This window comes from Pseudomonas brassicacearum subsp. neoaurantiaca (assembly GCF_013608025.1).
Lineage (GTDB): Bacteria > Pseudomonadota > Gammaproteobacteria > Pseudomonadales > Pseudomonadaceae > Aquipseudomonas.
This window is the reverse complement of sequence record NZ_VDLV01000020.1, coordinates 216,734-260,204: the sequence shown is the minus strand read 5'-3', so window position 1 is coordinate 260,204 and position 43,471 is coordinate 216,734. Positions and strand designations below refer to the sequence as shown.

The 43,471-nt window shown below is 61.0% G+C and carries 44 protein-coding genes; 29 read left to right on the top strand and 15 right to left on the bottom strand.

Annotation, left to right across the window (positions count from 1 at the left end; all coding sequences use genetic code 11):
* The 5 genes from FHK92_RS14760 to FHK92_RS14740 all read right to left on the bottom strand — a co-directional run.
* On the bottom strand, positions 1-991 hold a 991-nt coding region (locus FHK92_RS14760), incomplete at its 3' end, for an AAA family ATPase (RefSeq protein ID WP_181288738.1).
* Positions 988-2,151: a DUF4350 domain-containing protein gene (locus FHK92_RS14755; protein WP_181288702.1), complete on the bottom strand. Its 1,164-nt coding sequence runs from the start codon at positions 2,149-2,151 to the stop codon at positions 988-990. The genes FHK92_RS14755 and FHK92_RS14760, both read right to left, overlap by 4 nt.
* Positions 2,148-3,683 carry a DUF4129 domain-containing protein gene (locus FHK92_RS14750; RefSeq protein WP_181288701.1) on the bottom strand — a complete coding sequence of 512 codons (1,536 nt, stop codon included), beginning with the start codon at positions 3,681-3,683 and terminating at the stop codon, positions 2,148-2,150. Before FHK92_RS14750 ends, FHK92_RS14755 begins: the two co-directional genes overlap by 4 nt.
* Positions 3,670-4,644, bottom strand: coding sequence for a stage II sporulation protein M (locus FHK92_RS14745; RefSeq protein WP_181288700.1), 975 nt, complete (start codon positions 4,642-4,644; stop codon positions 3,670-3,672). Before FHK92_RS14745 ends, FHK92_RS14750 begins: the two co-directional genes overlap by 14 nt.
* Positions 4,641-5,366, bottom strand: coding sequence for an RDD family protein (locus FHK92_RS14740; protein WP_181288699.1), 726 nt, complete (start codon positions 5,364-5,366; stop codon positions 4,641-4,643). Before FHK92_RS14740 ends, FHK92_RS14745 begins: the two co-directional genes overlap by 4 nt.
* 184 nt (positions 5,367-5,550) lie before the next feature.
* Between FHK92_RS14740 and sbcB the strand changes: the two genes are divergently transcribed.
* Positions 5,551-6,978, top strand: a complete 1,428-nt coding sequence (gene sbcB / locus FHK92_RS14735; protein WP_181288698.1) for an exodeoxyribonuclease I — start codon at positions 5,551-5,553, stop codon at positions 6,976-6,978.
* 120 nt (positions 6,979-7,098) lie between these two features.
* Here sbcB and mvaT read toward each other — a convergent pair whose 3' ends face one another.
* Complete coding sequence (gene mvaT / locus FHK92_RS14730) at positions 7,099-7,476, bottom strand: histone-like nucleoid-structuring protein MvaT (protein WP_030140826.1); 378 nt, start codon at positions 7,474-7,476, stop codon at positions 7,099-7,101.
* 305 nt (positions 7,477-7,781) lie between these two features.
* On the opposite strand from mvaT, the gene purU reads away from it, so the two are divergent.
* Positions 7,782-8,630 (top strand): formyltetrahydrofolate deformylase, encoded by an 849-nt coding sequence (gene purU, locus FHK92_RS14725; protein WP_181288697.1) that lies wholly within the window; start codon positions 7,782-7,784, stop codon positions 8,628-8,630.
* Between the two features lie 71 nt (positions 8,631-8,701).
* A complete protein-coding gene (locus FHK92_RS14720; RefSeq protein ID WP_181288696.1) occupies positions 8,702-8,881 on the top strand; it encodes a hypothetical protein in 180 nt (59 codons plus the stop codon).
* A gap of 4 nt (positions 8,882-8,885) precedes the next feature.
* On the opposite strand, the gene FHK92_RS14715 is transcribed toward FHK92_RS14720, so the two are convergent.
* The 3 genes from FHK92_RS14715 to FHK92_RS14705 are packed head-to-tail and all read right to left on the bottom strand — an operon-like array spanning position 8,886 to position 11,783.
* The gene (locus tag FHK92_RS14715; protein ID WP_181288695.1) at positions 8,886-9,881 is read right to left on the bottom strand and encodes a lysylphosphatidylglycerol synthase transmembrane domain-containing protein; all 996 of its coding nucleotides are present in this window, start codon (positions 9,879-9,881) and stop codon (positions 8,886-8,888) included.
* Positions 9,878-10,651, bottom strand: coding sequence for a DUF2334 domain-containing protein (locus FHK92_RS14710; protein WP_375154611.1), 774 nt, complete (start codon positions 10,649-10,651; stop codon positions 9,878-9,880). Before FHK92_RS14710 ends, FHK92_RS14715 begins: the two co-directional genes overlap by 4 nt.
* Before the next feature lie 10 nt (positions 10,652-10,661).
* Positions 10,662-11,783 carry a glycosyltransferase family 4 protein gene (locus FHK92_RS14705; RefSeq protein ID WP_181288694.1) on the bottom strand — a complete coding sequence of 374 codons (1,122 nt, stop codon included), beginning with the start codon at positions 11,781-11,783 and terminating at the stop codon, positions 10,662-10,664.
* Positions 11,784-12,126: 343 nt separating this feature from the next.
* Here FHK92_RS14705 and FHK92_RS14700 point away from each other — a divergent pair, with 343 nt between their 5' ends.
* On the top strand, positions 12,127-13,614 hold the full coding sequence (locus FHK92_RS14700) for a helicase HerA-like domain-containing protein (protein WP_181288693.1): 1,488 nt from the start codon (positions 12,127-12,129) through the stop codon (positions 13,612-13,614).
* Positions 13,615-13,938: 324 nt separating this feature from the next.
* Here the strand turns inward: FHK92_RS14700 and FHK92_RS14695 are convergent, their stop codons facing one another.
* Complete coding sequence (locus FHK92_RS14695) at positions 13,939-14,394, bottom strand: DUF721 domain-containing protein (protein WP_181288692.1); 456 nt, start codon at positions 14,392-14,394, stop codon at positions 13,939-13,941.
* A 308-nt stretch (positions 14,395-14,702) separates the two neighbouring features.
* Here FHK92_RS14695 and secA point away from each other — a divergent pair, with 308 nt between their 5' ends.
* The 4 genes from secA to FHK92_RS14675 all read left to right on the top strand — a co-directional run bounded on the left by secA (position 14,703) and on the right by FHK92_RS14675 (position 20,514).
* The gene (gene secA, locus FHK92_RS14690; protein WP_181288691.1) at positions 14,703-17,444 is read left to right on the top strand and encodes a preprotein translocase subunit SecA; all 2,742 of its coding nucleotides are present in this window, start codon (positions 14,703-14,705) and stop codon (positions 17,442-17,444) included.
* Positions 17,445-17,564: 120 nt separating this feature from the next.
* Entirely contained in the window at positions 17,565-18,782 is a 1,218-nt protein-coding gene (gene argJ / locus FHK92_RS14685; RefSeq protein WP_181288690.1) for a bifunctional glutamate N-acetyltransferase/amino-acid acetyltransferase ArgJ, read from the top strand.
* A 158-nt stretch (positions 18,783-18,940) separates the two neighbouring features.
* Complete coding sequence (locus FHK92_RS14680) at positions 18,941-19,573, top strand: glutathione S-transferase family protein (RefSeq protein ID WP_181288689.1); 633 nt, start codon at positions 18,941-18,943, stop codon at positions 19,571-19,573.
* Positions 19,570-20,514: a Nudix family hydrolase gene (locus FHK92_RS14675; protein ID WP_181288688.1), complete on the top strand. Its 945-nt coding sequence runs from the start codon at positions 19,570-19,572 to the stop codon at positions 20,512-20,514. The genes FHK92_RS14680 and FHK92_RS14675 overlap by 4 nt, the downstream gene beginning before the upstream one ends.
* 127 nt (positions 20,515-20,641) lie before the next feature.
* On the opposite strand, the gene FHK92_RS14670 is transcribed toward FHK92_RS14675, so the two are convergent.
* The 3 genes from FHK92_RS14670 to FHK92_RS14660 are packed head-to-tail and all read right to left on the bottom strand — an operon-like array spanning position 20,642 to position 24,226.
* Positions 20,642-21,223: a cob(I)yrinic acid a,c-diamide adenosyltransferase gene (locus FHK92_RS14670; protein ID WP_181288687.1), complete on the bottom strand. Its 582-nt coding sequence runs from the start codon at positions 21,221-21,223 to the stop codon at positions 20,642-20,644.
* Between the two features lie 2 nt (positions 21,224-21,225).
* On the bottom strand, positions 21,226-23,262 hold the full coding sequence (locus FHK92_RS14665) for a sensor histidine kinase (protein WP_181288686.1): 2,037 nt from the start codon (positions 23,260-23,262) through the stop codon (positions 21,226-21,228).
* A gap of 46 nt (positions 23,263-23,308) precedes the next feature.
* Positions 23,309-24,226, bottom strand: a complete 918-nt coding sequence (locus FHK92_RS14660; RefSeq protein WP_181288685.1) for a putative 2-dehydropantoate 2-reductase — start codon at positions 24,224-24,226, stop codon at positions 23,309-23,311.
* 142 nt (positions 24,227-24,368) lie between these two features.
* Here FHK92_RS14660 and FHK92_RS14655 point away from each other — a divergent pair, with 142 nt between their 5' ends.
* Together FHK92_RS14655 and FHK92_RS14650 are read left to right on the top strand one after the other, a co-directional pair.
* Complete coding sequence (locus FHK92_RS14655) at positions 24,369-24,854, top strand: YajQ family cyclic di-GMP-binding protein (protein ID WP_003205057.1); 486 nt, start codon at positions 24,369-24,371, stop codon at positions 24,852-24,854.
* 142 nt (positions 24,855-24,996) lie between these two features.
* Positions 24,997-25,839, top strand: a complete 843-nt coding sequence (locus FHK92_RS14650) for a mechanosensitive ion channel family protein (protein ID WP_181288684.1) — start codon at positions 24,997-24,999, stop codon at positions 25,837-25,839.
* Positions 25,840-25,933: 94 nt separating this feature from the next.
* Here the strand turns inward: FHK92_RS14650 and FHK92_RS14645 are convergent, their stop codons facing one another.
* Positions 25,934-27,262 (bottom strand): OprD family porin, encoded by a 1,329-nt coding sequence (locus tag FHK92_RS14645; protein WP_181288683.1) that lies wholly within the window; start codon positions 27,260-27,262, stop codon positions 25,934-25,936.
* A gap of 816 nt (positions 27,263-28,078) precedes the next feature.
* Between FHK92_RS14645 and FHK92_RS14640 the strand changes: the two genes are divergently transcribed.
* Together FHK92_RS14640 and FHK92_RS14635 are read left to right on the top strand one after the other, a co-directional pair.
* Positions 28,079-28,504 carry an HIT family protein gene (locus FHK92_RS14640; RefSeq protein WP_181288682.1) on the top strand — a complete coding sequence of 142 codons (426 nt, stop codon included), beginning with the start codon at positions 28,079-28,081 and terminating at the stop codon, positions 28,502-28,504.
* A gap of 3 nt (positions 28,505-28,507) precedes the next feature.
* The gene (locus FHK92_RS14635) at positions 28,508-28,714 is read left to right on the top strand and encodes a SlyX family protein (protein ID WP_181288681.1); all 207 of its coding nucleotides are present in this window, start codon (positions 28,508-28,510) and stop codon (positions 28,712-28,714) included.
* A gap of 69 nt (positions 28,715-28,783) precedes the next feature.
* On the opposite strand, the gene FHK92_RS28005 is transcribed toward FHK92_RS14635, so the two are convergent.
* A complete protein-coding gene (locus tag FHK92_RS28005; RefSeq protein ID WP_030140807.1) occupies positions 28,784-29,389 on the bottom strand; it encodes a cold-shock protein in 606 nt (201 codons plus the stop codon).
* 393 nt (positions 29,390-29,782) lie between these two features.
* Between FHK92_RS28005 and FHK92_RS14625 the strand changes: the two genes are divergently transcribed.
* The 17 genes from FHK92_RS14625 to queC all read left to right on the top strand — a co-directional run bounded on the left by FHK92_RS14625 (position 29,783) and on the right by queC (position 43,408).
* On the top strand, positions 29,783-30,256 hold the full coding sequence (locus tag FHK92_RS14625) for a Dps family protein (RefSeq protein ID WP_181288680.1): 474 nt from the start codon (positions 29,783-29,785) through the stop codon (positions 30,254-30,256).
* 205 nt (positions 30,257-30,461) lie between these two features.
* Complete coding sequence (locus FHK92_RS14620) at positions 30,462-30,806, top strand: ribbon-helix-helix domain-containing protein (protein ID WP_181288679.1); 345 nt, start codon at positions 30,462-30,464, stop codon at positions 30,804-30,806.
* Positions 30,807-30,931: 125 nt separating this feature from the next.
* Positions 30,932-31,153, top strand: a complete 222-nt coding sequence (locus FHK92_RS14615; RefSeq protein WP_003178589.1) for an FmdB family zinc ribbon protein — start codon at positions 30,932-30,934, stop codon at positions 31,151-31,153.
* A gap of 75 nt (positions 31,154-31,228) precedes the next feature.
* A complete protein-coding gene (gene aspS, locus FHK92_RS14610) occupies positions 31,229-33,004 on the top strand; it encodes an aspartate--tRNA ligase (protein WP_181288678.1) in 1,776 nt (591 codons plus the stop codon).
* 120 nt (positions 33,005-33,124) lie between these two features.
* Complete coding sequence (locus FHK92_RS14605; protein ID WP_030140803.1) at positions 33,125-33,871, top strand: YebC/PmpR family DNA-binding transcriptional regulator; 747 nt, start codon at positions 33,125-33,127, stop codon at positions 33,869-33,871.
* Positions 33,872-34,067: 196 nt separating this feature from the next.
* A complete protein-coding gene (gene ruvC, locus FHK92_RS14600) occupies positions 34,068-34,592 on the top strand; it encodes a crossover junction endodeoxyribonuclease RuvC (protein ID WP_063324612.1) in 525 nt (174 codons plus the stop codon).
* Positions 34,593-34,705: 113 nt separating this feature from the next.
* On the top strand, positions 34,706-35,314 hold the full coding sequence (gene ruvA / locus FHK92_RS14595; protein WP_181288677.1) for a Holliday junction branch migration protein RuvA: 609 nt from the start codon (positions 34,706-34,708) through the stop codon (positions 35,312-35,314).
* A complete protein-coding gene (ruvB, locus tag FHK92_RS14590; protein ID WP_030140800.1) occupies positions 35,315-36,376 on the top strand; it encodes a Holliday junction branch migration DNA helicase RuvB in 1,062 nt (353 codons plus the stop codon). It abuts the gene before it with no gap.
* 127 nt (positions 36,377-36,503) lie between these two features.
* Complete coding sequence (gene ybgC, locus FHK92_RS14585; RefSeq protein ID WP_030140799.1) at positions 36,504-36,971, top strand: tol-pal system-associated acyl-CoA thioesterase; 468 nt, start codon at positions 36,504-36,506, stop codon at positions 36,969-36,971.
* Positions 36,961-37,656 (top strand): protein TolQ, encoded by a 696-nt coding sequence (gene tolQ / locus FHK92_RS14580; RefSeq protein ID WP_181288676.1) that lies wholly within the window; start codon positions 36,961-36,963, stop codon positions 37,654-37,656. The genes ybgC and tolQ overlap by 11 nt, the downstream gene beginning before the upstream one ends.
* Before the next feature lie 23 nt (positions 37,657-37,679).
* Positions 37,680-38,132 (top strand): protein TolR, encoded by a 453-nt coding sequence (tolR, locus tag FHK92_RS14575; protein WP_161796096.1) that lies wholly within the window; start codon positions 37,680-37,682, stop codon positions 38,130-38,132.
* Complete coding sequence (gene tolA, locus FHK92_RS14570; RefSeq protein ID WP_181288675.1) at positions 38,132-39,211, top strand: cell envelope integrity protein TolA; 1,080 nt, start codon at positions 38,132-38,134, stop codon at positions 39,209-39,211. The genes tolR and tolA overlap by 1 nt, the downstream gene beginning before the upstream one ends.
* Positions 39,212-39,264: 53 nt before the next feature.
* Positions 39,265-40,509, top strand: a complete 1,245-nt coding sequence (tolB, locus tag FHK92_RS14565) for a Tol-Pal system beta propeller repeat protein TolB (RefSeq protein ID WP_375154610.1) — start codon at positions 39,265-39,267, stop codon at positions 40,507-40,509.
* Positions 40,510-40,561: 52 nt separating this feature from the next.
* Positions 40,562-41,059 carry a peptidoglycan-associated lipoprotein Pal gene (gene pal, locus FHK92_RS14560; protein ID WP_030140795.1) on the top strand — a complete coding sequence of 166 codons (498 nt, stop codon included), beginning with the start codon at positions 40,562-40,564 and terminating at the stop codon, positions 41,057-41,059.
* A gap of 6 nt (positions 41,060-41,065) precedes the next feature.
* Entirely contained in the window at positions 41,066-41,899 is an 834-nt protein-coding gene (gene ybgF, locus FHK92_RS14555) for a tol-pal system protein YbgF (RefSeq protein ID WP_181288673.1), read from the top strand.
* A gap of 167 nt (positions 41,900-42,066) precedes the next feature.
* Positions 42,067-42,714, top strand: coding sequence for a 7-carboxy-7-deazaguanine synthase QueE (gene queE, locus FHK92_RS14550; protein WP_030140793.1), 648 nt, complete (start codon positions 42,067-42,069; stop codon positions 42,712-42,714).
* Between the two features lies 1 nt (position 42,715).
* Positions 42,716-43,408 carry a 7-cyano-7-deazaguanine synthase QueC gene (gene queC / locus FHK92_RS14545; protein ID WP_181288672.1) on the top strand — a complete coding sequence of 231 codons (693 nt, stop codon included), beginning with the start codon at positions 42,716-42,718 and terminating at the stop codon, positions 43,406-43,408.
* Positions 43,409-43,471: the final 63 nt, after the last annotated feature.

Below are 43,471 nucleotides of genomic sequence, written 5' to 3'. Positions count from 1 at the left end.
CCGAGACTTGATCGAGCAACTGCCCCAGCACCTGATCCACCGAAAGCCCCTCGATGTCCAGCTCTGGCGCCAGCCGCACGCGATGGCGCAGCACGGCCAGGGCGCAGCCCTTGATGTCGTCCGGTACCACGAATTCGCCGCCGCGCAGCAAGGCCCGGGCGCGGGCGCAGCGGACCAGGGCGATCGAGGCGCGGGGTCCGGCGCCGATTGTCAGGCCTGGCCAGGTGCGGGTGGCGCGGGCCAGGCGCACGGCGTAATCGAGCACCTGGTCGTCCATCGGCAGGTCGCTGGCGATGCGTTGCAGCGCTTGCACGTCCTTGGCTTGCAACACCGTGCGCAGCGGTTGCACATCGAGCATGTCGGCGCGGGTCGAGCGGCTGACCTGGCGCACCATGTCCAGTTCCTGCTCGGCGTCGGGGTAGTCCATGCGCACCTTGAGCATGAAACGGTCGAGCTCGGCCTCCGGCAGCGGGTAGGTGCCTTCCTGTTCGATCGGGTTCTGGGTGGCGAGCACCATGAATGGCTGGGCGATCGGCAACGCTCGGCCTTCGAGGGTGACTTGGCGTTCCTGCATGGCTTCGAGCAATGCCGCCTGGGTCTTGGCCGGCGCGCGGTTGATCTCGTCGGCCAATAGCAGGTTGGTGAACACCGGCCCCTTGCGCAGCTTGAACTGCTCGGTCTGCAAGTCGTACACCGCGTGGCCGGTGACGTCGCTGGGCATCAGGTCGGGGGTGAACTGAATGCGCGCGAACTCCCCGCCAAAACAGCGGGCCAGGGCGCGCACCAGCAACGTCTTGCCCAGCCCCGGCACGCCTTCGAGCAGGACATGACCGCCGGCGATCAGCGCCGTGAGCACATCGTCGATCACCGCGACCTGGCCGACCACGGCCTTGTGCAGCTCGGTGCGGATCGCCTGGGCCAGTTGACTGGCGCGCTGGCGTTGCTGGGCGGCGTGGGCCTGGCCGTCTGAAGGTTCGTTCTGTTCAGTCATAAGGCATTCCTGAGGGTTTGCAAAAGGGCGACCTGGCGGCAGAACTCGGCGCTGGACAGGCGTTGTTTCGGTCGAGGGCTGAGGGCCTGGCTGATGGCTCGCGTAGGCTGTCGGGACAGGCGGGCAAGCACTTGCCATTGTTCGGCGACGACCAATTGTTCAAAACCGGGATGAATCTGGCGCGCCCGGCGCAATACGTCCTGTTGCAGGCTCTGCAGCAGGTGTTGCTGGCCGTTGTGGCGCAAGTGGAAGGCGGCGCTGGCTTGCAGGTGCTCCTGCAGTTGGCGCCTGGCCTTGGACGCCGGTTGTTGCAACGGGCCGTGACGCACCGCCGAGCGCCAGAGCCAAAGGGCGATCAAGGCCAGCAACGCCACGATGGCTTGAGGGAAGTAGCGCAGCAGCAGGGTCAGCAGGTTGTCATGGTCGGTATTGAATAGCAGCGTGACGTCGGTGTCGGCGCTCAGGTACCAGAGCAGCCAGGCATTGTCGTATTGGTCGATGTGATCGTTTTTCCACAGCTCGGCATCGGTGAGCACGGTGATCGTGCCCTGGCCGTAATTCATTTGCATCAGGTGGGTCGACGCCTCGCTGTTGGCCCACGCCTGGGCGAGGTTCAGCGGGTCTTCGAGGTGGAAGTCCGTGTCGAAGCCGAGGTAGGCCGGCGCCTCTTCGTCTTCCAGATAGAGTTTGGTCAGCTCGGGATAGGGATCCTTGATCAGCTCCGGCTCCGGTGCCTTGAGGTCCTTGCTCAAGAGTTGGCGCAGGCGCACGCGGTCCAGCAGCAGGTCGCCGCTGCTGCTCGTGCTGTCGTCCCACAAGGCTTCGGCGACGAACAGCAGTCGGCCGCCGGCGCGGGTCCAGTTCATGACTTGATCGACGTCTCGTGGCGTCATGTTGCTTCGCTCACCCAACAGCAACAGTGTACGTTGGCGCGGCTCCAGCGTCGGCAGGACGTCCAGGCTGTTGGCGTGATCGACGTTGATGCCTTGCTGACGCAAATAATGTTCGGCGGCCAGGTAAGGGTTGGCCTGGGCTTCAGGGGACGGGCCGTGCTCGATGACCTCTTGATACGGCACGGCTTTGATGTACAGGAAAATGGCCAACACACCGCCCAGCGCGGCAACCAAGGCGCCGACCAGCCATCCCGCGCGCCGGCTCATCGGGAAGCTCCCGGACCGAACAACCCGCGCCAACCATCGCACAGTTCCTGTTGCAGATGAGCCGGTGGCGGCCGGTGTCCGTAGGCAACGTTTTGCCAGTGCAGGGTCAGGTGCTTGCTGAACGCCATCAGTTGTTCATGCTGGAGCTGTTCTACACGTTGCAACACCTGGCCTTCGGTGTCGGACGGTTTCAACGGGATGCCGAACCCGTGGTGCAAGCGGCTGAGCAGGGCCCGATAGAGCAGGCCCAACGCCTCTCGGGGTGCGCTGGACCACAATTGTTCGGCGCTGCTCGCCACGTCGTCCGGCAGGCTTTCTTCGCGGATATCCAGGCCGAACATCCGTGCTGGCGTCGGCCACTCCATCACTTGGCCCTTCGCCGGTCGCCGGTTCACCAGGGCATTGAGTCTTTCCCGATAACGCCAGGCCAACCAGGCGACCGCACCTATCAGGGCGGCCCAGAGCAATACCTGGATCAGCGCAGCGACGGTTTCGAAGCGTTTGGCACTCCAGTTGAACATCGATTTGAGCCAACCCGGGGCTTTGTCGGCCTCGGCCGGCTCAGGGGCTTCTTCGCCAAAGCGATAGCGCGTCACGGTTTCCGGGTTCTTGAAGGGCGGGGCGTCGAGGATGGCCTTAATGCCTTCGCGAGAGGCTTCGCTGGTGACGGGTTGGTGCAGCAGGCGAGGGCTGTCCGGCGCTGTGCCTTCCTCGGCCGCCCAGGCGGGTGGCGCCATGGGCAGCAGCATTACCGCCGCCAGCATCAGCAGGGGGGCAGCCGCACTCAGGCGCTGGCGCAGGCGGCGGAAAACCAGTTCGATGTCCCAGGCCTCGAGAATTGTGCGTCGATTCAGATAGAGGCTGAAGCCGCAGGCGACGTAGATCGGCTCCCAGACAATCAGCAGCAGCGGATAAAGGAAATTGAGCAGGTGTTCGAGCCACAGCCAGTCATGCTCGGCGACGGCGATCAGGGTTTGCCAGTCCCATTCCAGTTCGACTTGTTGCGGCACGAACAGATAGAACAAGGCCATCAGGCCAAACCACAAGGCCGTTTCCAGATGCACGCCAATGATGGTCAACCACTGCGCCGCGCCGCCGTTGCGTTGCAGCAATACACGCAAGCGCTGTTCCCGTGCTTCACCGGCGAGCCCTTCGAGTTGCACGACGGGCATCAGGAAGCTTCGGCTCAGACTCAATCGGCGCCAGGTCAGGCTGGCCAGCAACTGCGGCTTGAGCAGCGCCGGCCATTGGCGCAAGGCCTGTTTCAATGTGGGCGTCTCGCCAAACAGTGCCTTGGAGACGATGTACAGGGGCAGGCGGTCAAAGGCTGGTTTCAGCCACCAGAACACAAACACCACCAAGGACGGTGAATCCCACAGCAGCAGGCTCAGCAACGCATACACCGGCAGCGTGACGATGGCCCAACTGGTCATCAACAACCGTCGATGCTGCTGGGCCATCAAGACCCCGAGGTCCATGGCTTCCCATGTGGTGCGCGGTCGAATGGTTACGGTGACGTCACTCAGGCGCATGCTGGCCTCGCCCGGCAAACAGCAGGTAACCCAGCATCAACAGCCACAACAACGTACCGACGGTGTACTTGGTGGCGGTGGTCACTGCGCTGGAGGACCAATAGGCCTCGATGAACGCGGCGATGAGCAGGAAAAGGATCACGCCGCCGATCATCAGCACGCTTTTACCGGCGGCGAGTCGCAAGGCTTCGCCGCGGGTCAGGCGTCCCGGCGCGATGAGTGACCAGCCCAGTTGCAGGCCCGCGGCACCGGCCAGGACAATGGCGGTGAGCTCGAAGGCGCCGTGGCCGATCACGAATGACCAGAACGTCCCGCCCGAGCCGATCTGGGTCAGGTGACCGGCCACCGCGCCAATGGTCAGGCCGTTGAAGAACAGGAAGAACGCGCTGCCCAGGCCAAACAGCAAGCCGCTGGCGAAGGTCTGAAAGGCAATGCCGATGTTGTGCATGATGTAATAGCCGAACATGACCCAGTCTTCGCTGGCGGCCCGCTCGATCGAACGTCCCAGATGCCCTGCCGCCGGGTCGTACATGCTGCGGATCTGGCTGATCTCCTCGACGCCCAGCAGGCTGTAGACCAGCTCCGGAAACAGGTAGACCAACAATCCGATGCCGGCCAGGCTGCCCAGGAACATCAGGCCGGCCGCGAGTACGAATCGCCATTGTTCGCGAACCAGGCGTGGGAAACCGGCAAGGATGAACGCCGACAAACTCGCTGTCGGCCGACTGCGGTCACGGTAGAGCTGCTGGTGGCCGCGTAGCGCCAGTTGTTGCAAGGTGTCCACCAGCAAGCTGCTGTAGCCCCGCGCCTGGGCCAGCGCCAGATGATGGCAAAGCCGCCGATAGACGTGGGGGAAGTCGCTGCTCTGGGCAACGCTGCGGCTGCGCTCCAACTGGTCGAGCAGACGGGACAGGTGTTCCCATTCCCCTTGGTGGCGACTTTCGAACAGGCTTTGCTTCATGTCGGCCCCAGCAGGCCGCGGGCGATGCCATTCAGTTCCGCGACCGCGCCGGTGGGGTGCACCTTCAGCGGGACGGCCAGGATGGTTGCCAGTTCAGTGAGCCGTGCTTGGGAAAGTTCAGCCTGGCGTTCGGCGAACCCCAGCACGGCGCGTTGTTCGGCCAAGGCCAGGGCAAAAGGTGGGCGCAACGGTCGGGCCATTGGCAGTTCGGGACGCTTGACCGGTTGCTCGCGATAGACCACCAACGTGCCGGCCGCCAGGTCGCCGAGGCGTTTGAAGGTTGGGTGTTGCAGGCAACTGATCGCGCCGAAGGCGTAGCCAAAGGGCAGCATGTCGACGAAACGCAGCAGGTTGCGGATCAATGAGGCGGACCAGCCGATCGGCCTGCCGTCGTCCTGCACCACGCGCAACCCCATCATTTGCTTGCCCGGCGAGCGGCCCTGGTTGAACAGTTCGAACAGCACCATGTACCACCAGCTGATAACGAACAGCAGGATCGACCCCAGGCCGATGCCCACTTCACCAAAAAATGCCAGGACGAAAAACAGCACCCCCAGCACCAGCCCGCGTATCCCCAAGTCGATGGCGAAGGCCAGCGCACGGGGCATCAGCCCCGCCGGGCGCAGTGGCAGGTCGATGCCTTCGGGCGTTTCGACCTGGTAGCGCGTGTCCAGTGGTGGCGGCAGCGGCGCGTTCCTTTGCAGTGCTGGTGTCTCGAGCATGGGCAACCTGTGATGGGCCGTTCGAACGTTCGATCTCGGCCCAGATGCTAGCAGTCTTCGTGCGGGCGCACGATACAACTGTTTGTGTCATTTCATGGGCTGCAACAGGATCGCTGGCGGAAACGGTGGCGGGTGTCGGGTTCGAACGCCTAGACTTCGCCAGTCTTCAGCTCAGGAACCCACCGTGACTTCCATCTTCTGGTACGACTACGAGACCACGGGCATCAATCCGCGTTGCGACCGACCCTTGCAAGTGGCGGGGATCCGTACCGATTTCGAGCTCAACGAAATCGACGCGCCGGTGAACCTCTACTGCCGGCCCAGCGATGACATCCTGCCGCATCCGGCCGCCTGTGCGATTACCGGCATCACTCCGGCGCAACTGGCGGAAAAAGGCTTGAGCGAAGCCGATTTCATGACCCGCGTCCACGCGCAGTTGGCAGCCCCCGGGACCTGTGGCGCGGGTTACAACACCTTGCGCTTCGACGATGAAATGACCCGCTACAGCCTGTATCGGAATTTTTTCGATCCGTATGCGCGGGAGTGGCAGGGCGGCAACAGCCGCTGGGACTTGATCGACCTGGTGCGCGCCGCCTATGCGTTGCGCCCCGAGGGCATCACCTGGCCGCAAGAGGATGGCCGCGTCACCCTCAAGCTCGAACGACTGACCGCTGCCAACGGCATCGACCATGGCCAGGCCCATGATGCGTTGTCAGATGTGCGCGCGACGATCTCCCTTGCCCGGTTGATCCGCCAGAAGCAACCCCGGCTTTATGACTGGTTGTTCCAGTTGCGCAGCAAACAGAAAGTGCTGGACCAGGTTCGCCTGTTGCAGCCGATGGTGCACATCTCCGGGCGTTTCTCGGCGGCGCGAAACTACATCGGGGTGGTGCTGCCGCTGGCCTGGCATCCGAAGAACCGCAACGCCTTGATCGTCTGCGACTTGCATCTGGATCCCCAGGGCCTGCTGGATCATGATGCGCAGATCCTGCGTCAGCGGTTATACACCCGCCGCGAAGAGCTGCTCGACGGCGAACTGCCGGTGCCCCTCAAACTCATTCATATCAACAAGTGCCCGGTGGTTGCGCCACTGGCTGTCCTGCGGGCCGAGGACCAACTACGGCTGCAGCTGGACATGGAGGGCGTGCGGGAGCGGGCGCTGCGGCTAACTGACGCACAACACGTCTGGCAAGACAAACTCCAGGCTATTTATGGGCAGGAAGATTTCACCGCCAGCGAAGATCCCGAGCAGCAGTTATATGTGGGGTTCTTGGGGGATCGAGATCGTCGTTTATGTGAGCAAGTTCGCATGGCGGATCCGGCTCAATTGGCACAAGGGCATTGGCCTTTTGACGATGAACGACTGCCGGAATTATTGTTTCGATATCGTGCGCGCAACTTTCCGGACACCTTGGATCCGGAAGAGCAGGCGCGCTGGAAATTATTTTGCCAGCAGCGCCTGTCATCCCCGGAGTGGGGCGCGCCTAATACGTTGAACAGTTTCGATGAGGCAATGGCAGAGTGGATGGGGCTTTCTACATCATTGCAGCAAGAGGTACTGATGCAGTGGCAAGGCTACAGCCAACAATTGCGTAAACGTTTTAGCCTTTGAATTGTCACGCTGCGATTCAATCCCCGGGGGGTTAAACGAAGGCATAAAAAAACGCCAGCAATGGCTGGCGTTTTTTTGCCTGGCAAGCTTCGCGTAAAGCGCGATGCCGGCTGGCGAGGCTTAGCCCAGCAGGGTTGCCCAGCCTTCCACCACATCACCGCCCCACTTGGCTTTCCACTCTTTCAGCGTCTTGTGGTTGCCACCTTTGGTTTCGATGACTTCGCCGTTGTGCGGGTTTTTGTACTGCTTAACTTTGCGAGCGCGTTTGGTGCCAGTAGTTTTTGCGGCGCCACGAGGGGCTTTGGCCGATTTGGCTTCTGGGTCCAGCAGGGCAATGATATCGCGCAGGGACTTGGAGTATTCGCCCATCAGAGTGCGCAGTTTGCCTTCGAATTCCAGTTCTTTTTGCAGTTTGTCGTCTTCGGACAGGTTTTTCAGGCGAGCTTGCAGTTCTTTGATTGCTTCTTCTGTAGCGCGGTATTCGTTGATCAGGGACATGGGGACTACCTTATGTAGGACGCGGGTGACAAGGACACAGTGAAGCAATAGTAATCAGACAGTTTCATCAAGTAAACATTTAAGCCGTGTTTATTTAGTTAAATAGTGCAGTGTCACAAAATGCTCGGCGCAATAAGTAACCCGATGTACGTTCACATCTGTTCACACATATAGCGCTGCCGCCTCAGGCCAGGCCATTCCCAGCCCCGACTGATCACGGAGAGGGCGATGGTGTCATCAGTACTGCAGTTTTGCCGCACAGTGGCTAGAATGGCCGCCTTTGCGAAAGTTCTGGAGTTTCCCTAATGCGCACTTTTCGGCTGGTGATCGCTTGCCCGGACCGCGTCGGTATCGTTGCTAAAGTCAGTAACTTTCTGGCGTCCCATAACGGTTGGATCACTGAAGCAAGCCATCATTCGGACAATCAGAGTGGCTGGTTCTTCATGCGCCACGAGATCCGTGCTGACTCGCTGCCCTTCGGCATCGAAGCCTTTCGCGAGGCGTTCGCCCCCATTGCCGAAGAGTTCTCGATGGACTGGCGCATCACTGACACCGCACAGAAGAAACGCGTGGTGCTGATGGCCAGTCGTGAGTCTCACTGCCTGGCTGACTTGCTGCACCGCTGGCACAGCGATGAGCTTGATTGCGACATCGCCTGCGTGATCTCCAACCATGACGACTTGCGCAGCATGGTGGAGTGGCACGGCATCCCGTACTACCACGTACCGGTCAACCCGCAGGACAAGCAGCCGGCGTTCGCCGAAGTCTCGCGCCTGGTCAAGCAGCATGACGCCGAGGTGGTGGTGCTGGCCCGCTACATGCAGATCCTGCCGCCGTCCTTGTGCCGCGAATACGCGCACAAAGTCATCAACATCCACCACAGTTTCCTGCCGTCGTTCGTGGGTGCGAAGCCGTATCACCAGGCTTCGATGCGCGGCGTAAAGCTGATCGGCGCGACTTGCCACTACGTGACCGAAGAACTCGACGCCGGCCCGATCATCGAGCAGGACGTGGTACGCGTCAGCCACAGTGACAGCATCGAAGATATGGTGCGATTCGGTCGCGACGTGGAGAAGATGGTGTTGGCGCGCGGCTTGCGTTATCACCTTGAAGACCGCGTGTTGGTGCACGGCAACAAGACCGTCGTGTTCTGATTCAAAGCAGAGTCCCGTGGCGCGGGAGCAAGCTCCCTCGCCACGATTAGCCTTGAGGAGCAAGTTAAGCCATGACCGATCCCTTGGACAAAGCCGCCGCCAAAGCCCCGCCAACCGTGGGCGAGGGCTGCCTGAGCCGGTACGATCCCGAAGCGTTGAGCCCCGAGGACGGCACCGAGTTTCCCGAAGCGGCAAAACTTTGGGAAGAGTTGCACCAGCAGCCCAAGGACGACCCCGAACCCAAGCGGTGAACGGTTACGCCTGCCGCAGCCTGATCAGCTTCTTGATCAACGGTCGCCCGACCATCATGAAGAACACCGGCCCTCCGGCCAGCAGATAGAAGTAATACGTCACCGCCCGCCAAATCAGAATCGCCGCCGCCGCGGTGGATTTACCCACCATCGGCGCGAGCAACGCCGCTGAAGTTAACTCCGCCGCTCCGGCGCCGCCCGGCAGCAGGCTGAACTGTCCTGCGCTCAAGGAGAGCATCTGGATCAGGAAACTCCAGGCCCATTGCAAGTCCGCCCCCAATCCTTTCAACGCCAGATAAAGCACGCTGTAGCGCAGCGCCCAGTGCAGGCACGTCAGGCCGAACACCTGGAACAACGTCTGTCGAGGCAGCTTCAGCGTGTCGGTGAAAGCCGCCAGGAAGTGCAGGATTTTGCGTCCCCAGCGCCGGCGCGTGCTGGAGCGTACACGCAAGTGGCGCAGCAACCGTGCGCCCAGCAAAATCAACCGACGATGGTAGCGCGCCACGAGCCCGCAGCAGAGCAGGCCGCCGAACAATGACACGGCGCTCAGCGCCAGCATCCATTCCATGCGTTGACTGAGGTTCTGGAACAGCGCGTAGAACAGGATGCCCAACAGGGCGCAGAGGAAAAAAAGCAAGTCACTCAACTGATCCATGGCAAACACGGCACTGCCATGGGCCGGGCGCACGCCGTTGCGGGCCAGCAGGGCCATCAGCGTCAACGGTCCACCGCTGCCGCCGGGCGTGGCACACATGGCGAACTCGGTGGACATAACTACGCCCATGCTTTTCAGGCCACCGATGCGCCCGCGATGTTCTCCCAGCAGCAAGCGCAGGCGCACCGAATTCAAGCCCCAGCAGAGCACGATCATGCCGAGCATGACCAGCAGCAGCGACAAGGGGAAGCGCTGCACCCGTGACCACATTTCGCCGCCGCCCACCAGCATGGGCACCAGCAACGCGATGAGCAGGGCGGCGACCAGCCAGGCCAGGCGCTTCATGCGGCGTGACTGACTCGCAGGCCCTGGGTGGCCAGCCAGCCGGCTTTGGTCATCGGCACACGACCGTCTTGGAGCAGGCGTTCCAGGGTGCGCAACCAATAGTCGCGGGAAAATCCGTGGCGCATGTCCACCGGATGCAGGCCGAGGCGGATCACCGGTGCCTGGCGCCAGCGCTGTTCCCGTTGGTCGCAGATGATTTTCGACAGTCCCCGACGCCAGGCATTGCGGGCGCTCCACACCAGCCCCGGGGCATCGACAGGGATGAACTCCGGCAAGCGATAGAGGTGCTGGGTATCGCTGGTGTAGCGCAAGGGCAACTGGCGCAAAGCTCGGCGAGTGCCTTCGCTCATCAACCAGGCTGGGGCGACGAAACCCTTCAGCGGCCAGTCATAACGTTGGAACAATTCGATGCCGGCGTGCAGGCGGGCAAGGGCGTCCTCCTCGGACAGATCATAGAATTCGCCTTCGTGGGTGTAGACCCGGCGCATGAACCAGTCCTTGGGATGAAGGGCGGGCGGCCCGTCGTCGCAATGGTAATAGCCGTGCAGGACCAGTTCGTCACCGCGCTCGATCCGGCCGTCGAGCAGGCGCCGGAAACCGGGGTGATCGTCCAGCGCATTGGCGTGGTGAAAATCCGGCACCACCAGCCAGGTCATCGGGACTTGGCCAAGGGCGTCGACGGCTTCGACGAAGGGCTGGTAATCGGGCCAGGTCTGCGGCGCGACGTCGTGGAGCACCAACAGCACGCTGGGTGAGGGATTCATCGTCATCGGCTGCGCCTCACCCATTGGCCAGCATGGGCATCTCTGCGCCAAGCACGCTGTAGTAGTGGCCCAACAGACTGTTGACCACCGAATCCCAGGCGTAATGCCGTTCCACGTGCCGGCGTGCCCGGGCGCCGCGCTGCTGGCAACCTTCGGCGAACAGTTGTCGCACGGCGTTCGCCATCGCCTGGGGATTGTTCGGTGTGCACAACAGGCCACAGTCTTCGTGAACGAGCTCGCTGAACGCGCCCGCGGCGACCGCCACCACCGGGATGCCGCTGGCCATGGCTTCAAGGATCACCAGGCCGAACGTCTCCTGGTCGCCGGCATGCAGCAGGGCGTCGGCGCTTGCCATCAGCCGGGCGACTTGCGGCGCCGGGCAGAACTCATCGATCACGGTGACGTTGTCCGGCACCACGGCGGGCATGGAAGAACCCACCAACAGCAGGTGGTAGCGCTCGCCCAGGCGCTTCATGCATTTGAGCAGCACCGGCAGGTTTTTTTCCTTGGAGCCACGTCCGGCGAAAATCAGCAGGCGGGCATCTTCGGCGATGCCCAGCTCGGCGCGCAGCTCAGGGTCGCGAGCGGCGGGATTGAAGGTCTGCAAGTCCACGCCCAACGGCTGTACATAGACATTCCGGACGCCGAGCCCGGTCAGTTTGTCGGCCATGACCTGGCTCGGCGCCAAGACTCGGTCGAAGTTGCCGTAGAGCTTGCTGACATAGGCTTCGATGTTGGGTGTGAACCAATTGCCCATGCGGTTGCTCACCAGCAATGGCAGGTCGGAGTGATAAAAACCGATGACGGGCACGTCAAGTTGGCGACGGGCATCAAGGGCGGCCCAGGCAGTCAGGTAAGGGTCGCCGACTTCGATCAGGTCCGGCTGCAAATCGCGCAGGACATTGCGCCAGGGCGCCAGGCGAAGCGGGAAGCGATAGCCCTTGCCAAAGGGGAGCGGAGGGGCCGGAACCTTGTAGATCCCGTCCTGCTCACTCAAGTGAGCGCCGGGAATCAAGAGGCTGTGGCGGATACCGGGCCGATTGCCCAGGCGCCGGTGCTTGGCATCCAGATAAGTGCGCACGCCTCCACTGGCGGGGGCGTAGAACATGGTTATGTCCGCTATATGCACGATGAACATCCCTCCGGTCTGTGTTCTCCTGTGTTGACCTTTAGTAAGAATAGATGTTCGGTTGGGGTTGCGGTGGCGTAGCGGTGATGCGAATTCCTGTGGCGAGGGGATTTAGCGAAACGTCGCACCGCCCCGCTGGGCTGCGAAGCGGCCCCAAACCAGGCAACTCGGTGTGTGAGGATGATGGAGTTCGCTGCTTTAGGGCTGCTTCGCAGCCCAGCGGGGATAAATCCCCTCGCCACATAGGTTGGCCAGATACAGTTTTGATCGTGCATTCAAGCCTTAATACGCTGGGCATGCTTTTATATAAGCGCGCAAAATGGCGTCATATCGCAAACCCACAGGTGACCAAATGCCTGATTCATCGCAACTCATCATCGGGGCCGACCTGGCCGGCCAACCTGTCGTCCAGGCCATGCGCCTGGCGAACCGTCATGGTCTGGTGGCGGGCGCCACCGGCACCGGCAAGACCGTTACCCTGCAACGCCTGGCCGAAATGTTCAGCGATGCCGGCGTGGCGGTGTTCGCGGCGGACATCAAGGGCGACCTTTGCGGCCTCGGCGCTGCCGGTGCTCCCCAGGGCAAGATCGCCGAGCGCATCGCCGGCATGCCGTGGCTCGGCCACAAACCCCAGGCCTATCCGGTGACCTTGTGGGATATCCACGGTAAGTCCGGCCATCCATTGCGCACGACCTTGAGCGAAATGGGTCCGTTGTTGCTCGGCAGCCTGCTGGAGCTCACCGACAGCCAGCAGTCGGCGCTGTACGCGGCGTTCAAGGTTGCCGATCGCGAGGGCCTGTTGCTGCTGGATCTCAAGGACCTGAAGGCGCTGCTCAATCACCTCAAGGACAATCCCGAGTTGCTCGGCGACGACGCGGCCTTGATGACCACCGGTTCCAGCCAGGCGCTGATGCGACGCTTGTCGACGCTGGAGCAGCAGGGCGCCGACGCCTTGTTTGGTGAGCCGGCGTTGCAGCTCGAGGACATCCTTCACCCAGCCAGCGATGGCCGTGGTCGTATTCATTTGCTGGATGCAAGTCGCCTGGTCCATGAGGCGCCGAAGGTCTACGCGACGTTCCTGCTGTGGCTGCTGGCCGAGCTGTTCGAGCAACTGCCCGAGCGCGGCGATGCGGACAAGCCTTTGCTCGCCTTGTTCTTCGATGAAGCCCACTTGCTGTTTGCCGGAACGCCCAAGGCCCTCCAGGATCGCCTGGAGCAGGTGGTGCGGTTGATCCGCTCCAAGGGCGTCGGGGTGTATTTCGTCACCCAGTCGCCGGGCGATCTGCCGGACGATGTGCTGGCGCAGTTGGGGTTGCGCATCCAGCACGGTTTGCGGGCCTTTACCGCCAAGGAGCAGAAATCCTTGCGGGCAGTGGCGGAAGGTTTCCGCCCGAATCCGCAGTTCGATGCCCTGGCGGTGTTGACGGAACTGGGCATCGGTGAAGCCCTGGTCGGCACCTTGCAGGAAAAAGGCACACCGGAAATGGTCCAGCGCGTACTGGTAGCACCGCCGCAGTCGCGCATCGGACCGCTGAGCGAGGCCGAGCGCGCCGGGTTGATCGCCAGCTCGCCGTTGCAGGGACGCTATGACAAACCCATCGATCGCGAGTCGGCCTATGAAGTGTTGATGGGGCGCAAGGGGCTCGAACCCCAGGCGGAAGCGGCACCGGGCAAGCCTGCGGCGGATGAGCCGAGCTTCACCGAACAGGCTGGGGAGTTCCTCGGAACGGCTGCCGGCCAGGCCTTGAAATCCGCGATGCGCCAGGCAGCCAACCAATTGGGCCGGCAGTTGGTGCGTGGGTTGATGGGATCATTGCTGGGGGGCAGCAAGCGGCGCTAGATCGAAGACCGAGTCGCTGCCTTCGCGAGCAGGCTCGCTCCCACAGGGAATCTCCAGCGGATACCGATTTCGTATCCGCCGCAGCTCCAATGTGGGAGCGAGCCTGCTCGCGAAAGCTGTCTGGCAGACGAAAAAATAGCGGCTGACCTGCCGCCTTCGCGAGCAAGCTTGCTCCCACAGGGAATCTTCAGCGGACATGGATTTTGCATCCGCCGCAGCTCCAATGTGGGAGCGAGCTTGCTCGCGAAAGCTGTCTGGCAGACGAAAAAATAGCGGCTGACCTGCCGCTGTCGCGAGCAGGCTATTCAATAGGCGACGGAGATTTCAATCCTTGGGCCGCGCATGGGCCGCCAATCGTTCCAGCGCCGCCCGCAGGTTGGGATCGCTGATGCCCTCGGCGGTGGCTTGGATGGTCGCGGCCGCGTCGGTGGACAGGTCGAGGGTATGTCCCTTGGCGCCGGCCTGTACGGTCGGCGGCTGGACCTTGAACAGGATGCGCGTCAGGTTGGCGAATTCTTCGAAAGCCTGCAATTGACGCAGCAAGCGCTTCTGCTGGTAGCGCAAGCGCGTGGCCCAATGGCCATCGGTGACGATCAGCAACAAGCTGCCTTCGCGCCAGGACGCGACATGACAATGCTCGCGCGCGGCGGGTTGCAACTGGCTGTCGAGCAGGCGTTGCAGATGACCCAGGCGCCTGGCGTGGCCGAAGATGGCTTTCAGCGGCTTGGCTTCGCGCAGCAGGACGGCGGGTGCCTTGGCTGGAAGAGGGCGGAAGGCCATGGACTGATACCGCAAATGACAGGAGCGCCATGGTAGCAGAAAGCGCCGGATGCGCCTCGATCCGCTCGTCCTGCGAGGTTTTATCCACACAATCAATAGGTAACTTCTGCACCTTGTGGCTTGAAGTTCGCGCAAAAGCCCTTATTTTAGGGAGGCCCCGTCACAGCGCTGTGCCAGCATCGTGGAATAACGCCACTTTCCTCACCATCGTTTCCGGGTAGAATGCTCGTTCGCATGCGGCCATGAGGGCTGCACGGGCGACTCATGGGGCCGCCCTCCATCCCTTTAGTGTGGAAGATCCTGCCGATATGTTTGCGCCTTTGTTAAAGAAACTTTTTGGAAGCAAGAACGAGCGTGAAGTCAAGCGCATGCTCAAGACGGTACAGACTGTCAATGCCTTCGAAGAGCAAATGGTGGCCCTTTCGGACGATCAGTTACGCGCCAAGACTGCCGAATTCAAGGACCGCATCGCCAAGGGTGAAACCCTTGACCAGATCCTGCCCGAAGCCTTTGCGGTCTGCCGCGAAGCCGGCAAGCGGGTGATGGGCATGCGCCACTTCGACGTCCAGTTGATCGGCGGCATGACCCTGCACGAAGGCAAGATCGCCGAAATGCGCACCGGTGAGGGCAAGACCCTCGTGGCCACCCTGGCGGTGTATCTCAACGCATTGTCCGGCAAGGGCGTGCATGTGGTGACGGTCAACGACTACCTGGCCCGCCGCGACGCCAACTGGATGCGCCCGCTCTACGAATTCCTCGGCCTGACGGTCGGCGTGGTCACGCCGTTCCAGCCCCCGGAAGAGAAGCGCTTCGCCTACGCCTCGGACATCACCTACGGCACCAACAACGAATTCGGTTTCGATTACCTGCGCGACAACATGGCGTTCAGCATGGAAGAAAAATTCCAGCGTGAACTCAACTTTGCCGTGATCGACGAAGTCGACTCCATCCTCATCGACGAAGCCCGTACCCCGCTGATCATTTCCGGTCAGGCCGAGGACAGCTCCAAGCTGTACATCGAGATCAACAAGTTGATCCCGCAGCTCAAGCTGCACGTCGAAGAAGTCGAAGGCGAAGTGACCCAGGCCGGCCACTACACCGTCGACGAGAAGACCCGCCAGGTCGAGCTCAACGAATCCGGTCACCAGTTCATCGAAGAAATGCTGACCCGCGTCGGCCTGCTGGCTGAAGGCGAAAGCTTGTACTCGGCCCACAACCTGGGCTTGCTGACCCACGTCTATGCTGGCCTGCGTGCCCACAAGCTGTTCCATCGCAACGTCGAATACATCGTGCAGGACGGCCAAGTCGTACTGGTGGACGAACACACCGGCCGTACCATGCCGGGCCGTCGCCTGTCCGAAGGCCTGCACCAGGCCATCGAAGCCAAGGAAGGCCTGAACATCCAGGCCGAGAGCCAGACCCTGGCCTCGACCACCTTCCAGAACTACTTCCGCCTGTACAACAAGCTGTCCGGCATGACCGGTACCGCAGACACCGAAGCGTTCGAATTCCACCAGATCTACGGCCTGCAAGTGGTGGTGATTCCGCCGAACAAGCCGCTGGCGCGCAAAGACTACAACGACCTGGTGTTCCTGACCGCCGAAGAGAAATACGCGGCGATCATCAATGACATCAAGGAAGGCATGGCCCAAGGCCGTCCGATCCTGGTGGGTACCGCCACCATCGAGACCTCCGAGCACATGTCCAACCTGCTCACCAAGGAAGGCATCGAGCACAAGGTCCTGAACGCCAAGTTCCACGAGAAGGAAGCCGAGATCATCGCCCAGGCGGGTCGCCCGGGTGCGTTGACCATCGCCACCAACATGGCCGGCCGTGGTACCGACATCCTGCTGGGCGGCAACTGGGAAGTGGAAGTCGCTTCCCTGGACAACCCGACGCCTGAGCAGATCGCGCAAATCAAGGCCGACTGGCAGAAACGTCACCAGCAAGTGCTCGAATCCGGCGGCTTGCAGGTGATCGCTTCCGAGCGTCACGAATCGCGCCGTATCGACAACCAGCTGCGTGGCCGTGCCGGTCGCCAGGGCGACGCCGGCTCCAGCCGCTTCTACCTGTCGCTGGAAGACAGCCTGATGCGCATCTTTGCCTCTGACCGGGTGAAGAACTTCATGAAAGCCCTGGGCATGCAGCCAGGCGAGGCGATCGAGCACCGCATGGTGACCAACGCCATCGAAAAGGCCCAGCGCAAGGTCGAAGGCCGCAACTTCGATATCCGCAAGCAATTGCTGGAGTTCGACGACGTCAACAACGAGCAGCGTAAAGTGATCTATCACATGCGCAACAGCCTGTTGGCCGCCGACGACATTGGCGAAACCATCGCCGATTTCCGCCGCGAAGTGCTCGACGCCACCGTCAGCGCCCACATTCCGCCGCAGTCATTGCCGGAGCAGTGGGATATCGCGGGCCTGGAAGCTTCCCTGCGCAGCGATTTCGGCGTGTCCTTGCCGATCCAGCAGTGGCTCGACGAAGACGATCACCTGTACGAAGAAACCCTGCGGGAAAAACTGCTGGCCGAGCTGATCGCCGCGTACAACGAGAAAGAAGACCAGGCCGGTGCCGAAGCGCTGCGCTCCTTCGAGAAGCAGATCGTATTGCGCGTGCTGGACGACCTGTGGAAAGACCACCTGTCGACCATGGATCACCTGCGCCACGGCATCCACCTGCGCGGCTACGCCCAGAAGAATCCGAAGCAGGAATACAAGCGCGAGTCCTTCACGCTGTTCTCCGAGCTGCTGGATTCGATCAAGCGCGACTCGATCCGTGTCCTGTCCCACGTTCAGGTTCGCCGCGAAGACCCGGCCGAAGAAGAAGCTCGCCTGCGTCAGGAAGCCGAGGCCTTGGCCGCGCGCATGCAATTCGAACACGCCGAAGCCCCAGGGCTGGAAGTGGCCCAGGCGATGGAAGAGGGCGTCGATGTGGATGTCGCCCTGGCCACCGCACCGGTGCGCAACGAGCAGAAGCTGGGCCGTAACGAACTGTGCTACTGCGGTTCGGGCAAGAAATACAAGCATTGCCACGGGCAGATCCAATAAACCCGTTTCAACGCTGAACGCCCCGCGCCGCGACAAGAGTCTCTTGTCGCGGCGTTTTGCCATTTGATCCGTCGTCTTGATAACGACGATGCTGAACACATTTATTTAAGGAGCGCATTCATGGCTGTTGGTCTTGGTCCGTTGCCAACGTTGCACCCGGTTGCCGGTTTTGAACTCGGTATCGCCTCGGCGGGCATCAAGCGCCCCGGGCGCAAGGATGTGGTAGTCATGCGTTGCGCCGAAGGCTCGACGGTGGCGGGTGTGTTTACGCTCAACGCGTTCTGCGCCGCGCCGGTCATCCTGGCCAAGCAACGCGTGCAGGGGCCGGTGCGTTACCTGCTGACCAACACCGGCAATGCCAACGCCGGCACCGGCGCGCCAGGCCTGGCCGCCGCCGAGCGTACCTGCGCCAAGCTGGCCGAACTGACGGGTGTCGACGCCAACCAGGTGCTGCCTTACTCCACCGGTGTGATCGGCGAGCCGCTGCCGGTCGAGAAGATCGAAGGTGCGTTGCAAGCCGCCCTTGATGACCTGTCGGAAAACAACTGGGCCGCCGCCGCCACCGGCATCATGACCACCGATACCTTGCCCAAGGGTGCGAGCCGCCAATTCCAGCATGACGGCGTGACCATCACCGTCACCGGCATCAGCAAAGGCGCGGGCATGATCCGTCCGAACATGGCGACCATGCTCGGTTACATCGCCACCGACGCCAAGGTATCGCGCCAAGTGCTGCAGGACCTGATGCTCGACGGCGCCAACAAGTCGTTCAACCGCATCACCATCGACGGCGATACCTCCACCAACGACTGCTGCATGCTGATCGCCACTGGCAAGGCCAACCTGCCGGAAATCACCGAGGCCAGCGGCCCGCTGTTCGCGGCCCTGAAGCAGGCGGTGTTCGAGGTGTGCATGGAAGTGGCCCAGGCCATCGTCCGTGACGGTGAAGGCGCAACCAAGTTCGTGACCGTGCAGGTCAACGGCGGTGGCAATCACCAGGAATGCCTGGACGTCGGCTACACCGTGGCGCACTCGCCGCTGATCAAGACCGCGCTGTTCGCCTCCGACCCGAACTGGGGCCGGATCCTCGCCGCTGTCGGCCGTGCCGGCGTGCCGGCGCTGGACGTGAGCAAGATCGACGTGTTCCTCGGTGAGGTCTGCATCGCCAGCCAAGGCGCCCGCGCTGCGACCTACACCGAAGCCCAGGGCGCGGCAGTGATGCAGCAGGAAGAAATCACCATCCGCATCGAGCTGGGACGTGGGGATTGCAGCGAAACCATCTGGACCACTGACCTGTCCCACGAGTACGTCAAGATCAACGCTGAGTACCGGACTTAACAGGCTCGGGACCGAGCTGCTCCAATCGCGAGCAAGCTCGCTCCCACAGTGGATCTGTTGGGTGATATCGATAGTGTTCACGCCAGCCCCCTGTGGGAGCGAGCTTGCTCGCGATGGCACCATAACAGACACCTCAGAACCATAAGAAAGGAATCCACATGAGCCTGCACCTGATCATCGGCGACAAAGATCTATCTTCCTGGTCCCTGCGTGGCGCCTTGGCCCTGGCGCTGACCGGCGCGAAGTACACCGAAGAACTGGTCAGGCTCGGCCAGCCCGATACCCGCGAAAAGCTGCTCAAGTATTCGGCCACGGCCAAGGTCCCGTTGCTCAAGACCGAATTCGGCGTGATCGCCGATTCCCTGGCGATCGGCGAATACCTGGCCGAACAATTCCCGGATGCCGGACTCTGGCCCAAGGATGTGGCCGCCCGGGCCCAGGCCCGCTCGGCCTGTGCGCAAATGCACAGCGGCTTTTTCGCCCTGCGCAATCATATGCCCATGGACCTGCTGCACGATGCGCCGCTGTCGCCTATGCCATCTGAAGTGCAGGTGGAAATTGAGCGGATGCTGGCGCTGTGGGCTGAATGCCGTGGAGTGGCGCCCGAACCCGGTCCTTATCTGTTTGGTCGCATCAGTCTGGCCGACGCATTTTTTGCCCCTGTCGCGGTGCGCTTGCGCACTTATCGAGTGGCACTGCCGGAGGTCGATGAGGCCTACGTTGAAACCTTATATCAATGGCCAGCTTTCAAAGCGTGGCAACAGGCTGGCCTGGAGGAGACTGCGCGGTGAAACGAGTTCATGTGGCGGCGGCGGTCATTCGTGACGCTGCTGGTAAAATCCTGATTGCCCGTCGGGCCGACACCCAGCACCAGGGCGGCCTGTGGGAGTTTCCCGGTGGCAAGGTCGAGGTGGATGAGTCCGTCGAAACCGCCTTGGCCCGGGAGCTAAACGAGGAACTGGGTATCGTCGTCGAAGCCGCCCGGCCATTGATCAAGGTGCGCCACGATTACCCGGACAAACAAGTGTTGCTCGACGTCTGGGAGGTTTCGGCTTTCAGCGGCGCGCCCCATGGCGCCGAGGGTCAACCGCTGGCGTGGGTGACGGCCCGTGAGTTGACGAATTACGAATTTCCGGCGGCCAACCAGCCGATCGTCGCGGCGGCCCGTTTACCGGGCGAATATTTGATTACGCCCGAAGGCCTCGAGACGCCGGCCTTGCTGCGCGGCATGCAGAAGGCGATTGCCGGCGGGATCAAGTTGGTCCAGCTGCGCGCGCCCAACGGCTACGACCCGCAATACCGCGACCTGGCGGTGGACGCGGTGGGGTTGTGCGCCGGCAAGGCCCAGTTGATGCTCAAGGGACCGTTCGAATGGCTGGGGGATTTCCCCTCCGCCGGCTGGCACATCACCGCCGCGCAGCTGCGCAAGCATGCGGCAGCCGGCCGCCCGTTCGGCAAGGACCGCTGGCTCGCGGCCTCGTGCCATAACGCCGAGGAGTTGGCCTTGGCGCAGCAGATGGACGTGGATTTCGTGACGCTTTCGCCTGTGCAACCGACCCAGACCCACCCCGATGCACAACCGTTGGGCTGGGCAGAAGCGGCGCGGTTGATCGACGGTTTCGACAGACCGGTTTATCTGTTGGGTGGGGTTGGGCCGGATCAGCGGCAGAAGGCCTGGGAAACCGGGGCGCAGGGTGTGGCGGGGATTCGGGCGTTTTGGCCGGAGGTTTGAGAATGTGGTGCAGTTGCTGACGCCATCGCGAGCAAGCTCGCTCCCACACTGGGTCAGTGGTGTTCACAAAACCTGTGGGAGCGAGCTTGCTCGCGATGGCGGACTGACAGGCAATGCACCTCTCTGATCAGCTCCCAGGCTTGGCCGCCGCTTCCCAAAGCACCTCCGCCACCCCTTGCCGCCGGGCAATGACCCGTGCGGCCACGAACAGCAGATCCGACAACCGATTGATATAGGCCAGCCCCGGCCCGGCCAGCGGCTCGACCGCGTTCAATTGCTGGCAACGGCGCTCGGCACCACGGGCCAGGGCTCGGCAGACGTGCGCTTGCGCGATCAAGGAAGAGCCGCCGGGCAGAATGAAGTTTTCCAGCGGTCCCAGCTCCTCGTTCCATAGATCGATCGCCGCTTCCAGCCGCTCGATCTCCGCCACGCTCAAGGCTTGGTAAGCCGGCATCGCCAGTTCACCACCCAGATCGAACAGCCGGTGCTGACAAGGCGCCAACACCGCGATGACTTCCTTCAGCGCCGGATGCCGGGCTGATTCCTCGGCTAGACCGGCCAGCAACAATCCCAGCTGGCTGTTCAACGTATCCACTTCGCCAATGGCTTCGACCCGCGGGTGATCCTTCGCCACGCGGCGGCCATCGCCCAATCCCGTTTCACCTTTGTCACCGGTGCGGGTGTAAATCTTCGATAGGCGAAAACCCATGTTCAGCGCTCCACTGGCTTGTTTTCCTGGGCCACGATCGAAGTGCCCGCCAGGGGCAAGCGCAGGGTGAAGCACGTGCCCTGGCCTGGCGCGGATTGCACTTCCATCTGGCCCTTGTGATTGTTGGTAATGATGAAATACGAGACCGACAGCCCGAGGCCCGTGCCCTGGCCGATTTCCTTGGTGGTGAAGAATGGCTCGAAGGTGCGTTTGCGCACGTTCTCGCTCATGCCGATGCCGTTGTCCTCGACCTGGATTTCTGCCCATGGCGGATTCAGGCGGGTACGCAGGATGATTCGGCCGGGCTCGCTATCGTCCTGGCGTTGATGAATGGCCTGGGCAGCATTTTTCAGCAGGTTCAGCAGCACCTGTTCCAACTCGTTGGCCGTGCCGGGCACCGGCCCCAGGTTCGGGTCGAACTGGCGGACGATCGCCTGGCCCTTGAAGTCGAAACCGATCGTCAGGTCGAAGTCGTTACCGGCAATTTCCACCGCCTGGTCGATCAGCGCCGGCAGGTCGCAAGGCGCCATTTGCCGCGTGCTGCGCCGGCTGAAACTGAGCATGTGGGTGACGATTTTCGCCGCCCGGGCGCCGGCCTGCTGGATGCCGTCGAGCAATTGCGGGATCTCCCGGCTTTCCAGGTAACGGTTGACCACCGGCAAGTCGATGCCCAGTTGCTCGGCCTGTTCGAGGTTCTTCGGCAGTTCCGCCGACAGGCGTCGACGGATGTTCTGCACGTTGTGCAGGATCGCGCCAAGCGGATTATTGATCTCATGGGCCATGCCCGCCGCGAGGCCACCGACCGAGAGCATCTTCTCCGATTGCACCATCATCTCTTCCAGCGACAAGCGCTGGGTGATGTCGTCGATGCGGATCACCACGCCTCGCCCGGCGCCGCCCATCAGCGGATAGAAGGTGAGGGCGTAATGCCGGGCTTCGTCATCCTTGGTCCAGGTCACGCGTTCGATCTTCGCCACGGTGTGCTGTTCGACCGTTTGCTTGAGTTGGGGCAGGTACGGCTTCAGGGGTTCGAAAGCGAGGAATATCGGCTGGTTCAGCGCTTCGTCCAGCCGTGTGCCGGAGAGCGCGCTGGCCTCCTGGTTCCATTGGGTGACGTAGAGTTGCTCATCAAGGGCAATCAGCGCCGATGGCATGGAGTCGATGATGCTATTGAGGTAATTCTGGAAGCCGGTGAGCTTTTTCTCGATCTTGCTGCGCACTTGGACTTCCAGCTCCAGCTTGCGATTGGTGTGGCGGGTTTCTTCGGCCAATCCCTGGGCCTGGTCATAGGCGGCCTGGGAGTCGTCCCGCGCGCGTTTGAGTTGCTGTTCGCGGGCTTCGATCCGCGACAGCATCGTATTGAACGCCTCGGCCAGGCTGCCGATCTCGTCATGGTTGCCACGGGCGGCGCGCAGGGCGTAGTTCTCCTCGCGGGTGACCTGGCGGGACAGCTCTTCGAGTTGGTGGATTGGTTGGGTGATCAGGCGTTTGATCTGCTGGGCAATGACCAGCCACAGCAGCACGCTGAATATCAGGATGCCGAGGCTGGCGGTCAGGGTGCCGGTGTAGAACGCCGTGGGCAATTCGCTGCTGGCCACCAGCAACAGATGGCCTGGCGCGGTGCCGGGGCGGGGGAGGGTGATGATCTGGTTGCTGCGAAATTCACCGGCCTGCCAGGTCTGCATGTGGCGAAAGTGCTCCGGCAGCTTGAGCTTTTCGCCCTGTTGCAACTGCGCGAGGCGTTCGCCTTCGCCGTCGTAAAGCGCTGCCGCCCGTAGCGGCGCGTAACTGTTGAGTTCGTCGAGCAGGCGCTGGGCGCTTTGGGGTGATTGCAGCGCTTCGGAGATCAGGCTCGGGTTGGCCACCAGGCGGCCGATGGTCTGCAACGCCTGGGGCGCCATGCTTTCCTGGGAAATGTAATAGGCCGCGCTGATGAAGGTCAGGTTGGCCACCAGCAGGACGGTGGTCAACAGCACCAACAGGGCCGCCAGCAGTTTCTGGCCGACCGGGAGATTTTCAAGACGCTGGCGCAATGGCATCGGACTCGTCGCTAACAAGGAACACGAGGGCCAGCGTAGCCGCTGCTCAGTCGCTGGGCAATCCGAGGTTGTCCAGGTGGGCAATCAGTCGCTGGCGCATTTGCTCAAGGTGCGGCACCGCCACGCCATGGCGCTGGGCGACCGCGCAGGCGTGGCCGAGCAGGTAACTGATTTCGGTGCGCCGCTGGTTGGCGACGTCCTGGTACATCGAGGAGTAATTGGCGGCGGTGGCTTGGATCACCCGTTCGACTTCGGTCTGCAAATCTTCGGCGGCGGCGGGCTGGCCGCAACGTTCGAGCAGGTCGGTGAGTTCGGCGCAGAGGGTCGCGACTTCGCAGCGATGCGCTTGCAACTCACCGTTCTTGCAATGATGAAGTACGGTCAGTGGATTGATCGCACAATTGAGGGCCAGTTTGCGCCAGAGGCGGGTGAGGATATCGGCGCTCCATGCATGGGGAATGCCCGCCGCCGCCAGGTCGTCCAGCCAGATCGGCGCAACCGGGTGGGCGGGGTCGCCCAGCCAGGTGTAGCCATGACCCGCGAAGACCACGCGCCAGTCACCGTCGCGGAACGCGCCCTCGGTGCTGGAGGCGCTGATACAGCGTGCCCAGGGTACGCAGTTGGCCACGGCGTCCTGGCTGCCGAGGCCGTTCTGCAGCAGGATCAGTTCCGAGTCGCTGTCCAGGCGATGGGCGACCGACGCAACGGCGGCTTGCGCATCGTAAGCCTTGCAGGCCACTAGCAATCGCTTGATTGGCTCGGGATCCTGCGCGGTTTCGCCTGGCACCGGGTAACACTGCGCCTGGTCCTGTTCCACCAGCGTCAGGCCGCCGACGGCGAGGTAATCCTGCAGCCGCTGTTCATTGCGCAGCACCAGCCGCACCGGCAGGCCGGCCCGGGCCAGGCGCGTCGCCCATAACGTGCCGAGACTGCCGGCTCCCAGGACATGCCAGGTGGTGGACATCAGTTTTTTACTCGGTTTGGTGCAGGCATCTGCGGGGCTCGCGGTAACGGCGGGGAAAGACCCGTTATAATGAGCCCGATTTTAACCACAAGCCAAGTGCGCGCCGTTTCATGAGCGCGCCTTTTTATTTGGAGAACACTACATGCCGTCATTCGACGTGGTATCCGAACTGGACAAGCACGAAGTCACCAACGCCGTTGAAAACGCCGTCAAGGAACTCGACCGTCGGTATGACCTCAAGGGCAAGGGCAGTTTCGAGTTCAAGGAAAAGGACCTGACGGTCAACCTGACCGCCGAAGCCGACTTCCAGCTCGAGGCGATGATCGAGATCCTCAAGCTGGCACTGGTCAAGCGCAAGATCGATGTGCAGTGCCTTGAAGTGAAGGACGCCTACGCCTCGGGCAAGCTGATGAAGCAGGAAGCCGTGCTCAAGGAAGGCATCGACAAGGAACTGGCCAAGAAGATCGTTGCCCACATCAAGGACGCCAAGCTCAAGGTCCAGGCCGCCATCCAGGGTGAGCAAGTGCGGGTCACCGGCAAGAAGCGTGACGACTTGCAGGAAGCCATTGCGGCACTGCGCGGCAAGGAATTCGGCATGCCGCTGCAGTTCAATAACTTCCGCGACTGAGCCCTCAGTTATAGGGAAACACTGTGGCGAGGGAGCTTGCTCCCGCTGGGCTGCGTAGCGGCCCCTTTGGTGGGTGCTGCGCCCCCAAGCGGGAGCAAGCTCCCTCGCCACAATTGCGTGCAACGGAAACAAGGAGAATACGATGGACTTGAACGCTGAAGTGGACCACCTGGTCAAGGCTTCCCAGGCCTGGATCCCAATGATCATGGAATACGGCAGCCGGGTGCTGCTGGCGCTCGTCACTCTGGTCATTGGCTGGTGGCTGATCAACAAGGTGACGCAGAAGCTCGGGGCGCTGCTCGCCCTGCGTAACGCTGACCTCGCGCTGCAAGGGTTCATCAGTACCCTGGCAAACATCATTCTGAAGATTCTGCTGATCGTCAGCGTCGCGTCGATGATTGGCATCGAAACCACCTCGTTCGTCGCAGCCATCGGTGCGGCAGGCTTGGCGATTGGCCTGGCTTTGCAGGGCAGCCTGGCGAATTTCGCCGGTGGCGTGCTGATCCTGCTGTTCCGTCCGTTTCGCATCGGTGACTGGATCGAAGCCCAAGGCGTGGCAGGTACGGTCGACAGCATCCAGATCTTCCACACCGTGATTCGTACCGGTGACAACAAGACCGTCATCGTGCCCAACGGCAACCTGTCGAACGGCATCATCACCAACACCAACCGCCAGCCAACCCGCAAAGTAGTGTTCGACGTGGGCGTGGATTACCAGGCTGATCTGCAAAAGGCCCGGGAAGTGTTGCTGGCGTTGGCCAAGGACGAGCGCGTATTGGCTGATCCTGCGCCTGAAGCGGTGATTTCGACTTTGGGCGATAGCTCGATCACGGTGTCGCTGCGTATCTGGGTGAAGACGGCGGATTACTGGGCCGTGATGTTCATGCTCAATGAGCATGCACGGGATCGCTTGAAGGAGTCGGGTATTGATATTCCGTTTCCGCAACGCGTGATTCGGGTAGTTCAAGAATCGCCAACGGCCTGAAGTAGTCGACCGTTTGGTCAAGTTTCAGTGCAATGAAAAAAGGCCCATCCGAAGATGGGCCTTTTTTTGATTACCGCGAACAGACTTTCGGCAATTACAGAACCGAAATCGGGTAGTCGACGATCAGGCGGAACTCTTTGATATCGCCTTCGCCTTCGTCAGCGTTAGCGTAGTGCCAGGCTTGACGAACACGGAAGGAAAGATCCTTGGCCGGGCCAGACTGAACAACGTACTTGGCTTCGAAGTTGGTTTCGTTGTGCTTACCGTTGTCACCGTACAGACCAGCGTAAGGGCTGCCTGTTGGGGTGTTGGTGCCATCGATGTCCCAACCTTTGACGTAGCGAGTCATGAAGCTCAGACCAGGAACGCCGTACTCAGCCATCTTGATGTCGTAACGAATCTGGGCAGATTTCTCGCCAGGCGCGTTGAAGTCAGAGTACTGGATGGAGTTGGCGAGGAAGATCGAGTCGCCGCCACGGTTGTTCTTGCCCACGCCGATGTAGTCGAAAGGCGTATCGCCGTTGACCTTCTGGAAGGCTACGGTGACGGTGTGCGCTTTCAGGAAGGAGAAAGCGGCTGCCAGGGAGAACGCGGTGTTGCTGATGTCACCGGCCTTGGAGCTGCCAGTGTCGGTGGTGCGGTAGATGTTACCGTCCAGGTTCAGCGACTGATCGCCACCCATTGGGATGGTGTAGTTCAGGTTGCCGTAGTACTGGTTCCAGATGTCTTCCAGCTGGGCGCCGTAGATCGATGCGCTCAGGTTTTCGGTGAAGGAGTACTTACCGCCAGCGTAATCGATGGAGTTGGCTTCTACGCCAGCGTAGGTTGCGAACAGGCCGCCGTCACGGGCGTTGCGGTCCTGGCTGGTCGCCGAGTAGAAGTGACCGGCTTCGAGGTCGAGGTCTTTGACTTCGCTGCTCTGCAGTTGGAAACCGCTGGCAGTTTGAGGCAGGACGCGGGAACCACCGACAGCGAACACTGGAGCAGTGCTTGGCTGTTGGTCGCCGATTTTCAGCTCGGTCTTGGAGACGCGGAATTTGACCGCTGCGCCGGCTTTGCCTTGGCTGTCGTTGACGTCGCCATCAGCGTCGCGGCTCATGTTGCCGGTGCCGCCAGTGCCGTCGCCGCCGTCCAGTTTCACGGCCAGGTAACCGAATGCATCAATACCGACGCCTACGGTGCCTTGGGTGTAACCGGAGTTGAAGTTGCCCCAGATGCCCTGAGTCCAGTCTTTCTGGTCAGTAGCGCCATCTTTGCGGTCACGGTTGAAGTAGTAGTTGCGCAGCAACAGTTTGGCGCTGGCGTCTTCAACGAAGCCCTTGGCTTCAGACTGGTCACTTACGAAAGGTGCGGCCGAGGCCATTTGAGTACTGGCTGCTGCAGCAACGGCCAGTGCGATCATGCTCCACTTCATCACGCGCATCGTGATTTGCTCCTTTGGTTTTAAGAGTACTGCCGTCCCACCTGTTTTATTATCTGGGCGGCTCTTTCTTTTTGTGTCGGCGCAAACTTATATCACGTCGACATTCTTTGGCGATACTTGCCCATTCATCCTTCCAGCTTCTTTACGACCATGTCGCCAATGGCTCGATCCATGTCGCATTTCAGCTGATCCGAGGTGTGCGGAATGACAACTTCAAGTTGTTCTTTGATTGCACGCTTCGGTGTAAAGAGTCCGTAAGTCCAACCTTGTAGCTCCTGAGGGCAGCCTTGCCACTTTAATTCTCAGGCCTGCAGGTTCCGCTTCCGGCGGCTCCTGTAGACGATATGGGCATGAATGCAACAAGCATGCACAAACCCGGATTTCGTTGACATTTTTTTCACAATTTAGCTGCGGTTGCGGTGAAACCTCATGAAACCGGGCTCCAAAGGCCTTGTTTTAAATGGGGTTGACTGTCAGGCAGCTGTCATGTTTGAAGCCGTTGGAGCTCGCGCGACAACCAAAAACGTTACCGGTTCACCCCGTCAGTGGGTAAAACGCGGATGTCACGAGCAGTGAGCGTAGCTGCATTGTGCTGTTTTGGTGCAAAAAATCTTCAAGCTGTACGAAAAGCGGACAGTCCTTACACCTGCTCAACGCTTAATGCGCTTTTACGGCGCTCGGCGCACGGCATTGGTGCGCAGGGGCGGTGCGCAGTGAAGGTTCCGTCGTTCACGGGTATGCTGGGCTCATATGCCCCAAGGCAGGCCAGTGGGCTGCCAAATCGGCACAATCATCAATGAGTGAGGAGTACGCGCGGTGTTTGCCTTAGATCCACGATTGCAACAAGACACATTGCCCATCGGCGATTTCCCGCTTTGCCGGTTGCTCTTGTCCAACGACTCGAACTACCCATGGTTCATCCTCGTGCCGCGGCGGGACGATATCAGTGAATTGTTTCAATTGGATGACGCTGATCAACAGCAACTGTGGAAAGAAACCACGGCGCTGGCCGAGACGCTCAAGGACTCGTTCGACGCCGATAAACTGAACGTTGCAACCTTGGGTAACGTTGTCAGTCAATTGCACATGCATGTAATCGTGCGCAAGCGGGACGATGCCGCCTGGCCGGCGCCGGTGTGGGGCAAGCATCCGGCACAGCCTTATAGTGCCGAGCAGGTGAATGTCATTCGTGAACGCTTGCGAGCGGTCCTGACCGATGATTTCAAGTTCCTGGAGGGCTGAACCATGAATCTTGAAGAGCGTGTAACCGACCTTGAGAGCCGCCTGGCATTCCAGGACGACACCATCCAGGCGTTGAACGACGTGTTGGTGGCGCAACAGCGAGTCGTCGAGCGTCTGCAGCTGCAGATGGCGGCGCTGCTCAAGCGCCAGGAGGAAATGGTTGGGCAGTTCGAATCTTTCGAAGAAGAAGCGCCGCCTCCCCACTACTGACGAGCCCGAACGACGGGCACAAAAAAACCGCGAGCAGCCAGGCTGCATCGCGGTTTTTTTACACCTGGATCAGCGGCGCGGCAGCGCGGCGATCACGTCTTCGGCTTGCAGGCCCTTGTCGCGATGCATGACGGAGAACTCCACGCGCTGGCCCTCGACCAGGACGCGATGGCCTTCGCCACGAATGGCCCGGAAATGCACAAAGATGTCATCGCCGGAATCACGGGAGATGAAACCGAACCCCTTGGACGTGTTGAACCACTTCACGGTGCCGGTATCACGGTTGGACATGTCGTAGTTCTGCGGTGCGGCGGACGGCGACGACTTCTTGTAGAAGCTGACGGCCAAATGCAGCAGTACGGCGAGCAATGCCGCAGCCAGGCTGGACAGGATGGCGGGTTGGCCGCCGATTTCCGGCATGGGCGCCAGCAGGGTCAGGGTTTGCAAGGCAACGGCCAGCACCAGCAGGGCACTGACAAGGTTTTGCAGTTGATGACGTGGACCTTTGTTCCAGTAAGGGATGACGGGTGCCAGTGTCAGGTTGAGCAGGCCGAAAAAGGCCAGGTAAAGCGCGTCGGGATGTTGCAGGTAAGGTGTGGCTTCGGAACCCAGGCTAGGGATGAAGGACAGCAGCAGGGCAGCTGCGCCCATTAGCAAGTGGACGATTTTCAACATTTTGATTGGCTCACGGTTAAGACAGATCACAAGGAAGAGCTGATCGGGGGCGGTTCGCTCCAGAACAATGAGAGGCGTAGTAATACGTACCCGAATCAGCCTATGCGCGCCGCCCGGAAAAATAGGCGTAGCGACACACTGCCTATTTAACAGCAAAGCCGGGGCCTTCTCAAACGTGTTGCTGGCGGGCGGGACGCTGTTCGTCGGCGGAGCGGGTGCTGGCCCCTGAAGATGCCAGGCGAATGAGGATTCGATTTCAGGTTTTCCGGAACCGCTCGCCGTCGCGGCTTGTCGGTTCAGGACGGCTGGCGATTTGTCGCAGGCCTCAGGCGGCGACACACGCTAGAGTGAAATGACCGCTGTCGAATCCATCACGTCAGGAGATCAACCCACATGGCCATTGATATCGGTATCAGCGAAGAAGACCGCAAGTCCATCGTCGACGGGCTTTCGCGGTTGTTGTCGGACACCTATGTGCTGTACCTCAAGACGCATAATTTCCACTGGAACGTTACAGGTCCGATGTTCCGGACGCTGCACCTGATGTTCGAGGAGCAATACAACGAGCTGGCGCTGGCGGTTGACCTGATCGCCGAGCGAATCCGTGCGCTCGGTTTCCCGGCGCCGGGTGCTTATTCGGTATATGCGCGTTTGTCGTCCATAAAGGAAGAAGAGGGTGTGCCTGGCGCCGAGGACATGATCCGGCAATTGGTCGAAGGGCAGGAAGCGGTGACTCGCACGGCCCGTGGCATCTTTCCTTTATTGGACAGGGTCAGCGACGAACCCACCGCCGACCTGCTGACCCAGCGCATGCAGGTCCATGAAAAAACCGCCTGGATGCTGCGTTCGTTACTGGAGGATAAGTAAGTCACGCCCAGGCGGTGGTGTTGCCGTTGGCATCATCGCCTGACGCCAGGTTCCAGGGCTGTGTAATTTGTCGCCAGTCTTCTGTTGGCTTGTCCTACGTTGATGGTCAAAAAGTCATCTGGAACTGGCGATCCCGTTGAGCTTCCATAGAGCCACAGATCGGTTGTTCCGACTGAGGCTCGTATGGCAAAGGAGTGTCAACGGTATGATTCAAGGAAAAGAACCCCGGGAAGATGGGCGTGGACGCTTGCAGTCTATCCACATCGACCCGTTCGTCAGCGGTTTCGATATGCAACTGGCCCGGCCCCTGGCCCGCTCTGTCCGGCTCAATGGGTTCGCCACCTGCCTGCGGCTGGAGCAGGTCTATTGGGATATTCTCAGCGACATGGCGCACCTCAACAGTTGCTCCATCAGCACCTTGTTGTCCCATGTGGACCGGGAGGTACACCTGCGCCATGGCGGCGTGCGCAATTTCAGCGGGCTGGTGCGTGTTGTCTGCGTGGTTCACAGCCTGAAGGAAATGCACCCGGGTCATGCCGGCCTTGGGTGAACGATATTATCGGCAATGACTGTGCGGTCTTACGGCTGCACAGGCTGCATTTAATGGATATAATCCCGCTCTTTGCCGCAAAGCCCCGCTTTTGCGCGAGTAACCTGATCGCCGAGACAACCCCCATGCCGATGTACGACTATCAATGTGCTTCCTGTGGTCATCAGATGGAAGCCATTCAAAAGATCAGCGCGGCACCGCTGGTCGACTGCCCTGCCTGCCAGGCACCAGAACTGAAAAAGATGCTGTCCATGCCTGGTTTCCGCCTCGGTGGCACGGGCTGGTATGAAACCGACTTCAAGACCGGCGCCAAGAAAAACCTGGCCGGTGGCGACAAGGCTGATTGAGTTGAATACGCGCGAGTTCTTGCACGGGCAGGGCCTCCAACCGAATGTCGAATTACGAGAAGTGAAACCACTACCATGATGCGCAGCCATTATTGCGGCCAACTGAACGAAAGCCTGGAAGGCCAGGAAGTTACTCTTTGCGGATGGGTTCATCGTCGCCGTGACCATGGCGGGGTGATTTTCCTCGATATCCGTGATCGTGAAGGCCTGGCCCAGGTGGTGTTCGATCCGGACCGCGCTGAAACCTTCGCCACCGCCGACCGCGTGCGCAGCGAATACGTCGTCAAGATCACCGGTAAGGTGCGCCTGCGCCCAGCCGGCGCTGGCAATGCCAATATGGCGTCCGGCATGATCGAAGTGCTGGGCTACGAGCTGGAAGTGCTCAACGAGGCGGAAACCCCGCCGTTCCCGCTCAACGAATACTCCGACGTGGGTGAAGAAACGCGCCTGCGCTACCGCTTCATCGACCTGCGTCGCCCGGAAATGGCCGAGAAGCTGCGCCTGCGTTCGCGCATGACCACCAGCATTCGTCGCTACCTGGACGAAAACGGCTTCCTCGACGTCGAGACGCCGATCCTGACCCGCGCCACACCGGAAGGCGCGCGCGATTACCTGGTGCCGAGCCGCACCCACCCCGGCAGTTTCTTCGCTTTGCCGCAGTCGCCGCAGCTGTTCAAGCAACTGCTGATGGTGGCCGGGTTCGATCGCTACTACCAGATCGCCAAATGCTTCCGCGACGAAGACCTGCGTGCCGATCGTCAACCTGAGTTCACTCAGATCGACATCGAGACCAGCTTCCTCGACGAAAAAGACATCATGGGCCTGACCGAAGGCATGATCCGCAACCTGTTCAAGGAAGTGCTGGACCTGGAATTCGGCGAGTTCCCGCACATGACCTTCGAAGAGGCCATGCGCCGCTACGGTTCCGACAAGCCAGACCTGCGTAACCCGTTGGAACTGGTGGACGTGGCCGATCAGCTCAAGGACGTCGAGTTCAAGGTGTTCAGCGGTCCTGCCAACGACCCGAAATGCCGCGTTGCGGCCCTGCGCGTACCAGGCGGTGCGAGCATGCCACGCAGCAAGATCGACGATTACACCAAGTTCGTCGGCATCTACGGTGCCCGCGGCCTGGCCTACATCAAGGTCAACGAGCGCGCCAAGGGCGTTGAAGGCCTGCAGTCGCCGATCGTGAAGAATATCCCTGAAGCCAACCTCAACGTGATCCTCGATCGTGTTGGCGCGGTCGACGGCGACATCGTGTTCTTCGGCGCCGACAAGGCCAAGATCGTCAGCGAGGCCTTGGGTGCGCTGCGGATCAAGGTCGGTCATGACCTGGAGCTGCTCACTTGCGAGTGGGCGCCGATGTGGGTCGTGGACTTCCCGATGTTCGAAGAAAACGATGACGGCAGCTTCTCCGCGTTGCACCACCCGTTCACCGCGCCGAAGTGCTCGCCTGAAGAGCTGGAGGCCAACCCGGCCGGCGCGCTTTCCCGCGCCTATGACATGGTCCTGAACGGCACCGAGCTGGGTGGCGGTTCGATCCGTATCCACCGCAAGGAAATGCAACAGGCGGTATTCCGTCTGCTGGGCATCAGCGAAGCCGAGCAGGAAGAGAAGTTTGGCTTCCTGCTGGACGCCCTGAAGTACGGTGCTCCGCCCCACGGTGGCCTGGCCTTCGGCCTGGATCGCCTGGTGATGCTGATGACCGGCGCCCAGTCGATCCGCGAAGTGATCGCGTTCCCGAAAACCCAGAGCGCGGCCGATGTCATGACCCAGGCGCCTGGCGTCGTGGACGCCAAGGCGTTGCGCGAGTTGCACATCCGCCTGCGTGAACAGCCAAAGGCTGAGTAAGGCTGGCACCTGAGAGGGCGCATCTTCGGATGCGCCTTTTCGTTGGGGTCGATATTTCTGATTGCCGGCCACTGCGCAAGCGCAGGGCGGGCAATGTTCCAAAGCGAAACGGAGCGAGTTATGGCAGGTCATTCCAAGTGGGCGAACATCAAGCACCGCAAAGAACGTCAGGATGCCAAGAGAGGCAAGATCTTCACCAAGTGGATCCGTGAACTGACGGTCGCGGCCCGCCAGGGTGGCGGTGATCCGGGTTCCAACCCGCGCTTGCGCCTGGCGTTGGACAAGGCGCTGGGCGCGAACATGAGTCGCGACATCATCGACCGGGCCATCGCCCGTGGCGCTGGCGCCACCGAGGCCGACAACGTTGAAGAGCTGACCTATGAAGGTTACGGTCCGGGCGGCGTGGCGGTGATGGTCGAGTGCATGACCGACAACCGCAACCGCACCGCGGCGGCCGTGCGTCACGCCTTCAGCAAGTGCGGCGGCAACCTCGGCACCGACGGCTCGGTGGCCTACCTGTTCGAGCGCAAGGGGCAAATCAGCTTTGCGCCGGGCGTCGACGAGGATGCGCTGACCGAAGCGGCGCTGGAAGCCGATGCCGACGACGTGGTCAGCCATGAGGACGGTTCGTTCGACGTGTTCACTTCGTTCGCCAGCTTCTATGCCGTGCGCAATGCCTTGGAAGCGGCCGGTTTTGCGCCTGCGGACGCGGAAATCGTCATGCAGCCGACCACCAGCGCCGAACTCGACCTGGAAGGCGCCGAGAAAGTGCTCAAGCTGATCGATATGCTGGAAGACCTGGATGACGTGCAGAACGTTTATTCCAACGCCGATATTCCGGAATCGGTGGCTGAACAGCTCGGCTGACAAGCCGTAATGCTGCTCACTTAAGGCTGTTTGAAATCATTGTGGCGAGGGAGCTTGCTCCCGCTTGAGTGCGAAGCACTCATTGAAGAAGGGGCTGCTGCGCAACCCAGCGGGAGCAAGCTCCCTCGCCACAGGTTCACCGCAAGCCTTGGGTGAGCTGTATCCTCTCGCAACCGCACTACCTTTCGCAGGCGTTATGACTTTAATCCTTGGTATCGACCCCGGTTCGCGCATCACCGGCTACGGTGTGGTTCGCGATACCGGGCGCGGCTGCGTGTACGTCGCCTCCGGATGCATCCGCACCGGTGCGGGTGAGCTGCATGAGCGCTTGCAGATCGTCTATCGCGGTGTGCGCGAGGTCATCCAGACCTACGGCCCCGTGACCATGGGCATCGAAAAGGTCTTCATGGCCCGCAACGCCGATTCTGCGCTGAAACTGGGGCAGGCCCGAGGCGCGGCGATCGTGGCGGGTGCCGAGGAAAACCTGGAGATTGCCGAATACACCGCGACCCAGGTCAAGCAGGCGGTCGTCGGAACCGGCGCGGCGAACAAGGAACAGGTGCAAATGATGGTGATGCACTTGTTGAAATTGGTCAGCAAGCCGCAGATCGACGCCTCCGACGCCCTGGCCATCGCCATTTGCCATGCCCATACCCGTTCCAGCCTGTTGCCCCATGGCTTGGGAACCGCACGCAGTCGTGGCGGGCGCCTGCGTCTCTGATAGCATCAGCGCTTCATTCATGAACCCGAGCCCGTTGCGCCTGTGTCGTCGGCCTTAGTGCTCGTGTTGTTATTCGCCAGCCAGTGGCTGGCCAACGCCCAAGGATCTGAAACGTGATTGGACGCTTGCGCGGCACCCTGGCTGAAAAACAGCCGCCGCACCTGATTCTGGATGTAAATGGCCTGGGCTATGAACTCGAAGTGCCCATGACCACGCTGTATCGCTTGCCGTCGGTCGGTGAGCCGCTGACGCTGCACACTCATTTGGTCGTGCGCGAGGATGCGCAGTTACTCTATGGCTTCGTTGGCAAGCGCGAGCGGGATTTCTTCCGCGAGCTGATTCGCCTCAACGGCGTCGGCCCGAAACTGGCCCTGGCCCTGATGTCGAGCCTGGAGGTCGATGAGCTGATTCGTTGTGTGCAGTCCCAGGACACCTCGGCGTTGACCAAGGTGCCAGGTGTCGGCAAGAAAACCGCCGAGCGCCTGCTGGTGGAGCTCAAGGATCGCTTCAAGGCCTGGGAGGCGGTGCCGGCCATGTTCGCGCTGGTGCCAAACCAGCCGGATGCGCCTGCGCCGACAGTCAGCGCCGAAAACGATGCGGTCACGGCGCTGATCTCCCTGGGCTATAAACCGCAGGAAGCCAGCAAGGCGATTTCCGCGATCAAGGAAAAAGGCTTGAGCACCGAAGACATGATTCGTCGCGCCCTGAAGGGAATGATTTAAGTGATTGAAGCTGATCGTCTGATCGCCGCCACGGGCGCGCCCCGTGACCGCGAGGAAATCCAGGACCGCGCGATCCGCCCTGTCAGCCTGGCCGACTACATCGGCCAGCCGACCGTGCGCGAGCAGATGGAGTTGTTCATCCAGGCAGCTCGTGGGCGCAGCGAGTCGCTGGACCACACCTTGATCTTCGGCCCGCCAGGCTTGGGCAAGACCACCCTGGCCAATATCATCGCCCAGGAAATGGGGGTGTCGATCAAGAGCACGTCCGGGCCGGTGCTGGAGCGGCCAGGCGACCTGGCGGCATTGTTGACCAACCTTGAACCCCATGACGTGCTTTTCATCGACGAAATCCACCGGCTGTCGCCAATCGTCGAAGAAGTGCTGTACCCGGCCATGGAAGATTTCCAACTCGACATCATGATCGGCGAAGGGCCGGCGGCGCGTTCCATCAAGCTCGACCTGCCACCGTTCACCCTGGTGGGCGCCACCACCCGCGCCGGCATGCTGACCAACCCGCTGCGTGACCGATTCGGTATCGTCCAGCGCCTGGAGTTCTACAACAACGCCGACCTGGCGACGATTGTCAGCCGCTCGGCGGGCATCCTCGGCTTACCGCTGGACCCGGACGGCGCCTACGAAGTCGCCCGTCGGGCCCGCGGTACGCCGCGGATCGCCAACCGCTTGCTGCGCCGGGTCCGGGACTTTGCCGAAGTCCGGGCCAAGGGCCATATCACCAAGCCGATCGCCGACCTGGCGCTGAACCTGCTGGATATCGACGAGCGTGGTTTCGACCATCAGGACCGGCGCCTGCTGCTGACCATGATCGAGAAATTCGACGGTGGCCCGGTAGGCGTGGACAGCCTGGCCGCCGCCATCAGCGAAGAGCGCCACACGATTGAGGATGTACTGGAACCGTACCTGATCCAGCAGGGCTATATCATGCGCACCCCTCGCGGGCGCGTGGTAACGCGTCATGCTTATCTGCACTTCGGTTTAAACATCCCGACACGAATGGGCGAGATGCCGGTGGTAGACGAGTTCCTCGATGCGGTAGACGATTGAGCGCGCTCTGTACGACGACTTTTTTCCGGTTGGTGCTGTCCCAGACCACGCCTGGAGCGTCAATGCGTTCGAGAATGAAAAAACAGTTGCCTGGCCGATTGGCAACCTGAGGAGTAAGCACTAGAGTATGCGCGCGCAAAACGGGCTGGAGTCGTTCGCACATCGCTGTCGCGTTTATTACGAGGACACCGATGCCGGCGGCATCGTTTACTACGTCAATTACCTCAAGTTTATGGAACGGGCTCGAACCGAACGGCTGCGGGAACTGGGTTTTGCCCAATCCGCGCTGGCAGGGGAGGACCTGTTATTCGTCGTGCATTCCAGCGAAGCGCGCTACCACGCGCCGGCGCGACTGGACGACGAGCTTGTGGTGACTGCCGATGTCATCGAGTTGAACCGCGTCAGCCTGCGCTTCAAGCAGCAGGTCAGGCGCGCTGCGGATAATGTGCTGCTCTGCGAAGGGCAGTTTTTGGTGGCCTGTGTGCGCACCCATAGTTTGAAACCCCGGGCCATTCCCGAAGCTCTACGTGCGGCCTTTGCCGGCGTGAGCGGCGCGGGTACACACTCAGAGCAGGAGATAAAGCGTGGAAGCTAACGTCGTCGACCATTCCTCCATGTGGAGCCTGGTCAGCAATGCCAGCGTCGTGGTGCAACTGGTAATGCTGACCCTGGTAGCCGCATCGGTGACCTCATGGATCATGATTTTTCAGCGCAGCAACATGCTGCGCGCCGGTCGCCGTGCCCTGGAGAGCTTCGAAGAGCGCTTCTGGTCCGGCATCGACCTGTCCAAGCTGTACCGCCAGGCCGGCAGCAACCCGGATCCGGATTCGGGCGTCGAGCAGATCTTCCGCGCCGGTTTCAAGGAATTCTCCCGCCTGCGCCAGCAGCCCGGTGTCGATCCTGAAGCGGTCATGGAAGGCGTGGCCCGTGCCATGCGCGTCGCCATTTCCCGCGAGGAAGAAAAACTCGAACAGGGCCTGCCGTTCCTGGCGACCGTCGGTTCGGTCAGCCCGTACATCGGCCTGTTCGGTACCGTGTGGGGGATCATGAACTCCTTCCGTGGCCTGGCATCCGCCCAGCAAGCGACCCTGGCCACCGTGGCCCCGGGTATCGCCGAGGCGCTGATCGCCACTGCCATCGGCCTGTTCGCAGCGATCCCGGCCGTTATCGCCTACAACCGCTTCGCTGCTCGCAGCGAAACGCTGATCAGCCGCTACTACACGTTCGCCGATGAATTCCAGGCGATCCTGCACCGCAAAGTGCACACCAGCGAAGAATAAGCAGGTATTTCCCGATGGCTTTAATCGCTCGAGCCCGAAACAAGCGCAAGCCGGTTGCCGAGATGAACGTGGTGCCCTACATCGACGTGATGCTGGTGCTGCTGGTCATTTTCATGGTCACCGCGCCGATGCTCAATCAGGGCGTGAAGGTCGATCTGCCCAAGGTTTCCAGCGAAGCCTTGCCGCAGGACAACAACACCCAGGTCCTGACCATTTCGATCAAGGCTGACAAGACCTACTACTGGAACCTTGGCAGTGAAGTCGATACCGAGAAGCAGCAGGACCGGGCCATGACCTTGCCGCAGATGACCGATGCGGTGACCAAGATCATTCGTGTCGGCAACGATGCCGGCAAGCGCACCCAGGTGTTCATTCGCGGCGACAAGACCGTCGACTACGGTGCCGTGATGGGCGCCATGGGCGGCCTGCAGAAAGCCGGGGTCGGTAACGTTGGCCTGATCACCGAGGCACCCTGATGCAGCAACAGCGAGAGCCGTCCGCCTCGGAAAGCTACTTCTGGCCCAGTGTCCTTGCCATCGGCCTGCATGTGCTGGTGTTCGGCATGCTGTTCGTCAGCTTTGCCATGACGCCGGAGCTGCCGCCGGCCAAGCCGATCGTCCAGGCGACCCTGTACCAGCTCAAGTCGAAAAGCCAGGCCACGACGCAGACCAACCAGAAGCTTGCCGGCGAAGCGAAGAAATCCGCTGCGCGCCAGACCGAAGTCGAGCAGATGGAGCAGAAAAAGGTCGAGCAGGAAGCGATAAGGGCTGCGGAACAAAAGAAAGAGGAAGCGGCTCAAAAGGCCGAAGAAGCGAAGAAGGCCGACGAGGCGAAGAAAGCGGACGAGGCTAAAAAGGCAGACGAGGCCAAGAAAGCCGACGAAGCGAAGAAGACCGCCGAGGCCAAAAAGGCAGAAGAGAAACAATTGGCTGATATAGCCAAGAAGAAAGCCGAAGAAGAAGCCAAGAAAGCCGCTGAAGAAGAGGCCAAGAAAGCGGCCGCTGAAGAAGCGAAGAAAAAGATCGTCGAGGACGCGAAGAAAAAAGCGGCCGAAGACGCCAAGAAGAAAGCTGAAGCTGAAGAGGCGAAGAAGAAAGTCGCCGAAGACGCGAAGAAGAAAGCCGCCGCCGACGCCGCCAAGAAAAAGGCCCAGGACGCAGCGCGTAAATCCGCCGAAGAGAAAAAGGCCCAGGCCTTGGCAGATTTGCTTTCCGACACGCCGGAGCGCCAGCAGGCATTGGCCGACGAGCAAGGCGATGAAGTCGCCGGTAGCTTCGATGATCTGATTCGTGCCCGTGCGGCGGAAGGCTGGGCTCGTCCACCTTCGGCGCGCAAAGGCATGACGGTAGTATTGCAAATCGGCATGTTGCCCGACGGTACGGTTACCTCGGTCAGCGTGGCCAAGTCCAGTGGCGATGGTCCGTTCGACGCTTCGGCGGTCGCGGCGGTCAAGAACATTGGGCGGTTGACGGAAATGCAAGGAATGAAGCCGAGCGATTTTGCTCCCTATCGTTCGTTCAAGATGACATTCACACCTGAGGATCTAGCCTTGTGAGAAACCTTCTTCGATCAATGCTTGTCGTTGTCTGCTGCCTGGCAGGGATCGCGATGGCAGAGGAAAAGAACATCCTGGTCACCAGCGGCAGCGACCGGGCTACCCCGATCGCCGTCGTACCGTTCGGTTGGCAGGGCGGCAGCGTCCTGCCGGACGACATGGCGGAAATCATCGGCAACGACCTGCGCAATTCGGGTTACTACGCGCCGATTCCGAAGCAGAACATGATCAGCCTGCCAACCCAGGCCAGCGAAGTCATCTACCGTGACTGGAAAGCCCTGGGCGCCCAGTACATCATGGTCGGCAGCATTGTTCCGGCGGGCGGTCGCCTGCAGGTGCAGTACAGCCTGTTCAACGTCGCCACCGAGCAGCAAGTGCTGACCGGCAGCGTATCGGGCAGCGTTGATCAGCTGCGCGACATGGCCCACTACATTGCCGACCAGTCGTTCGAGAAACTCACCGGCATCAAGGGTGCGTTCTCTACCCGCATGCTTTACGTGACCGCCGAACGCTTCTCGGAAAACAATACCCGCTACACCCTGCAGCGTTCCGACTATGACGGCGCCCGCGCGGTGACCCTGCTGCAATCGCGCGAGCCGATCCTGTCGCCGCGTTTTGCGCCTGACGGCAAGCGTATCGCCTATGTCTCGTTCGAGCAGAAGCGTCCGCGTATTTTCGTACAGCACATCGACACCGGTCGCCGTGAGCAGATCACCAACTTCGAAGGCCTGAACGGCGCGCCAGCCTGGTCGCCGGACGGCTCGCGCCTGGCGTTCGTACTGTCCAAGGACGGTAACCCGGACGTCTACGTGATGAACCTGGCTTCGCGCTCGATCTCCCGCGTGACCAACGGCCCGGGCATCAATACCGAACCGTTCTGGGGCAAGGATGGCTCGACCATCTACTTCACCTCCGACCGTGGCGGCAAGCCGCAGATCTACAAGACCAGCGCCGGTGGCGGTGGTGCCGAACGCGTGACTTTCGTCGGGAACTACAACGCCAACCCTAAACTGTCGGCGGACGAAAAGACCCTGGTCATGATCCATCGCCAGGATGGTTTCACCAATTTCAAGGTGGCGGCCCAGGATTTGCAGCGCGGAAGCGTAAAAATCCTCACTGATAGCACTCTGGACGAGTCACCTACTGTTGCGCCCAACGGCACCATGGTAATCTACGCCACCCGCCAGCAGGGCCGGGGAGTCTTGATGCTCGTGTCCATTAATGGACGCGTGAGGCTCCCGCTTCCTACCGCTCAAGGCGAAGTCAGAGAACCGTCCTGGTCCCCTTACCTGAACTGACGCGGCGCAATACGTTTTACTTAACACACTGGGGTTCATTAGGAGTTTCACGATGGAAATGCTGAAGTTTGGTAAATTTGCTGCGCTGGCTCTGGCCATGGCTGTAGCTGTAGGTTGCTCGTCCAAAGGCGGCGACAACGCCGGTGAAGGCGCTGTTGATCCAAACGCTGGTTACGGCGCTAACACCGGTGCAGTTGACGGCTCCATGAGCGAAGAAGCTGCTCTGCGCGCAATCACCACCTTCTACTTCGAATACGACAGCTCGGACCTGAAGCCAGAAGCCATGCGCGCTCTGGACGTTCACGCCAAAGACCTGAAAGCAAACGGCGCTCGCGTTGTTCTGGAAGGCAACACCGACGAACGTGGTACTCGTGAGTACAACATGGCACTGGGCGAGCGTCGTGCGAAAGCCGTTCAACGCTACCTGGTACTGCAAGGTGTTTCCCCAGCTCAGCTGGAACTGGTTTCCTACGGCGAAGAGCGTCCAGTTGCTACCGGCAACGACGAGCAGTCCTGGGCTCAAAACCGTCGCGTCGAACTGCGTAAGTAATTCGTCATGCGAACGTGCCGTCGTGCTGTAACTGTTCTGGCTCTCAGCCTCGCGCCGCTTGCGGCGTGGGCTGCGGTTCCTGTGGTCGATAACGATGCCGGCTATAACAATAGCGGGAGCAGTTATCCGCCTGCAGGTTACGGTACGAACGGCGCCTATGCCGGGGGAGGGGTTTCGGCCCCTGTCTCGGCACAGGGCCAGCTGTTCAACCAACTGCAGCAAATGCAGGATCAGATCTCGCGCCAACAGGGTGTGATTGAAGAACTGCAAAATGATATTTCGCGCATGAAGCAGGAAAACCTGGAGCGATACCAGGATCTTGATCGGCGCATAGGAACCGGCGTTGCACCTGCCGCGACTCCTGAGAATTCTCCAGCCGGTGGCGATCTGAACGCCCCCGGTGCAGCCGCAGGCGCTGGGGCAAATGCTCCAGCTGCACCTGCTGCCGGTGGCGAGCCGGCTGATCCAGCGAAGGAAAAGCTCTATTACGATGCTGCCTTCGACTTGATCAAGGCCAAGGATTTCGACAAGGCCAGCCAGGCCTTTGCCGCTTTCCTGCGCAAATACCCAAACAGCCAGTACGCGGGCAATGCCCAATACTGGCTGGGTGAGGTGAACCTGGCCAAGGGTGACCTGCAAGGTGCCGGCCAGGCGTTCGCCAAGGTTTCGCAACTGTATCCCAAGCACGCCAAGGTGCCGGATTCGCTGTACAAGCTGGCTGATGTAGAGCGCCGCCTCGGGCACACCGACAAGGTCAAAGGCATCCTGCAACAAGTGGTGGCCCAGTATCCGGGGACATCCGCCGCTCAGCTGGCCCAGCGCGATCTGCAGCGCATGTAAGGCTGTTTGAACCCGCTTGGAAGAAACCCGCGCCTGTCGCGGGTTTTTTCGTTAGAATTCACGCCCTTTTTATGAAACACGCTTCCTGGGATCTACGCGTTGGCGGGGTTCCTTGAGGTGCCTGACGGAGGCGGACAGCCTGTTTAGCTGTTACGCCCGTGGCGACTATGCAAGACACATTGAGAATTACCGAAGTTTTTTACTCGTTGCAGGGTGAAACGCGAACGGCCGGGCTGCCGACTGTTTTTGTGCGCCTTACCGGTTGTCCATTGCGTTGCCAATACTGCGACAGTGCCTATGCCTTCAACGGCGGCACCTTGCGCACCCTCGACGATCTCCTCGAACAAGTGGCCGGCTTCCGTCCGCGCTATGTTTGCGTCACCGGGGGGGAGCCATTGGCGCAGCCCAATGCCATCCCCTTGCTCAAGCAATTGTGCGATGCAGGCTATGAGGTTTCCCTGGAAACCAGTGGTGCGCTGGACATTTCGGCGGTCGATCCGCGGGTCAGTCGCGTCGTTGACCTGAAGACGCCAGGCTCCAAGGAAGCACACCGCAACCGATACGAGAATATCGAACTGCTCACACCCAACGACCAAGTCAAGTTCGTGATCTGTTCGCGGGAAGATTACGACTGGGCGGTGTCCAAGCTGATCCAGTACGGTCTGGACCAGCGGGCTGGCGAGGTGCTGTTTTCCCCGAGTCACCACGACCTGAATGCCCGGGAGCTGGCGGACTGGGTGGTGGCGGATAACTTGCCGGTGCGCCTGCAACTGCAACTGCACAAATATCTTTGGAACGACGAGCCGGGGCGCTGACATGACTGAACAATCAACCACTCCAGAAAAGCGCGCGGTCATCCTGCTGTCGGGCGGCCTGGATTCGGCCACGGTCGTGGCCATGGCCCGCGCCGAAGGCTATCGCTGCTACACCATGAGTTTCGACTATGGCCAGCGCCACCGTGCCGAGTTGCACGCCGCCGAGCGGGTCGCCCGAGACCTGGGCGTTGTCGAGCACAAGGTGATCGGCCTGAACCTCAACGGCATCGGCGGTTCCGCCCTGACTGACAGTTCCATTGATGTGCCCGAGGCGCCGAGCGAAGGCATTCCGGTGACCTATGTGCCGGCGCGCAACACGGTGTTCCTGTCCTTGGCGCTGGGGTGGGCCGAAGTGCTGGGTGCCCGTGACATCTTTATTGGTGTCAACGCGGTGGATTATTCCGGCTATCCGGATTGCCGTCCGGAGTTTGTCGAGGCTTTCGAGCGCATGGCGAATCTGGCGACCAAGGCCGGCGTAGAGGGGCAGGGCTTCCGGATCCAGGCGCCTCTGCAAAACCTCAGCAAGGCTGACATCGTCAGGGCAGGGGTGAAGCTTGGGGTGGATTATGGCCTCACTGTTTCGTGTTATCAGGCCGACGAACAGGGGCGCGCTTGTGGCAAATGCGATAGCTGCCGCCTGCGTGCCGAAGGCTTCGCGGCGGCGGGTGTGAGCGATCCAACCCCTTATTTTTGATTTATTTCAAATTAAGTGTTGAATAGTCCTTAGAAATCAGTATTATACGCGCCACCACACAGC

What these genes read in the sequence shown, in the direction of transcription:
- argJ (WP_181288690.1), top strand. Translation starts at nt 17,565, where the DNA reads ATGGCTGTTGGTCTTGGTCCGTTGCCAACGTTGCACCCGGTTGCCGGT.
- FHK92_RS14715 (WP_181288695.1), bottom strand. Translation starts at nt 9,881, where the DNA reads ATGAAGCGCCTGGCCTGGCTGGTCGCCGCCCTGCTCATCGCGTTGCTG.
- FHK92_RS14680 (WP_181288689.1), top strand. Translation starts at nt 18,941, where the DNA reads ATGAGCCTGCACCTGATCATCGGCGACAAAGATCTATCTTCCTGGTCC.
- FHK92_RS14670 (WP_181288687.1), bottom strand. Translation starts at nt 21,223, where the DNA reads ATGGGTTTTCGCCTATCGAAGATTTACACCCGCACCGGTGACAAAGGT.
- tolB (WP_375154610.1), top strand. Translation starts at nt 39,265, where the DNA reads ATGGCAGAGGAAAAGAACATCCTGGTCACCAGCGGCAGCGACCGGGCT.
- FHK92_RS14745 (WP_181288700.1), bottom strand. Translation starts at nt 4,644, where the DNA reads ATGAAGCAAAGCCTGTTCGAAAGTCGCCACCAAGGGGAATGGGAACAC.
- secA (WP_181288691.1), top strand. Translation starts at nt 14,703, where the DNA reads ATGTTTGCGCCTTTGTTAAAGAAACTTTTTGGAAGCAAGAACGAGCGT.
- FHK92_RS14635 (WP_181288681.1), top strand. Translation starts at nt 28,508, where the DNA reads ATGAATCTTGAAGAGCGTGTAACCGACCTTGAGAGCCGCCTGGCATTC.
- FHK92_RS14750 (WP_181288701.1), bottom strand. Translation starts at nt 3,683, where the DNA reads ATGCGCCTGAGTGACGTCACCGTAACCATTCGACCGCGCACCACATGG.
- FHK92_RS14620 (WP_181288679.1), top strand. Translation starts at nt 30,462, where the DNA reads ATGATTCAAGGAAAAGAACCCCGGGAAGATGGGCGTGGACGCTTGCAG.
- FHK92_RS14655 (WP_003205057.1), top strand. Translation starts at nt 24,369, where the DNA reads ATGCCGTCATTCGACGTGGTATCCGAACTGGACAAGCACGAAGTCACC.
- FHK92_RS14705 (WP_181288694.1), bottom strand. Translation starts at nt 11,783, where the DNA reads ATGTTCATCGTGCATATAGCGGACATAACCATGTTCTACGCCCCCGCC.
- FHK92_RS14720 (WP_181288696.1), top strand. Translation starts at nt 8,702, where the DNA reads ATGACCGATCCCTTGGACAAAGCCGCCGCCAAAGCCCCGCCAACCGTG.
- tolA (WP_181288675.1), top strand. Translation starts at nt 38,132, where the DNA reads ATGCAGCAACAGCGAGAGCCGTCCGCCTCGGAAAGCTACTTCTGGCCC.
- ybgF (WP_181288673.1), top strand. Translation starts at nt 41,066, where the DNA reads ATGCGAACGTGCCGTCGTGCTGTAACTGTTCTGGCTCTCAGCCTCGCG.
- ruvC (WP_063324612.1), top strand. Translation starts at nt 34,068, where the DNA reads ATGACTTTAATCCTTGGTATCGACCCCGGTTCGCGCATCACCGGCTAC.
- FHK92_RS14740 (WP_181288699.1), bottom strand. Translation starts at nt 5,366, where the DNA reads ATGCTCGAGACACCAGCACTGCAAAGGAACGCGCCGCTGCCGCCACCA.
- FHK92_RS14650 (WP_181288684.1), top strand. Translation starts at nt 24,997, where the DNA reads ATGGACTTGAACGCTGAAGTGGACCACCTGGTCAAGGCTTCCCAGGCC.
- FHK92_RS14665 (WP_181288686.1), bottom strand. Translation starts at nt 23,262, where the DNA reads ATGCCATTGCGCCAGCGTCTTGAAAATCTCCCGGTCGGCCAGAAACTG.
- FHK92_RS14710 (WP_375154611.1), bottom strand. Translation starts at nt 10,651, where the DNA reads ATGACGATGAATCCCTCACCCAGCGTGCTGTTGGTGCTCCACGACGTC.
- aspS (WP_181288678.1), top strand. Translation starts at nt 31,229, where the DNA reads ATGATGCGCAGCCATTATTGCGGCCAACTGAACGAAAGCCTGGAAGGC.
- ybgC (WP_030140799.1), top strand. Translation starts at nt 36,504, where the DNA reads ATGCGCGCGCAAAACGGGCTGGAGTCGTTCGCACATCGCTGTCGCGTT.
- FHK92_RS14700 (WP_181288693.1), top strand. Translation starts at nt 12,127, where the DNA reads ATGCCTGATTCATCGCAACTCATCATCGGGGCCGACCTGGCCGGCCAA.
- FHK92_RS14615 (WP_003178589.1), top strand. Translation starts at nt 30,932, where the DNA reads ATGCCGATGTACGACTATCAATGTGCTTCCTGTGGTCATCAGATGGAA.
- purU (WP_181288697.1), top strand. Translation starts at nt 7,782, where the DNA reads ATGCGCACTTTTCGGCTGGTGATCGCTTGCCCGGACCGCGTCGGTATC.
- FHK92_RS14645 (WP_181288683.1), bottom strand. Translation starts at nt 27,262, where the DNA reads ATGCGCGTGATGAAGTGGAGCATGATCGCACTGGCCGTTGCTGCAGCA.
- FHK92_RS14625 (WP_181288680.1), top strand. Translation starts at nt 29,783, where the DNA reads ATGGCCATTGATATCGGTATCAGCGAAGAAGACCGCAAGTCCATCGTC.
- mvaT (WP_030140826.1), bottom strand. Translation starts at nt 7,476, where the DNA reads ATGTCCCTGATCAACGAATACCGCGCTACAGAAGAAGCAATCAAAGAA.
- FHK92_RS14695 (WP_181288692.1), bottom strand. Translation starts at nt 14,394, where the DNA reads ATGGCCTTCCGCCCTCTTCCAGCCAAGGCACCCGCCGTCCTGCTGCGC.
- FHK92_RS28005 (WP_030140807.1), bottom strand. Translation starts at nt 29,389, where the DNA reads ATGTTGAAAATCGTCCACTTGCTAATGGGCGCAGCTGCCCTGCTGCTG.
- FHK92_RS14605 (WP_030140803.1), top strand. Translation starts at nt 33,125, where the DNA reads ATGGCAGGTCATTCCAAGTGGGCGAACATCAAGCACCGCAAAGAACGT.
- FHK92_RS14755 (WP_181288702.1), bottom strand. Translation starts at nt 2,151, where the DNA reads ATGAGCCGGCGCGCGGGATGGCTGGTCGGCGCCTTGGTTGCCGCGCTG.
- FHK92_RS14660 (WP_181288685.1), bottom strand. Translation starts at nt 24,226, where the DNA reads ATGTCCACCACCTGGCATGTCCTGGGAGCCGGCAGTCTCGGCACGTTA.
- pal (WP_030140795.1), top strand. Translation starts at nt 40,562, where the DNA reads ATGGAAATGCTGAAGTTTGGTAAATTTGCTGCGCTGGCTCTGGCCATG.
- queC (WP_181288672.1), top strand. Translation starts at nt 42,716, where the DNA reads ATGACTGAACAATCAACCACTCCAGAAAAGCGCGCGGTCATCCTGCTG.
- queE (WP_030140793.1), top strand. Translation starts at nt 42,067, where the DNA reads ATGCAAGACACATTGAGAATTACCGAAGTTTTTTACTCGTTGCAGGGT.